General features: G+C 64.9%; 56 protein-coding genes and 1 pseudogene (2 of these 57 running past the window's edge). 31 read left to right on the top strand and 26 right to left on the bottom strand.

Annotation, left to right across the window (positions count from 1 at the left end; genetic code table 11):
- The 3 genes in view from J8I29_RS30045 to J8I29_RS14785 are tightly spaced (each overlapping or abutting the next) and all read right to left on the bottom strand, a layout consistent with a single transcriptional unit that may run on beyond the window.
- A protein-coding gene (locus J8I29_RS30045; protein ID WP_245197022.1) for an ATP-grasp domain-containing protein crosses the window boundary here: on the bottom strand, positions 1 to 801 show its 5' portion. Its footprint begins 354 nt before the window's first position; only the first 801 of its 1155 coding nucleotides appear in the window; the start codon lies at positions 799 to 801; the stop codon falls past the left edge of the window.
- Entirely contained in the window at positions 767 to 1660 is an 894-nt protein-coding gene (locus J8I29_RS14780; RefSeq protein ID WP_209432244.1) for an NAD(P)-dependent methylenetetrahydromethanopterin dehydrogenase, read from the bottom strand. Before J8I29_RS14780 ends, J8I29_RS30045 begins: the two co-directional genes overlap by 35 nt.
- Entirely contained in the window at positions 1660 to 2688 is a 1029-nt protein-coding gene (locus J8I29_RS14785) for a beta-ribofuranosylaminobenzene 5'-phosphate synthase family protein (protein WP_209432245.1), read from the bottom strand. Before J8I29_RS14785 ends, J8I29_RS14780 begins: the two co-directional genes overlap by 1 nt.
- A gap of 180 nt (positions 2689 to 2868) precedes the next feature.
- Here J8I29_RS14785 and J8I29_RS14790 point away from each other — a divergent pair, with 180 nt between their 5' ends.
- The 12 genes and pseudogenes from J8I29_RS14790 to J8I29_RS14855 all read left to right on the top strand — a co-directional run bounded on the left by J8I29_RS14790 (position 2869) and on the right by J8I29_RS14855 (position 14844).
- Positions 2869 to 3897 (top strand): formyltransferase, encoded by a 1029-nt coding sequence (locus J8I29_RS14790; RefSeq protein WP_209432246.1) that lies wholly within the window; start codon positions 2869 to 2871, stop codon positions 3895 to 3897.
- Positions 3891 to 5525: a formylmethanofuran dehydrogenase subunit A gene (locus tag J8I29_RS14795; protein ID WP_209432247.1), complete on the top strand. Its 1635-nt coding sequence runs from the start codon at positions 3891 to 3893 to the stop codon at positions 5523 to 5525. Before J8I29_RS14790 ends, J8I29_RS14795 begins: the two co-directional genes overlap by 7 nt.
- Positions 5513 to 6451, top strand: coding sequence for a formylmethanofuran--tetrahydromethanopterin N-formyltransferase (gene fhcD / locus J8I29_RS14800; protein WP_105863933.1), 939 nt, complete (start codon positions 5513 to 5515; stop codon positions 6449 to 6451). The genes J8I29_RS14795 and fhcD overlap by 13 nt, the downstream gene beginning before the upstream one ends.
- Positions 6448 to 7254 (top strand): formylmethanofuran dehydrogenase subunit C, encoded by an 807-nt coding sequence (locus J8I29_RS14805; protein WP_209432248.1) that lies wholly within the window; start codon positions 6448 to 6450, stop codon positions 7252 to 7254. Before fhcD ends, J8I29_RS14805 begins: the two co-directional genes overlap by 4 nt.
- Positions 7255 to 7399: 145 nt before the next feature.
- Positions 7400 to 7606, top strand: a complete 207-nt coding sequence (locus J8I29_RS14810; protein ID WP_105863733.1) for a hypothetical protein — start codon at positions 7400 to 7402, stop codon at positions 7604 to 7606.
- Positions 7607 to 8127: 521 nt separating this feature from the next.
- Positions 8128 to 9708 carry a HAMP domain-containing sensor histidine kinase gene (locus tag J8I29_RS14815; protein ID WP_209432249.1) on the top strand — a complete coding sequence of 527 codons (1581 nt, stop codon included), beginning with the start codon at positions 8128 to 8130 and terminating at the stop codon, positions 9706 to 9708.
- Entirely contained in the window at positions 9705 to 10406 is a 702-nt protein-coding gene (locus J8I29_RS14820) for a response regulator transcription factor (protein ID WP_181161253.1), read from the top strand. The genes J8I29_RS14815 and J8I29_RS14820 overlap by 4 nt, the downstream gene beginning before the upstream one ends.
- 352 nt (positions 10407 to 10758) lie before the next feature.
- Positions 10759 to 11676 carry a pyrroloquinoline quinone biosynthesis protein PqqB gene (pqqB, locus tag J8I29_RS14830; RefSeq protein ID WP_209432404.1) on the top strand — a complete coding sequence of 306 codons (918 nt, stop codon included), beginning with the start codon at positions 10759 to 10761 and terminating at the stop codon, positions 11674 to 11676.
- Positions 11673 to 12691, top strand: a pseudogene (gene pqqC, locus J8I29_RS14835) (pyrroloquinoline-quinone synthase PqqC). The gene pqqB and the pseudogene pqqC overlap by 4 nt, the downstream one beginning before the upstream one ends.
- Positions 12688 to 13818 (top strand): pyrroloquinoline quinone biosynthesis protein PqqE, encoded by a 1131-nt coding sequence (gene pqqE, locus J8I29_RS14845; RefSeq protein WP_105863738.1) that lies wholly within the window; start codon positions 12688 to 12690, stop codon positions 13816 to 13818. Before pqqC ends, pqqE begins: the two are co-directional and overlap by 4 nt.
- Complete coding sequence (locus J8I29_RS14850; RefSeq protein ID WP_105863739.1) at positions 13815 to 14504, top strand: hypothetical protein; 690 nt, start codon at positions 13815 to 13817, stop codon at positions 14502 to 14504. The genes pqqE and J8I29_RS14850 overlap by 4 nt, the downstream gene beginning before the upstream one ends.
- Before the next feature lie 19 nt (positions 14505 to 14523).
- Positions 14524 to 14844, top strand: a complete 321-nt coding sequence (locus J8I29_RS14855; protein ID WP_209432405.1) for a hypothetical protein — start codon at positions 14524 to 14526, stop codon at positions 14842 to 14844.
- Here the strand turns inward: J8I29_RS14855 and J8I29_RS14860 are convergent.
- The 10 genes from J8I29_RS14860 to J8I29_RS14905 all read right to left on the bottom strand — a co-directional run bounded on the left by J8I29_RS14860 (position 14837) and on the right by J8I29_RS14905 (position 23932).
- On the bottom strand, positions 14837 to 15142 hold the full coding sequence (locus J8I29_RS14860) for a hypothetical protein (RefSeq protein ID WP_209432251.1): 306 nt from the start codon (positions 15140 to 15142) through the stop codon (positions 14837 to 14839). The two genes, J8I29_RS14855 and J8I29_RS14860, sit on opposite strands and share 8 nt — an antisense overlap.
- A gap of 97 nt (positions 15143 to 15239) precedes the next feature.
- Positions 15240 to 16076 carry a quinoprotein dehydrogenase-associated SoxYZ-like carrier gene (locus J8I29_RS14865; protein ID WP_245197024.1) on the bottom strand — a complete coding sequence of 279 codons (837 nt, stop codon included), beginning with the start codon at positions 16074 to 16076 and terminating at the stop codon, positions 15240 to 15242.
- 40 nt (positions 16077 to 16116) lie between these two features.
- Positions 16117 to 16665, bottom strand: coding sequence for a PQQ-dependent catabolism-associated CXXCW motif protein (locus J8I29_RS14870; protein WP_105863742.1), 549 nt, complete (start codon positions 16663 to 16665; stop codon positions 16117 to 16119).
- 4 nt (positions 16666 to 16669) lie between these two features.
- Positions 16670 to 17512 (bottom strand): substrate-binding domain-containing protein, encoded by an 843-nt coding sequence (locus tag J8I29_RS14875; RefSeq protein WP_245443440.1) that lies wholly within the window; start codon positions 17510 to 17512, stop codon positions 16670 to 16672.
- 16 nt (positions 17513 to 17528) lie between these two features.
- A complete protein-coding gene (locus J8I29_RS14880) occupies positions 17529 to 18074 on the bottom strand; it encodes a c-type cytochrome, methanol metabolism-related (RefSeq protein ID WP_105863744.1) in 546 nt (181 codons plus the stop codon).
- Between the two features lie 273 nt (positions 18075 to 18347).
- Positions 18348 to 20150, bottom strand: coding sequence for a lanthanide-dependent methanol dehydrogenase XoxF5 (gene xoxF5 / locus J8I29_RS14885; protein WP_105863745.1), 1803 nt, complete (start codon positions 20148 to 20150; stop codon positions 18348 to 18350).
- A 354-nt stretch (positions 20151 to 20504) separates the two neighbouring features.
- Complete coding sequence (locus tag J8I29_RS14890) at positions 20505 to 21449, bottom strand: quinoprotein relay system zinc metallohydrolase 2 (RefSeq protein ID WP_209432252.1); 945 nt, start codon at positions 21447 to 21449, stop codon at positions 20505 to 20507.
- Positions 21450 to 21478: 29 nt separating this feature from the next.
- Positions 21479 to 22210: an ATP-binding cassette domain-containing protein gene (locus tag J8I29_RS14895; RefSeq protein ID WP_209432253.1), complete on the bottom strand. Its 732-nt coding sequence runs from the start codon at positions 22208 to 22210 to the stop codon at positions 21479 to 21481.
- Positions 22179 to 22907: an ABC transporter permease subunit gene (locus J8I29_RS14900; RefSeq protein WP_209432407.1), complete on the bottom strand. Its 729-nt coding sequence runs from the start codon at positions 22905 to 22907 to the stop codon at positions 22179 to 22181. The genes J8I29_RS14895 and J8I29_RS14900 overlap by 32 nt, the downstream gene beginning before the upstream one ends.
- A 41-nt stretch (positions 22908 to 22948) precedes the next feature.
- Entirely contained in the window at positions 22949 to 23932 is a 984-nt protein-coding gene (locus tag J8I29_RS14905; protein WP_209432254.1) for an ABC transporter substrate-binding protein, read from the bottom strand.
- A gap of 301 nt (positions 23933 to 24233) precedes the next feature.
- On the opposite strand from J8I29_RS14905, the gene J8I29_RS14910 reads away from it, so the two are divergent.
- Positions 24234 to 24620, top strand: coding sequence for a cytochrome c family protein (locus J8I29_RS14910; RefSeq protein ID WP_105863749.1), 387 nt, complete (start codon positions 24234 to 24236; stop codon positions 24618 to 24620).
- Positions 24621 to 24703: 83 nt separating this feature from the next.
- Here J8I29_RS14910 and J8I29_RS14915 read toward each other — a convergent pair whose 3' ends face one another.
- A complete protein-coding gene (locus J8I29_RS14915; RefSeq protein ID WP_209432255.1) occupies positions 24704 to 26014 on the bottom strand; it encodes an MFS transporter in 1311 nt (436 codons plus the stop codon).
- A 275-nt stretch (positions 26015 to 26289) separates the two neighbouring features.
- Complete coding sequence (locus tag J8I29_RS14920) at positions 26290 to 26958, bottom strand: metalloregulator ArsR/SmtB family transcription factor (RefSeq protein WP_105863751.1); 669 nt, start codon at positions 26956 to 26958, stop codon at positions 26290 to 26292.
- Positions 26959 to 27085: 127 nt separating this feature from the next.
- Here J8I29_RS14920 and J8I29_RS14925 point away from each other — a divergent pair, with 127 nt between their 5' ends.
- Positions 27086 to 28282 (top strand): NAD(P)-binding domain-containing protein, encoded by a 1197-nt coding sequence (locus J8I29_RS14925; RefSeq protein ID WP_209432256.1) that lies wholly within the window; start codon positions 27086 to 27088, stop codon positions 28280 to 28282.
- Positions 28283 to 28410: 128 nt separating this feature from the next.
- Here the strand turns inward: J8I29_RS14925 and J8I29_RS14930 are convergent, their stop codons facing one another.
- From J8I29_RS14930 to J8I29_RS14940, 3 genes are all read right to left on the bottom strand, one after another.
- A complete protein-coding gene (locus tag J8I29_RS14930) occupies positions 28411 to 30582 on the bottom strand; it encodes a xanthine dehydrogenase family protein molybdopterin-binding subunit (protein ID WP_209432257.1) in 2172 nt (723 codons plus the stop codon).
- A 14-nt stretch (positions 30583 to 30596) separates the two neighbouring features.
- Positions 30597 to 31049, bottom strand: coding sequence for a (2Fe-2S)-binding protein (locus J8I29_RS14935; RefSeq protein ID WP_209432258.1), 453 nt, complete (start codon positions 31047 to 31049; stop codon positions 30597 to 30599).
- 337 nt (positions 31050 to 31386) lie between these two features.
- Entirely contained in the window at positions 31387 to 31845 is a 459-nt protein-coding gene (locus J8I29_RS14940) for an Lrp/AsnC family transcriptional regulator (RefSeq protein WP_209432259.1), read from the bottom strand.
- 122 nt (positions 31846 to 31967) lie between these two features.
- Between J8I29_RS14940 and J8I29_RS14945 the strand changes: the two genes are divergently transcribed.
- The 7 genes from J8I29_RS14945 (at position 31968) to J8I29_RS14975 (ending at position 38238) form a co-directional block, all read left to right on the top strand.
- Entirely contained in the window at positions 31968 to 33017 is a 1050-nt protein-coding gene (locus tag J8I29_RS14945) for an ornithine cyclodeaminase (protein ID WP_209432260.1), read from the top strand.
- Positions 33018 to 33203: 186 nt separating this feature from the next.
- Positions 33204 to 34136, top strand: coding sequence for an arginine deiminase-related protein (locus tag J8I29_RS14950; RefSeq protein WP_209432261.1), 933 nt, complete (start codon positions 33204 to 33206; stop codon positions 34134 to 34136).
- A 429-nt stretch (positions 34137 to 34565) separates the two neighbouring features.
- A complete protein-coding gene (locus J8I29_RS14955; RefSeq protein ID WP_209432262.1) occupies positions 34566 to 35348 on the top strand; it encodes a DUF5343 domain-containing protein in 783 nt (260 codons plus the stop codon).
- On the top strand, positions 35345 to 35938 hold the full coding sequence (locus tag J8I29_RS14960) for a Swt1 family HEPN domain-containing protein (RefSeq protein ID WP_209432263.1): 594 nt from the start codon (positions 35345 to 35347) through the stop codon (positions 35936 to 35938). Before J8I29_RS14955 ends, J8I29_RS14960 begins: the two co-directional genes overlap by 4 nt.
- A 209-nt stretch (positions 35939 to 36147) precedes the next feature.
- On the top strand, positions 36148 to 36921 hold the full coding sequence (locus J8I29_RS14965) for a hypothetical protein (protein WP_209432264.1): 774 nt from the start codon (positions 36148 to 36150) through the stop codon (positions 36919 to 36921).
- Positions 36921 to 37274, top strand: coding sequence for a MazG nucleotide pyrophosphohydrolase domain-containing protein (locus J8I29_RS14970; protein ID WP_209432265.1), 354 nt, complete (start codon positions 36921 to 36923; stop codon positions 37272 to 37274). Before J8I29_RS14965 ends, J8I29_RS14970 begins: the two co-directional genes overlap by 1 nt.
- Positions 37243 to 38238: a hypothetical protein gene (locus tag J8I29_RS14975; protein ID WP_209432266.1), complete on the top strand. Its 996-nt coding sequence runs from the start codon at positions 37243 to 37245 to the stop codon at positions 38236 to 38238. Before J8I29_RS14970 ends, J8I29_RS14975 begins: the two co-directional genes overlap by 32 nt.
- A 96-nt stretch (positions 38239 to 38334) precedes the next feature.
- Here the strand turns inward: J8I29_RS14975 and J8I29_RS14980 are convergent, their stop codons facing one another.
- A complete protein-coding gene (locus J8I29_RS14980) occupies positions 38335 to 39285 on the bottom strand; it encodes an EamA family transporter (RefSeq protein WP_209432267.1) in 951 nt (316 codons plus the stop codon).
- A gap of 498 nt (positions 39286 to 39783) precedes the next feature.
- Here J8I29_RS14980 and J8I29_RS14985 point away from each other — a divergent pair, with 498 nt between their 5' ends.
- Positions 39784 to 40686: an alpha/beta hydrolase gene (locus J8I29_RS14985; protein ID WP_348536022.1), complete on the top strand. Its 903-nt coding sequence runs from the start codon at positions 39784 to 39786 to the stop codon at positions 40684 to 40686.
- Positions 40687 to 41058: 372 nt separating this feature from the next.
- On the opposite strand, the gene J8I29_RS14990 is transcribed toward J8I29_RS14985, so the two are convergent.
- The 6 genes from J8I29_RS14990 to J8I29_RS15015 form a co-directional block, all read right to left on the bottom strand.
- On the bottom strand, positions 41059 to 42018 hold the full coding sequence (locus J8I29_RS14990) for an arginase family protein (RefSeq protein ID WP_209432268.1): 960 nt from the start codon (positions 42016 to 42018) through the stop codon (positions 41059 to 41061).
- A 77-nt stretch (positions 42019 to 42095) separates the two neighbouring features.
- Positions 42096 to 42788 (bottom strand): ABC transporter permease, encoded by a 693-nt coding sequence (locus J8I29_RS14995; protein WP_209432269.1) that lies wholly within the window; start codon positions 42786 to 42788, stop codon positions 42096 to 42098.
- Positions 42785 to 43474, bottom strand: a complete 690-nt coding sequence (locus tag J8I29_RS15000; RefSeq protein WP_209432270.1) for an ABC transporter permease subunit — start codon at positions 43472 to 43474, stop codon at positions 42785 to 42787. The genes J8I29_RS14995 and J8I29_RS15000 overlap by 4 nt, the downstream gene beginning before the upstream one ends.
- Positions 43475 to 43480: 6 nt before the next feature.
- On the bottom strand, positions 43481 to 44260 hold the full coding sequence (locus tag J8I29_RS15005; RefSeq protein WP_209432271.1) for a transporter substrate-binding domain-containing protein: 780 nt from the start codon (positions 44258 to 44260) through the stop codon (positions 43481 to 43483).
- A 271-nt stretch (positions 44261 to 44531) separates the two neighbouring features.
- Positions 44532 to 45302 (bottom strand): ATP-binding cassette domain-containing protein, encoded by a 771-nt coding sequence (locus J8I29_RS15010; protein ID WP_209432272.1) that lies wholly within the window; start codon positions 45300 to 45302, stop codon positions 44532 to 44534.
- 247 nt (positions 45303 to 45549) lie between these two features.
- Entirely contained in the window at positions 45550 to 46461 is a 912-nt protein-coding gene (locus J8I29_RS15015; protein WP_105863765.1) for a LysR substrate-binding domain-containing protein, read from the bottom strand.
- 223 nt (positions 46462 to 46684) lie between these two features.
- Between J8I29_RS15015 and J8I29_RS15020 the strand changes: the two genes are divergently transcribed.
- On the top strand, positions 46685 to 47119 hold the full coding sequence (locus J8I29_RS15020; RefSeq protein ID WP_209432273.1) for an NUDIX domain-containing protein: 435 nt from the start codon (positions 46685 to 46687) through the stop codon (positions 47117 to 47119).
- Between the two features lie 97 nt (positions 47120 to 47216).
- Here J8I29_RS15020 and J8I29_RS15025 read toward each other — a convergent pair whose 3' ends face one another.
- Positions 47217 to 47729 (bottom strand): OsmC family protein, encoded by a 513-nt coding sequence (locus J8I29_RS15025; protein WP_105863939.1) that lies wholly within the window; start codon positions 47727 to 47729, stop codon positions 47217 to 47219.
- Positions 47730 to 47941: 212 nt separating this feature from the next.
- On the opposite strand from J8I29_RS15025, the gene J8I29_RS15030 reads away from it, so the two are divergent.
- The 8 genes from J8I29_RS15030 to hutC all read left to right on the top strand — a co-directional run.
- Entirely contained in the window at positions 47942 to 48721 is a 780-nt protein-coding gene (locus tag J8I29_RS15030) for a glucose 1-dehydrogenase (RefSeq protein ID WP_209432274.1), read from the top strand.
- Positions 48722 to 49050: 329 nt separating this feature from the next.
- Positions 49051 to 50190 (top strand): ABC transporter ATP-binding protein, encoded by a 1140-nt coding sequence (locus tag J8I29_RS15035; RefSeq protein WP_209432275.1) that lies wholly within the window; start codon positions 49051 to 49053, stop codon positions 50188 to 50190.
- 33 nt (positions 50191 to 50223) lie between these two features.
- On the top strand, positions 50224 to 51330 hold the full coding sequence (locus tag J8I29_RS15040; protein WP_209432276.1) for a PotD/PotF family extracellular solute-binding protein: 1107 nt from the start codon (positions 50224 to 50226) through the stop codon (positions 51328 to 51330).
- A 157-nt stretch (positions 51331 to 51487) separates the two neighbouring features.
- Complete coding sequence (locus J8I29_RS15045; protein ID WP_209432277.1) at positions 51488 to 52432, top strand: ABC transporter permease; 945 nt, start codon at positions 51488 to 51490, stop codon at positions 52430 to 52432.
- A gap of 13 nt (positions 52433 to 52445) precedes the next feature.
- Complete coding sequence (locus J8I29_RS15050) at positions 52446 to 53246, top strand: ABC transporter permease (RefSeq protein ID WP_209432278.1); 801 nt, start codon at positions 52446 to 52448, stop codon at positions 53244 to 53246.
- Between the two features lie 40 nt (positions 53247 to 53286).
- Positions 53287 to 54615 carry a histidinol dehydrogenase gene (hisD, locus tag J8I29_RS15055; protein WP_209432279.1) on the top strand — a complete coding sequence of 443 codons (1329 nt, stop codon included), beginning with the start codon at positions 53287 to 53289 and terminating at the stop codon, positions 54613 to 54615.
- Positions 54616 to 54618: 3 nt separating this feature from the next.
- Positions 54619 to 55662, top strand: coding sequence for an alcohol dehydrogenase catalytic domain-containing protein (locus tag J8I29_RS15060; protein WP_209432280.1), 1044 nt, complete (start codon positions 54619 to 54621; stop codon positions 55660 to 55662).
- Between the two features lie 59 nt (positions 55663 to 55721).
- Positions 55722 to 56126, top strand: the 5' portion of a protein-coding gene (hutC, locus tag J8I29_RS15065; RefSeq protein ID WP_068289110.1) for a histidine utilization repressor. 327 nt of this gene lie beyond the right edge of the window; 405 of the gene's 732 nt are visible here — the first part of the coding sequence; it begins with the start codon at positions 55722 to 55724; its stop codon lies off the right edge, out of view.

The following is a 56126-nucleotide window of genomic DNA, read 5'->3' on the forward strand; positions in this document are numbered from 1 at the left end:
CAGCAGCCACCAGCGGTCCGGCGCCACCATCAGGTCGGCGCTAGCGAGGCCCCGCAGCCGGGTTGCCGCCACGATCCGGCCGATCGCCACCTCGATCTCGGGGTCGATCGCCGGCGGCCCGCCCGGCTCGATGGCGCCGCCATAGCGCCAGGCGGCACTCCGGCCGGGCGAGACCCATTGATGCGTGCGGGCGACCATCTGCGCCCTGCGGCCGTCGGCGAGGAAAGCCACGGAAATCGGCTCGCCCTCGACCACCCGTTGCAGATAGCTTCCGGGCATCAGCCTGTCGGGACGGGCCTTGCGGATATGACCCCCACCCGAACCGCCGCGGCGCTTGGCAAGCCAGCCCGAGGACGAGGCGACCGGCCCCAGCCGGATCTGCGGGTGGGCGATGCCGAGCTCCGCCAGCATGCGGGCAAAGCCCGCGGGATCCTTCAGGCAGGCCACCGTATCGGCATTCGCACCGATCAGGCCGAAACGCTCGTCGATGGCCTGGATCAAAGCGGGGCTGGCTTCGAAACCGCTGCCGAGGACGACACCGAAAGGCGAATCGGCGCTGGCAAGAGCCAATTGGTCCAGCGCGTCCAGGATGGCGATCCCGGCGACACCCGTGCCGAATCGGCCCTTGACCTGACGGTAGTCCGCGGCCAGGGCTCTGGTATCGCTGTCGCCGAAAAGGTCCACGACCAGCGGCCTGTAGCCCGCGCGCCGGGCAGCAGCGGCGAGAGCGCGGCCGGACTGGGCAGCGATCAGGACGCAGGCGCCCTCACCCTGCGATCTCGAGGGCAAGCTTGTACGCATCGCGAAAATCCAGGCTGATCGGTTTTTCGGTCGCCAGGAGGCGACGGAACAGGCCGAGTTCGGTCTTGTATTTGACGTTTCCGATCGCGAGCGCACCGACCGCCTGCGCCTTGCCATTGCCGAAGGGCTCGCCATTGGCCATCACGCCGACGCCTTCCAGTCCTGCCGGCGGGACCGCGTTGACGTCGGCTGCGACCAGCAGTCCCGGCACGGAATCGAGATCGGCGGCGGAAAGGATGTTCACCCCGGCGGGCCCGCTGGACAGCACGATTTCGGCGCCGGCGACCGCCGCCCGGCGTGCCTCGGGCGTGCTGCCATCGGCATAGTCGACATCGACGCCGAAGCGCTGCTTGATCCCGGCGGCAATGTCGCTCACGCGCTTGGTGCCGTCATGGCCCGCCAGTATGGGCCGGCCGCCTTCGAGCGCCACCAGCACGCTGGCACAATAGGCGACGACGCCGGTCCCGCCGAAGATCACGATCTTGCGGCCCGCCAGTTCCCCGCCATGCTTGTCCCTGAGCACGGCCTTGACCTTGGCCACCATGGCCGCCCCGGTGGTGAAGGAGCCGGCCGGGTCAGTGAAAAGGTTGAGGGCGAAGGGCGGCACGAAGGCCTTCTTGGCGGCATCGAGCATGTCGAGCGCGAGGCCGCCATTCTTGCCGCCGATGAAGATCGAGGTGCGGCTGCCATCGCCCGGCGCCCGCGAGAAGATGGCGTCCTGCACGAGAGGCCGGATCTCCTCCAATGTCACGCCCGTATAGGGAATGACGACATCGAAACCGGCATCGACCGCCATATTGACGTCGAAGGGACTCATATGCTTGAGCGGCGACAGCATATGCAGGATCGAACGGGCCATCAGAACGCGAGCCTCCTCTGGTCACGGGCGATCCTCACCTGGGCACCCTGGTTGCGCCCGCGCACGATCTCCAGGCGGATGCCGGACGGCAGGCCGTCCGCCTCCAGTTCACCGACCAGCCGGCGTGCCTCGCGGTCGGAACCGATGATAACGAAACCGGTGGGGCCCCACGAACTTTGTCCGATGCCGCCAAAGCCCCGCTGCTCACAGGCGGTCAGCACCTTGGTGACGATAGGACTGGTGAAGCGGCCGCCCTGCGCCGATGCAAAATGATCCCCCACCACGCGCTGCAGCTCGGCCACGCCGGCACCGAAAGCCTCGACATCCCTGCCGGCCGCGGCCGGCAGGATGCGCATCAGGGCGAGCCGGCACAGATGAGCCGCGGAGGCCTCGGGAAAGGGCGGTAACTGGCGGAAGGCGCTGACTTCCGCCTCGCCATGCAGGCCATGGGAGGAGGTGTCGAAGACCAGCAGCACCCGCCAGTCCTCGGGAAAGGGCAGGCGCGCGAGAATCGGGGGGGCGCGATCGTCCTCACCGCGCCCGCCATCGAGAACGAGACCGCCCTTTTCGAATGCGGCCAGGCCGGCGGAAGAGCGATTGCCCCTGTCGAGCGCTTCCGCAGCATCGCGCGCCCGAAAGGGCCGCCCGCGCAGTCTGGCGAGACCGGCCGCGACCGCCAGGGCGATCTGCGTGCCCGAACCGAGGCCGGCATGGGGAATGATGCTGTGCCGCAGCCGAAAATGGCCGCGCGGCTCCACCTCAAGATGATGCGCCGCCGCTTCGGCGTAGCGCAGCACGCGTTCGGCTTCCTCGCCCTCGGCGATCAGCCGCTCGGCATCCGACACGACGAGGTCCACGGCAGGGCTGCTCACCGCCAGGCCCAGGCTGCCGAAACGGCGGCCGAGGCCGCCATGAAGATCGAGAAAACCAAGATGCAGGCGCGCACTCGCCCTCACCCGGATCGAAGCGGGGTTTGTCGGGGAAGCGGATTCAAATCCGGGTAAGGTCGTTCCCTTCTGCTGATACATCGGCGCGGCCTCCCCAATAGGAAAATATCATAACAAATAAACATCGTTGGCAACGCAGCGATTTCTTAGAAATGTTCCATATTATTCTTATAAATTTGCCAGAGAGCGCCGAGGTACTTGGCCGAACGCTGAGGTGGTTGTTAGCTATAGCAAAAATGCAAGGCAGGAGACGGCACACGGATGCGCGCCTGGATCGAAGGCCAGCCGGTTGATCAGCATGAGGCCATCGCCGCCGCGGCGCGGATGCTGGGCGGGGCGCGGACGCCCATCGTCGGCGGCCTGTCCGGCGACGTTGCAGCGGTGCGCGCAGCCTACCGGCTTGCCTTCCGCATCGGCGCCGCGATCGACTGCGAGGGCTCGGATGCGCTCTATGCCGATCTCGGCGCCCTCGCCGCCCGCGGCGCGATGACCACCACCTGGGCCGAGGCGCGTGCCCGCGCCGATCTGCTGCTCGTGGTCGGGCGCAGGGCCGGCGCCAACCCCCTGCTTGACGAGCTCGTAGCAGCCCCCGTCCCGCTGGCCGGCATCGCCGAGCGCGAGGTCCTCACCTTGGCGGCCGACCGGGACACGCTCGCCGGGCATCTGGCCGTGCTGCGCGCCCTCGCGTCCGGCCGGCTGCCGCCCAGGCCGGAAACGGCAGAGCTGAACGAGCTGGCCGGCAAGGTCAAGGCCGCCCGCTTCGGGGTCGCGGTGTATGATCCGCAGGAACTGGGCGAACCGGCTGTCGGCATGCTGCAGGGCCTGGTCAAGGATCTCAATGAGGAGACCCGCTTTTCCAGCCTGCCGCTCGGCGTCCCGGCCGCGGCGCGGCTGGCTCTGGCGGTCGGCAGCTGGACGACAGGCGATGCGCCGCGCGTCGGGCTGGGACGGGGCTATCCCGAGCACGATCCGTGGCGCTTCGATGCCCGCCGCCTGGTGGCGAGCAAGGAGGCCGACGCGGCATTGTGGCTCTGCGCCCAGGCCCATGGCGAGGTGCCGCCGGCCGGTATTCCCAGCGTCGTGCTCTCTGGACGCCCCGACGAGGGGCAGGCCGGCATCGTGATCGAGGTTGCCGTTCCGGGCGAGGCCGGCACGGCCGTCTGCTTCGACGAACGTCGCGGCACCCTCACAGCCATCGGGAGCGGCCCGTCCCCTCGAAACACCGGGGCCGCCGAGATCCTCGAGGCGATTCAAACCGCGATCGGCGAGAAAGGACCGGGATCATGCTGACGCGCATCGCGGGCGGACGCATCGTCGATCCGGTTTCCGGCCGGGACGGCAAGGCGGATCTATGGATTCAGGACGAGCGCATCGTCGAAAAACCGGTGCAGGCCGTCGCCGACAATGTGATCGATGCGCGCGGCTGCGTGGTGATGGCCGGCGGCATCGACGTCCATTCGCATATCGCCGGCGGCAACGTGACCCTGGCGCGCCTGCTGCTGCCCGAGCTCCATGTCAGCGAAACCGCCGGCGACCCGGCCCTGCCCTTTTCCACCGCCCGCTGGTCGGCCTTCGAGACCGGCCGCCTCTATGCGCGCATGGGCTACACGACGGTGATCGAGCCGGCATTGGCGCCCAGCGCCGCCTTGGCGACCCATCTCGAGCTCGACGACATCCCCCTGATCGACCGCGGCGCGCTCAGCGTGCTCGGCAATGACGACCAGCTGCTCTCGCTGCTCCGGCGCAAGGAGGGAGCCGAGGCAGTGCGCGATCTCACGGCCCTGACGCTCGCCACCTCGCGCGGGCTCGGCGTCAAGGTGATCAATGCCGGCGGAGCGGCGGCGTTCAAAGAGAATGTGCGCGCCTTCGGGCTCGACGACGAGGTGCCGAGCTATGGCCTGACCTCGCGCCAGATCCTCACGGCCCTGCTCGAAGCGACCACGGCCATCGGCGTGCCGCATCCCCTGCATGTCCATTGCAACAATCTCGGCCTGCCCGGCGCGGTCGATAGCCTGATCGCCACCATGAAGGCGGCGGAGGGGCGTCCGGTCCATTTCGCCCATGCCCAGTTCTACAGCTATGGCCGGCACGAGAGCAGCGGGATCGTCTCGGCCGCCGCCGAGGTCTGCGCGGCCCTGGCGGCGAACCCCAACGCGACCATCGATGTCGGCCAGGTGGTGTTCGGCCAGACCTGTACGATCTCGCTCGACATCCTCAGGCAGTTCTCCAGCCGCAAGGCCGGCCGGCCGCGCAAATGGATCCTGGTCGATGGGGATGCCGAGGGCGGTGGCATCGTGCCCTACCGCTATCGCCGCAATTCCGGCATCAACGCCCTGCAATTTGCCATCGGCCTCGAACTCTTCCTGCTCTCGTCGGATCCCTGGCGGGTGCTGCTCACCACCGACCACCCCAATGGCGGTCCCTTCACCGCCTATCCCCGTCTCATCCATCTGCTCATGGATAAGGCGGAACGGGACCGCACCCTGGCGAGCCTGCCCGACATCGTGCGCGAGCGCAGCGGCCTCGCCGCGATCGAGCGCGAATACACCCTGACCGAGGTGGCGATCATGACCCGCGCCGCGCCGGCCCGCCTGCTCGGGCTGGCCGATCGCGGCCATCTCAAGCCGGGCGCCCGCGCCGACGTGGCTATCTACCGCGAGGATGCCGACCGCACCGCCATGTTCGCCTCGGCCGATCTGGTGCTGAAGGACGGTGTGGTGGTGCTGCGCAAGGGCGAACCGCTGGGTTGGCGCGCCGGACGCACCCTGACGCTGGCGCCGGGCTTCGATCCGGCCATGACGCGCCATGCCGACCGCTATCTCGAGGACCGCTTCGGCGCCGGCCTGGAGAGCTTTGCCGTGCCCTTGGAGGCCTTCGGCGAAAGAGATGTTTTCGAGGTCGAGCCATGTCTGACTTAACCAGTTCCGACTTAAGCAGCTCTGACCTGACGCTCAACGGCATCGCCATCGACGATACCTTCGCCGAAGCCTTCGGCATGGCTGCGACGGCGATCGTGCTGACGGCCGACACGCCCCGCTGGGCCGAAATCGCGGCGGCGAGCCTCACGGGCTTTGCGACCTCGGTGATCGGCTGCGGCGTCGAAGCCGGGATCGACCGCCCCCTCTCGCCCGAAGAAACCCCGGATGGCAGGCCGGGCCTGCGCATCCTCCTGTTCGGCTTCGACGCGGCCGGCCTCGGCAAGCAGCTCGCACGCCGTGTAGGCCAATGCGTACTGACCAGCCCCGGCTCGGCCTGCTATGCCGGTTCCGACGGCACGCGGCGTCTCAAGCTGGGCGCCAATATCCGCTATTTCGGCGATGGCTACGAGACGGCCAAGGGCATCGGCGGCCATCGCTATTGGCGCGTGCCGGTGATGGACGGCGAATTCGTCTGCGAGCATGACACGGGCCTCGTCGAAGGCGCCGTCGGCGGCGGCAATCTGCTGTTTCTCGGCCGCGACCAGGCCGGCACCTTGGCGGTGGCCGAAGCCGCGGCCCGGGCCGCGGCAGCCATTCCCGATGCGATCCTGCCCTTTCCCGGCGGTATCGTGCGCTCCGGCTCCAAGGTCGGCGGGCGCACCAAGGGCATGATCGCCTCGACCAACGACGCCTATTGTCCGACACTGAAGGGCCGCGCCCGCTCTGCCCTGGCGCCCGAGGTCGGAGCGGTGCTCGAAATCGTCATCGACGGATTTTCAGCAGAGGCCGTGCGCGCCTCGATGAGAGCGGGTCTCCACGCGGCCGTCGAGGCGGGACCGCAGCACGGCCTGGTGCGCGTCACGGCCGGCAATTACGGCGGCAAGCTCGGCAAATACCACTTTCCTCTGCGCGAGTTGCTGACATGAGCGCCCTCACCTTCCGCCTGCGCGAAGCCCCGCCCGAACGCCTCGATCTCTCGGGCCTGGTGCCGCATCGCATCGGCGCCTTGTCGCTTTCGGACATTGAAAGGCTGCCGATCGGCACCTCGCGGATCGGTGTCGCCGTGGCCGATATCTTCACGGTCAGTGAGGGCGAACGCGGCGAAATCCGCTTCCAGGGCGGGTCATCCCGCTTCGATCTGCTGGGTGCCGGGCTCGAATCGGGCCAGCTGACGGTGGAGGGCGATGTCGGCCAGCGGCTCGGCCAGGCGATGCGGGGCGGCTCGATCGAGATCACCGGCAATGCAGGGCCGTTTGCGGCCAGCGCGGCGACGGGCGGGCTCGTGCGTATCGCCGGCCATGCGGACGAGCGTGCCGGCGGCGCCACCCATGGCGCGATGCATGGTCTCGACGGCGCCACCCTCGTGATCGAGGGCGACGCGGGCGACAGGCTGGGCGAGCGCATGCGGCGAGGGCTGATCCTCGTCGGCGGGCGAGCGGGCGACTATGTCGGTTCGAGCCTGATAGCCGGCACCATCATAGCTCCGGCGGTCGGCGACAATCCCGGCTATGGCATGCGGCGGGGCACCATCATCGCCGCCGAGCATGGCGTGCTGCTGCCGAGCCTGGTACCCACAGGCCGGCATCGTCTGGTGGTCGCCCAACTGCTGCGCCGCGCCGTGGCGCGAATCCGGCCCCAGTCGGCAGAGCTCGTCACCGAGCGGGCCGAGCGCCGGGCCGGCGACCTCGCCACGCTCGGCAAGGGCGAGTTCCTGATGCCCGCCTCATGAACGGGCGGGCAATCTTCCGGCGCAATCCGGCTACCGCCCGGCGGCTGGATCACAGGTGCAGCTTGATTGGAACTGTAAACCGGAACAGGCTGGCCTTGTCCGCCCACGCGAGAGGTATCCCAAAAGGCACACCGAGAGGCACCCCATGTGGATTCTCCTGACCGTCTGCCTGATCAGCGCGCCCGACAACTGCCGCGAGGAGCGCATAAGCTGGTCCATGGATACGCGAGACAGCATGGCCTGCCTGCTGCATGCACAGGAGACCATTGCACAGTGGCAATCCACACACCGGCAGTGGAAAATACGCAACTGGCGCTGCGTCACCAAGCGAGACCTGCCTACCGACATCTGAATTTTGCTGAAGCACCATCCCCCACACCTGTCCCCCGATGGGGAGGGTAAGGAAAGGCTGTCCTGCAATGTGACACCGTAAAATTCAGAGCCTGGCTGAAACGTCGGTAGAACTCGACTTTATCATTGCCGGGCTTCCTCCCGGCAATCCAGGGGCCGCACCCTCGACGAGTGGCGTCTGGGTGCCCCGGGCATGACAAAACTGGTGCTAAGTCCCGAAAATGCTGACTCATGCAGCGCCGATGCCACAAGCGGCATTTTGGTGGGCGGGTCCCCAGACCTGCCTGGAAACGCAGCACTTAAAGGCGGGTCCGGGGACCCGCTCAGCGGTCTTCGTGGCGTTTTGCGTGCTGCATCCGGCGGGAATTGCGAGCACGCATTCGCGGGAAGCCTGAACAAATGAGCGTTTGCGTCCGAATGCACCTTGCGCCTGATGTCCCAGCCTTGCGTCTGCGTCCCGGCTGGGCAAATGTGCAGCGGCAGCCGGCTGCAATGCCCGGAACAATGCTGGTTCATGGTGGTATGGGATCGATTCGAGGCTCTCTCTCCCTTCTGATCGCCGGCGCCGCCATGCTGACCCTGCTGGCGGCAGGCGGCCTGCTGTTTGCCGTGCGCACCTCCGATTTCGCGGTTGAGCGTCTTACCGTGTCGCAACGCCGGCTCGATCTGCTGGCCGAGGCCTCCGGACGCCTGACCGACTATGCCTTTGCCGCCATCGACAGTGCCCAGACCGCCACCTCAAGCCGCCTGCGGCTGACCGCTCTGAAGAATCAGATCGATACCGTGCTGACGGCGGCCGGGGCCGATCCCTGGCAGGGCGAAACCATCCCCGGCCGCGTCGAGACGCCGGAACGCATGCTGGCCCTGTTGCGCGCGGACATCGCCAGTCTGGATGCGTCCATCGCGGCGGGGCTCGAGCAGGCGGATACGGCAGCACGCGGCGATACCATCCGTGGAGCCCTGAACGGCTTCGGCCTCAGCGCCGGTCCACGCCTGTCTGCGCTGGTGGAAGCCGAGCGCCAGGCCGTCAAGCTGGCCCGCGAGGACATCGCCCGCACCTCGCAGCGCCTGACCGTCGCGGCCATCGCCGCGGCGGTCCTGGCCATTCTCATCGCCATCCTGCTGCACCAGCGCATCACCAGGCCGCTGCTGCGCCGCATCAGCGCCATCGACGATGCCGCCATCGCCATCGGCCGGGGCAAGCTCGACACCAGGCTGGCCGTCGGGGCGCGCGACGAGCTTGGTCTGCTGGTGGCCCGCTTCAACCGCATGGCGGCCTCGCTGGCCAGGCGCGAACAGAAATTGTCACAGGACAGGGCGGCGCTCGAGAGAATCGTGGCCGAACGCACGGCCGACCTCACCACCGCCAACGAAAGACTGGCCGGCATCGACCGCTCGCGCCGGCGCTTCTTTGCCGATGTCAGCCACGAGCTGCGCACGCCGCTGACCGTGGTGCTCGGCGAATGCGACATCGCCCTGCGAGCGCCTTCGATCACCCCCGAGGAGACCCGCACCACTTTCGCCACCATCCGCCAGCGTGCCTTCCGCCTGCATCGGCGGGTCGAGGACATGCTGCGCGTGGCGCGCTCGGAAAGCGGCGAGATCACCCTCGATTTCCGCCGCATCGACCTGGCGCGCCTGCTGGGGGATGCCGTGGAAAGCTATGCACCCGTGGCCCGGCGCCACCAGCTCGAAATCGCGCTCGCCCTCCCCGAATCGCCCGGCGACATCGTCGCCGACGGGGATTGGATCCGTCAGGTCGTGGAAGGGTTGATCGACAACGCCGTCCGCCACGCCAAGGGGGCCACGCGCATCGAGGTGCGGCTGGAGGACAGCCCGGACGCGGCCGCCATCTTCGTCAGCGACGATGGCTGCGGCATCCCCGCCCAGGCACGCGAGCAGGTGTTCGAGCGTTTCGTCAGCCGCGACGGCGCCACCTCTTCGGGCTTCGGCATCGGCCTGGCCCTCGCGCAGTGGGTTATCACGCGACATCACGGCAGCATCGTTATAGCATCGGATCCAAACACCGAGCGCGGCACGCGGGTGGTGATCACGCTGCCCCGCGCCGCCGAAGGGAATACGCACACAGGATTTGCATCATGAATGTATTGCTCGTCGAGGATGATGCCGACATCGGCTCGATGCTGAGCCGAGGCCTGAAGGTGGAGGGATTCGACGTCACCACGGTCGAACGGGCGGACCAGGCCCTCGACACCGCCCGGGACATCAATCCCTGCGCGGTGGTGCTGGACATGATCCTGCCCGACGGTTCGGGGCTGGATGTCTGCCGGGCCTTGCGCGAGACCGGCTATACCGGGCCGATCCTGTTCGTCAGCGCCAAGGACGAAGTGCAGGACCGGGTCGACGGCCTCACGGCCGGCGCGGACGACTACATCGTCAAGCCCTTCCAGTTCGATGAACTGGTGGCACGGCTGCGCACCCATCTGCTGCACCGTTCCGGCAGTTCGGATGAGCATGAACGCCTGATCGTGGGACGCCTCGTGCTCGACCATGAGACGCGGCAGGCGCATTACGGCACCGTACATGTGCGGCTGACGCAGCGGGAGGCCGAATTGCTCGCCCTGCTGATGCAGAGCGCCAACCATCCCGTCTCGCGCGGCGAGATCTTCGACCGCCTCTGGGCCACGCAGGGAGGCGTCTCGCTCAATGTCGTCGATGTCTATGTCGGCTATCTCAGAACCAAATTCGCCGACATCACCCGCGTCGGCGGGCCGCTGATCGGCACGGTTCGCGGCCGGGGCTTCATGCTCGACATGGCGGGCAACCGATCGGGGCGGTGAACGGCGGCTGCCGCCCTGCCGAACCCGGAGTCCCCCTGCCTGTCGGGATTCTTTTCGCGCCGCAAGCGGTGCGACACAAAACCCGATCGTTTTCACTTGCGGTATTGATCGAAGACGTGGATAGTGTTGTTGGTAATGATCTTGGCAAAAGCCAAGATTAATACTTATAAATTCCTTATGAAAAAGGTCACAGGCCAAGCAACGGAGGAATTGCAATGCGTTGGAGCAAACCGGAAATCATCGAATTCTGTGTCGGAATGGAAGTGACGGGCTATATGTCCGATGAGGATCTGCCGCCGGAATTCTAAGTTGAACCGGCGACAGCAACGGAATCGGGGTCGTGCAGGCAAGCTTGCATGCCGTCGTTCTCGGGGCGGCGGCCGGGGGTGGAGTTCCGCAATGGAACTGCGCTTGCCCGGTCTGCCGTTTGGCGTGGGCCGGCGATCCTAGGGTCCGGCCGCGCACCCAATCGAGTATCGCTGTTTCGGCGAACGGGGAGGATTGGCTCTTGCTCAATGCCTCGCCCGACATCCGCCAGCAACTCCAGGCTGTGCCCGCGCTCCAGCCAGGGAGTTCCTTGCGTCACAAGGAATCCGCGCGCCATTCACCGATTGCTGCCGTCCTCCTGACCAATGGCGACGTCGATCACGTCGCCGGCCTGCTTGGGCTGCGCGAGCGCCAGGCCTTCACGCTCTATGGCACGGCCGAGACACTGGACAGCCTTGCCGGCAACCGGATCTTCGATGTGCTGGCACGTGATCTCGTGCAGAGAGAGGCGGTGACGCCGGGCCAGAGCTTCCAGGCCCTGCCCGGACTGACCGTGACGCTGGTACCGGTCCCGGGGAAACTTCCGCTCTGGCGCGAGAACGAACCGATGCGGCTGGGTGAGGAAAGCGAGGCGACGGTGGGCGTGATCCTGACCGGCGGCGGCAAGCGGATCGCCTATATTCCGGGCTGCGCCGCAGTACCGCCCTGGCTGCGCGAAACCATTGCAGGTGCCGATCTGTTGTTGTTCGACGGCACGCTGTGGGAGGACGACGAGATGATCCGGCATGGCTTGGGCACCAAGACGGGGCGGCGCATGGGCCATATGCCGATTGCCGGCCCCGACGGGTCGATAGCGGCCCTTGCGGGCCTGCCCGTGGAACAACGGGTCTTCATCCACCTCAACAATACCAATCCGGTGCTGGTGGAGGATTCGCCTCAGAGGCAGGCGGTCGCAACGGCGGGTTGGCAGGTCGCCCATGACGGCATGGTGTTCTCCCTATGACGACGCTCCTCTCCCCCGCCGCCCTGGAAGCTGCGCTGCGCGATATCGGCCATCGGCGCTATCACAATCTCCACCCCTTCCATGCCGCCTTGCATGGCGGGCGCCTGAGCCGCGACCAGGTCAGGGCCTGGGCTCTCAACCGCTATTTCTACCAGGCCATGATCCCCGTGAAGGATGCCACCATCCTCGCGCGCATGCAGGACCCGGCGCTGCGGCGGATCTGGCGCCAGCGCATCGTCGATCATGACGGCACCGGCGACGGCGATGGTGGCCTGGAGCGCTGGCTCAAACTGACCGACAGCCTGGATTTCCCGCGCGACTATGTCGTCTCCACCCGCGGTCTTCTGCCGGTGACCCGCTACGCCGTGCAGGCCTATGTCGAGTTCGTGCGCGAGCGCTCGCTCCTGGAGGCGATCGCCTCGTCCCTGACCGAGATGTTCGCCCCCACCATCATTTCCGAACGTCTCGCCGGCATGCTGGCGAATTACGACTTCATTTCGCCTCAAGCTCTCGGCTATTTCGACAAGCGCCTGTCGCAGGCGCCGCGCGATGCCGATTTCGCGCTGGATTACGTCAAGCAGCACGCCACCAGCGTCGCCCTCCAGCAATCCGTCCTCGCCGCCCTCGCCTTCAAATGCGACGTGCTGTGGGCCCAGCTCGACGGCCTGCATCATGCCTATGTGACACCTGGCCTCCCGCCGCCCGGCGCCTGGATCCCGGGCATGGAGCTGGCATCATGAGCACGCTCTCCGCCGCGGACGTTCCCAGCCTGCCGCGCGGGGTCCGGCTCCGCTTCGACACTGTCCGCAACAAGCACATGCTGCTGGCGCCCGAGCGCGCCTTCGGCCTCGATGCCGTGGCCGCCAGCGTGGTGGAGCTGGTCGACGGGCAGCGCAGTGTCGGTGCGATCTGCGATCTGCTCGCCGAACGCTATGGCGAAAAGCGCGAAGTCATCGAGGGCGACGTCATCGCCATGCTCAACGACCTTCTCACCAAGCGGGTGATCGAACGATGACGAGCAGCGCCCGTATTCCCAATCCGATCGGCCTGCTGGCAGAGCTCACCCATCGCTGCCCGCTGCGCTGCCCCTATTGCTCCAACCCGCTCGAACTCGACAACCGCGCGCAGGAACTGGACACCGCGACCTGGAAGCGCGTGTTCTCCGAGGCAGCCGCCCTCGGCGTCCTGCACGTGCATCTGTCCGGAGGCGAGCCGACGGCCCGGCCCGATATCGTCGAGCTGACGGCCCATTGCGCCGAACTCGGCCTCTACACCAATCTGATCACGGCCGGTGTCGGCGCGGCCGATGCACGGCTCGAGGCCCTGGCCGATGCCGGCCTGGACCATGTGCAGCTGTCGATCCAGGCCGCGACGGCGCAAACGGCGGAACATATCGGCGGCCTTGCCGGAGCCCATGCCAGGAAACGCGACTTCGCCCGGCATGTGGTGGCGCTCGGCCTGCCGCTGACGGTGAATGCGGTGATCCACCGCGCCAATATCGGCGAGGTCGGCGACATCATCGATCTTGCCGTCGAGATGCAGGCCAAGCGCGTCGAAATCGCCCACACCCAATATTACGGCTGGGCGCAGCGCAACCGTGCCGCCCTGATGCCGACGCGGGCCGAGGCGGATGCCTCGATCGCCCTGGTGGAGGAGGCGCGCGAACGGCTGAAGGGCCGCATCGTCATCGACCTTGTCGTGCCGGACTATTATTCGGCCTATCCCAAGCCCTGCAACGGGGGCTGGGCGCGGCGGACCTTCAACGTCACGCCCTCGGGCAAGGTCCTGCCCTGCCACGCCGCCGAAACCATTCCTCATCTCGAATTCTGGTCGGTGCGCGAGCACACGCTGGCGGAGACCTGGCGCTCGTCACCGGCCTTCAACGCCTATCGCGGCACCGATTGGATGCCCGATCCCTGCCGCAGCTGCGACCGGCGCGAGCGGGACTGGGGCGGCTGCCGCTGCCAGGCCCTGGCCCTGACCGGCGATGCCGGCGTGACCGATCCGGCCTGCCACAAATCGCCCTGGCACGACCGCATGCAGGCCCTCGCGGCTGCCGAGTCGGCCGTTTCCTCGCCACCGGCCTATGACTACCGCGTCATGACGGCCGCTCCCCGACCGATGGAAGGACAGCCGGCATGAAAGACGATGCGGGTCGCAAGCCGAGGGCAGCATGGCTAGCCGTCCCGGCGCTTCTGGCCCTCGCCGGTGCGGCCCATGCCGCCGCCGCGACACCGGATGCCGCCACCTTGCTGTTCGAGGAACCGCAGCTCGACAAGACCGCCGTCAACCAGGTGCTGACCTACGCCTATCACCGCAAGAGCGCCGACGACAAACTCTACGGCGCTTCCTTCGAAGACACGATTCGCCTCACCCTCGACAAGGGCGAGACGGCACAGACCCGCACCGTGCAGGTCCAGCTCTTCAGCGGCGCCCATCGGCGCGCCGCCGGGCCGTTCGAGAATATGAGCGGCAATCCGGTGCTGAGCCTCTTTCTCGAACATCATATCGGCGTGCTCGCCGAGACCTATCAGGCCAATCCGCGCTATTTCAAGACGGCGATCCGCACGGCCCTGCGCGACAAGGCCGAGGTGAAGCCGGCCGATATTCCCTTTGAGGGCCGCACCCTTCCCGGCTGGCGCGTCTCGATCCAGCCTTTCAGCGACGATCCGAACAAGGCCCGGCTCAACGGGTTGGACACGCTGCGCTACGAATTCCTGGTGGCCAGGGACCTGCCGGGCGAGATCGCCCGCATCGAAGTCTCGGCGCCGGGAAAGAACAGCCCGCTGCTCGACGAAGGGATTTCCTATGAGGCCACGCCCGACTGACACGCTTCTGTCATTGCTGATGCTGGCAGCCGCAGCCGCCCCGGCTTTCGGCGCGGAGGTCGAGAACGACTATCCGACGCAGGCACGGGTCGACTATGTCATCGGCTGCATGGCTGCCAATGGCGAAACGCGCGAGGCCATGGAACGCTGCGCCTGCTCGATCGACGTGATCGCCTCCATCCTGCCCTATGACGGCTATGAGAGGGCCGAAACCATCCTGGCCATGCGCCAGGGCGTCGGCCAGCAGTCCGCCATCTTCCGCAGCACCAAGCAGTTCGACGACGTCGTCGCCAATCTCCGTCGCACCCAGGCCGAAGCCGAGATCCGCTGCTTCAAATAGGGTATCCGGGCGTTCGGCCGTTCAGGGTCGCATGGTCCCACAGGGGTTCCAGATCCCGCCGGGCCTGCGCGACGATCTCCCCATAATCGGGCTTGAAGGGCGCGGCCAATTGCTTTTCGAGACTGCCGAGCAGCCCGAGAAGGACGGCGCATTCGGCCGTGCTCTGGAAACAGCCGCTGGACGGCGTTGCCTGCGTCTTCGGATCGCACCAGCGCGAGAGGAGCTCGAACAGTACGACAGCCTCGCTGGCGTCGAGGCCGATTTCGACTATATCCGGCGTTTGAGAGCCATCGGTCATGGTTTGATTACATCGCGGCGTTGCAGTGGTGGTTTCCCGCACCACACGTTATGTCACCGATCCGAGGGGTCACGTCAAAGCATTCTTCGGCCGCGGCTCAACTGCCCCCGTCGGCGGGAAAGGCCCGCTTGAATTCGTTCCCGTCCGTGTCCCTGGCATCGACGGTGATCGGCTGGCCGTCCTTGTCGTAGCTGAAGCGGAAGGTCGGGTCCTCGCTGAGCGAGATGCCGCCCTCCATCGAGAAGATCGGCTTCTGCCCCTGGCTGACCGACAGGGTCTGCACGAACCAGGCCGGAGTGTAGAGCCGCGTCACCTGATCCATCTGCATGCCGGAATAATTGGGATGGCGGATCTGGAGCTGGGCTTCCTTGCTGCCCGTCCCGGAGAAATCGCGAAAGCGCATCTTGCCCAGATTGGCCTTGGCCTCAACCGGATCCTTGCCGGCCGGCGCCGAGCAGCCGCCGGCAGCTTTCACGAAGGCCTTGGCCATGTGCAGCCTGCCGTCGCTGGTCTCACCGACCGCCCGGACATAGGAATAGGAGTTGACGCGGATGCGGGTCGACAGGCTGAATTGCCTGCGCCCCTCCCCGAGCTTGAATGCGGCGACCAGCGGCGAGGGATTCTCGTCCACCACCAGGGTGATCGCCTTGATCGAGCGGCTGTCATTCGCCGGCAGGTCGACATGCACCTCGATCGGCACCAGCGCCGCATCCTCGGCCCTGGCCGGCGCGTTCAGACGCAGGACCGGCTCGACATCGATGGTCTTTTCGCCGAAAAGGTCCGGGCGGATCGCATCCCAGGTCGCCTCGCTCGGCGTGTCGCCGGCCTCGGCCCAACCGGGGACGGCGAAGAGCATGAGCGCGGCCAGCCCCGCCCCGCCCAGAAAGCGGCGGCGCGAAGGGCACAATCCAGCTTGTTTTTCAAGAAAGGTCATTGTCCAGCTCCCTTTCTGATGCCGGCGGCGTTAACCCCGGTCACGGCCGCGGCTTGATGGTCTCCAAGGCCAGGCCCGCGCCCTTCCAGCCATCGACGCCGTCGCCATACCAATAGACCTGGCTATAGCCATAGCCGAGCGCCCGCTTGGCGGCATTCCACGACATCCAGCAGTCCTTCTTGCAGAAGAACACCAGCGCCTGCTCGCGGCGGCCATGCGTCAGCTCGGCCAGGCTGCGTTTGAAATAATCCTCCGTCGCCGCCGCCAGCGCCCCCCGGCCGACTTCCGGCAGCCATACCGCCCCCGCAATGGTTTCGTGCGGCGGGTCGCGCCATAGCGTGCCGGCGGGAAGCTCGGCAGGCTTGGGCGGATGCGGCAGGACGTCGACGAAGATGGCGCCTCGCTGCTTCCAGAGGGCTTCGGCCCGCGCCGTGTCCAGGACGGTGGCGCCGGCAAGCGTCGCCGGCGTCGGTGCCCTGTAATCGTCGAGGCGGTAGCCGCTCGGTTCGGGCGGAGGACCGGCATGGGCCGGCAGCGCACCGAGGGGCAGGATCAGCAAAGCGGCCTTGAGTGCGGCAAGCCGGGCCATCGCCTCACTCCTGCATCTGTCCGGCGGCAAGATTGGGCCGCTCGGCCGGCAGACTGTCGATGGAGACCCGTGGCACGCCGTAATCGGCGAGCACCTGTTCGATCTCCTTTTGGCGCTTGCGGATGGCAGCGTTCAGCGTGTGTTTCCACTGTATCTCGTTCGCCCGGATACCGAAGGTGATGCGATAGGCCAGCAGAGGGCGCTCGCTTTCCTGTACGAGCGGAATGACCTTGAGCGGCTTGGCCGCCTTGCTGGCGTAATAGCCGGCAATCGGCCCCCACAGTAGCGCACCGTCGGTGTTTCCGGCCACGAGATCGTCGATGGCCTCCTTGCCCGCCGCATTGTCCTGCTGATCCAGCGTCAGCCCATAGCTCCTGGCATTAGCGACCAGGCCGAGACGCTGAAGATGGTCGACCGGCGGCGTGCCTGCGATGATACCGAACCGGCGGCCCTTGAGGGCGGGATCCTCCAGCTTGGTGACCCCGGCCAGTGGCCCGTCCGCCCTGACCACGAGGACATAGGTGGAGGCGTAATAGGGGTTGGTATGCTGGGTGAGATCGGAACCGGAGGCGGCCCCGATGATGACGTCGCACAGGCCCGTGCCCAGCGTGTTGCGCACGAAGCCCATGCCCTGCTGCAGCCAGTAATAGCGCACCGGCCGCTGCAGCTCCTTGGCGACGATCTCGGCGATGCGGTTCTCGAACCCTTCCTGGCGGCGGTTCGAGAACGGCATGTTGGCAGGATCCGAGCACACGCGCAGATTCGCCTTGTCGACGAGTTCGGGTACCTGCTGGGCATTGGCGGAATTCAAGCCGAGCACCATCCCGGCCAGGGCAAGGCCTGGCACGAGACACTGTCCGAACTCAGTTCGCCATGCAGGCCGTTTCGGCATCCTTGGCACTCTGCGGCTTGGGATCGTGTTTTTCGGGACGGACGCGCGCAAGTGCGCCATCGCTGCGCGCCCGCAGATAAACATAGATGTCATCAAGATAGCACATTACGTTCCGGTTCGTGCCGAAAGTCGGCATCACCTTCTGGCTCGACGTGCTCACATCCTTGCGACCCTGGACCACGACGGTGGTGAACTGCTCATAGTTCATCTTCTTCAGGGAATCGGTGAGAGCCGGCGCATAGGTCGAACCGGCGCCGTCGGGGCCGTGGCAGACCGTGCATTCGGAATGATAGCGACGATAGCCGGAGAAGGTGTACCAATCCACATTGCCATCTGGAGTAATGTTATAGGTCGGTGCACCCTCCGCATCGACATATTTGCCGTCTTCACTGCTGGCCGGCTTGGCCGGATCGGCGAAAGCCGACGTCGCTGCGAAGAAGCCCAGCGCCAGTGCCGTGAGGCCGAAGAGCGCATTGCGGCGAAAGGGGGCGGGGCGGTTCCCGGCTTGTGATTTCATTGGATTGGCCTGAACAAGCAATCGTTTGTCTCCCACTCAGGGCACAGACCACCATTTCGCGGGCCGAAGGGCACCGAAAGCTGGAAGTCTCTGTTTTTGTCTGGCGAGGGGGCAGGGAAAGAAGACATCTCCCCCAGCCCCGACGGGATGATCGGCCAAAGGGTTTTGCAATCTGCCGATATCGGCAAGCGGCGCAAAGACACCTTCAGACAGCAAGCCAGGGCAAACACGCATTCACGACCGAATGCGCCTTGCCCTGGCAGGGTCACGTGCTCACGGCAGCGCGAACACCGTCAGCTGTCCGCCGAGCGCCGTATAGTTGTTGAGGGCTGCATAGCCGCCAACGGCGCCCAGACCCGCATTCGGGTCGGTCAGGCCTGCCGCCAGGCCGATGCCGGCCCAGCCACCGACACCCGAGAGCACCGCGATATATTGCTTGCCCTTATGGGTGTAGGTCATCACGTTGCCGATGATGCCGGAGGGGGTCTTGAACTTGTAGAGTTCCTTGCCCGTCTTGGCGTCGATCGCCTTCAGATAGCCTTCCAGCGTGCCGTAGAACACGACGCCGCCGGCAGTCGCGAGCGGTCCGGACCACACCGAGAACTGCTCGGGCAGCGACCAGACGATCTTGCCCTTGGCAGCATCCCAGGCGATGAAGTTGCCCATGCCGCCATGGCTGTTGGGAGCCGGATACATCGACAGGGTGGCGCCGACATAGGGCTGGCCCGGGGTGTAGCTCACCTTGAACGGCTCGTAGTCCATGCAGACATGGTTGGTCGGCACGTAGAAGAGACCGGTCTTGGGCGAGTAAGCCATCGGCTGCTGGTCCTTGGAACCGAGAGCCGCGGGGCATACGCCCTTGGTATTGACGTCTTCGCCGTTCTGTTCGGTCGAATATTTGGCCACGACCAGCGGACGACCATAGGTCTTGCTGTTCTTGTCCATGTCGACCTTGGTGGCCCAGTTCACGACCGGGTCATACTTTTCGGCGACGAGCAGCTCGCCCGTCTCGCGGTCGAGGGTGTAGCCGAAGCCGTTGCGGTCCATATGGACCAGGGCCTTGCGTTCCTTGCCGTCGATCTTGAGATCGACCAGCGGGACTTCGTTGACGCCGTCATAGTCCCATTCGTCATGGGGCGTCATCTGATAGACCCACTTGGCAACGCCGGTGTCGGCGTCGCGGGCGAAGATGGTCATCGACCACTTGTTGTCGCCCGGGCGCTGCTTGGGATTCCAGGTGGAGGGGTTGCCCGTACCGTAATAGACCAGGTTCAGCTTGGGATCATAGGAATACCAGCCCCAGGTGCAGCCGCCGCCGGTTTTCCATTGGTCGCCTTGCCAGGTCTTGATGCTGGAATCCTTGCCGATCGGCTTGCCGAGCTCGGTGGTCTTTTCCGGATCGACCAGCATTTCCTCGTCCGGGCCCATGGAATAGGCGCGCCAGGCTTGCTTGCCGGTCTTCAGGTCATAGGCGGTGACGTGGCAGCGCACGCCGAATTCACCGCCGGAAATGCCGACAAGGACCTTATCCTTGACGGGCATCACGGTCGCGGTGTTGGTCTCGCCCTTCTTGGGGTCGCCGTTGACGACGGACCAGACCACCTTGCCGCTCTTGGCGTCGAGCGCCACGACGGTGGTGTCGGCCTGATGCAGGAACACCTTGCCGTCGGCATAGGCCAAGCCGCGATTGACCGTGTCGCAGCACATCACGGGAATGACGTTCGGATCCTGCTTGGGATCGTAACGCCAGAGGATCTTGCCTTCATTGTTGAGATCGAGGGCATAGACCGTGTTGGGAAACGGCGTGTGGACATACATGATGTCGCCGACGACCAGCGGGGCGCCTTCATGGCCGCGCAGGACGCCCGTCGAGAATGTCCAGGAGACCTGGAGCTTCTTGACGTTTTCCGCAGTAATCTGGTCAAGTTTCGAATATCGAGTATTCGCATAGTCGCCGGTCTGCAGCACCCACTGATTGGGATCCTGCGTCAGCTTCTGGACTTCGTCGTTGGCGTAGGCCTGCGCGCCGAAAAACAGCGAGCAGACCACGCCCAGCCACGCAATCAGTATTTTCATTGGGCTTCCTCCGAGTGGCCACACGCATGCCGTCCCGCCGGACCACATGCCGAACTTGATGTCGTTCTTCTAGCCTTGGGGATACCTCGTCTCTTCGACAGCGTGTCACAGCCGGCGGGTCCGCCTCGTAGCCATAGGCATAAGCCGCTGGCTTTCGAATCGACACTGCGATCCCCATCACGGTGCCGTTGGAAGTCGAAGATAGATTACCTTATGCAACGTGTTCAGATCACATGCAAGATTTCACTGATGCGGGGTTCGATTTATTTTTACCTTATTATGGTGCATCGCATCATTTGTTGGTGCACCGCAAAATCTTGGCGGTATTATACGGTTCCTCGTCTCGGCCTAGCGCTATTCCCATTCGAGTTCATGAAAGGCACTCGTGGCATTGCGCGGATTGAACTCGTCGAACAACTGCCAGTTGTCGCGCTCGGATTGGCCCGCACGTTCCGCTGCCTCGCGCAATGTCCGTCCCTCTGCAATCATGGCGCGCACGTCGTCGCGCAGACGCACGAGGTAGCGGTGTATCGGATCGGCTGCGGCCGGCCAGGGCATCGCCGCCGGACCATGGCCTGGCACGACGCGGGCGGCCGGACGCGAGCGCAAGGCGTCGATCACCGCGATCCAGCCCTTGAGGCTGCCGTCGAGGGCCGGGACATGGCCGGCGAAGAGCAGGTCTCCCAGGAACCAGGTGCCGGTTTTCTCGTCCAGCACGGTGAGATCGGTATTGGTATGGGCCGTCGGCCAGGCCTCCAGCAGCAGCGTGCGGCCGCCGAGATCGAGGGTGAGCCGGTCCTTGACCAGCAGGGTGGGCGCGATCGCTTCGGTGCCGGCAAAAGCGGCCTCCCCGATCAGCCGGCGCGTCGCCGAAAGATAGGTCCCGGCACGCGCCGACAGGGCCTCGGGCAGGTTGGCATGGCCGACGATCGTCACGCCGGGCAGGCGGAAGGCGGCGTTGCCGAGCAGATGGTCGGGATGGACATGCGTGTCGACGACATAGCGGATCGGCTTGTCGGTGCGGGCGCGAATGGCCGCCAGCAGGGCCAGACCCGCCTGCCGGGAACCGCCGGTATCGACGACCGCGACCGCCTCGCTGCCGATGACGAAGCCGGCATTGCCGATGGCATCGGCATTGCCCGGCGCGGCGAGTTCGTACGGGGCGGCAAAAACGAAGACCCCCTCGGCGACCTCCGTCATCGGCAAGGGCATCGGCAGCGTCTCAGCCGAAACGAAGCCGGGAAGCAGGATAAGGCAGGCCGTTATCCAAAGCCGGGCCAGCATCACGAGCCGTTGCATCCTGCGAGCTCCTTCCTCGACGTCCGGCCTTACAAGCCGAAGCGCTCGGCAAATTCCCGGTACCGCGTTTCGATCCAGGTCGAATGCCGGTCCTGGCGGGCTTCCACGATCGCGACTTCATGAAGGATGCGGGTGGGACGGGGGCCCAGGAACAGCAGCCGATCGGCCAGGCCGATCGCCTCGCGCACATTGTGGGTGACCATCAAAACCGTGATGCGATGATCGGCGACTTCAGCCAGCAGGCAGGCGCGCAGCTCCAGCGCGGCCTTGTCATCAAGCGATACGAAGGGTTCGTCCAGCACCAGCAATTGCGGCTCCAGCGCCAGGGCGCGGGCCAGGGCAACGCGCCGCTGCAGGCCGAGCGAGAGCGCATGCGGATAATGTCCGCGCCACTCCGAAAGGCCGAGCCGCCCGAACAGCCCATCGAGGTCTCGCCGGCGTTGCGACGGGGGCAGCGCGATGCGGACATTCTGCTCAACCGTCCGCCAGGGCAGCAAACGAGGCTCCTGGAAGGTGACCCCGACGGTCAGCGCGGCGATGTCGGGCTCGACGCGGCCCTCGAAGTCACGATCGAGCCCGAGCAGGATTTTCAGGGCGGTGGTCTTGCCGCAGCCGGAAGGGCCGATCAGGCAGGCAAATTCGCCGGCGGCCAGCGAGAGGCCGAGCCCCCTGACGGCCTCCACCGCCCCGCCGCGATCATCGCGATAGACCTTGCTGGCAATGCTGAGGTCAAGCAAGGGCGGGGCGCCAGCGTCGGGCATGCTTCTCAAGGGGCTGGAGCACGAGGAACTCGATGGCGAGCATGACCGAGGTGAAAGCGAGAGCATAGCCCAGCACCGCCGTGACATCCGAAAGCTGGAAATAAAGCGAAATCGCGTAGCCGACCCCGGACGAGCGGCCGAGCAGCTCGACCACCAGCACGATCTTCCAGACCAGCGCCAGGCCCGAACGCGCCGCCGCCGCGACATAGGGCGCCAATTGCGGCATCAGGACATGGCGCAGCCAGGTTCCGGCCGGAAAGCGATAGACATGGGCCATCTCCTCGAGATCGCGATCGAGGGCCCGCGTGCCCTCGCGCAGCACCACGATGACATTGGGGATCTTGTTGAGGGCGACCGCCGTCACCGCCGCCGCTTCCGTCAGGCCCAGCCAGATGTAGCACAGCACGGCGATGACCAGCGCCGGCATGTTGAGCAGGACCAGGAGCCAGACATCGAAAGCCGCGTTGGCGCGGCGCCAGCGGCCGAGGACGATGCCGATGGCGCTGCCGATCAGCATCGCCACTGCAAAAGCGCCGGCAACCCGCCACAAGGTAATGGCAATATTGGCGATCAGGTCGCCGCGCCGGGTTTCCGCGACGATGAAGGCAAGCACCGCCGCGGGCGAGGGCAACAGCGGACCGCTGGCCAGCCTGGCCGCGACCTCCCAGATCGCCAGCAAGGCAAGCAGCGAGACCATGCGGGCGGCGAGGCCGGCCAGACGGCCGCCGCTCCATTCTGTCAGTGTCCGGCCCAATAGAGCCCCTCCGGAAGGGTCGCCGTCTTGCCGACCAGCTTCTCGCCGCCGAGTTCCGCCAGCTTAGCGTAGAGCTTGGCGGCATCGGCCTGTTCATCGGCGATCGTCCGGCTGGGAATGCCGGCGAGAAAGGTACGCTTCAGCACATTGTAGGTTGCCTCGTCGTCGGCCTGCATCAGGGGCCGGAGCTGCGACCAGATCGCGTCCTGGCTTGCCAGGGCCTGCTTGGCCTGGCGGGAAGCGGCGGCAAAGGCGGCGATCTGTCTGTCATTCCGGCCGTCGTTCCGCTTGAAGACATAGCCGACGAAGGAAATCGGCCCCTCGACGCCGAAGGACCGCGCGACCTCGTCGGCGCCGACCAGTCGCTTGAAGCCCTTGGCTTCGAGACGCGCACAGAAATTCCAGTAGAGCAGCGCGGCGTCGAGCTCCCCCTGCTCGAGTTTCATGCTCAGCAAGGGAGGCGCCCCGAATACCGGCTCGGCCGCCTTGGCCAGATCGATGCCCGCCTGGTGCCGGGCATAGGCCTGCAGCAGGATCCAGCTCTTGTCGAGCGCTCCGCCAGCCACGCCGATACGCTTGCCGGCGAGATCGGCGACGGTGGCGATCGTCGAATCCGGCGCCCGCATCACCGCCCCCTCCGAGGCCGAGAAGGGCAGGAACACGATGTCACGCCCCTCGCCGCGCATGCGCGCCGCCCAGAGCAGATCCGAGACGATGCTGTCGACGGCGTCGCCCAGGAAGGCAATGCGCGCCGCGTCGTTGGAGGCGAGCTTGAGGGGCTCGATCTTCAGGCCCGCAGCCTCCTCCAGGCCGAGCGCACGGATGGCGGCAAGCTCCCACTCGACGGTGCCGAAGGACAGCACACCCAGGCGCAGCGGCGGCATCTGGGCCCAGGCCGGTCCGGCCGAGCCGAAAAGCCCCCCCAGCCCGGCGCCTGCAAGCGCGAGAAATTGTCGCCGTTCCATCATTGCGGCAATCCACCGTCGAAACGCGCCGCGGCGCGCCCAACCCCATCAAATTGTTTCTGAAAAGGCCGCCACTGCCGAACCGGGAGCGAACCGAAATCGCCGGCTACCAAGCGCCCACCCTCCCTGTGCAGATAATATCTATTCTTGACAAGGAGTGTGATCATCATTCTTCATGCTGTCCAGTCACTTTACGTTGCGCCTAGACTGATTCACAACACAACACGACATGTGAAGAACAAAATAAGCAGAAATTAAGCTTAATCTTCGATGACTTTGGACGAATGGCCGAAAGGGAGAGAAAATGCGACAGGTCGCCGTCGGAATTCTTGCCTCTATCCTGATATCGAGCGCCGCACTCGCACAAGATGCTGCGCTCGGAGAAAAAGTATTCATCAAGTGTAAAGTTTGTCACCAGGTTGGAGAGACAGCCAAGAATGCCGTCGGCCCCGAGTTGAACGGAATAATCGGCCGTAAATCCGGATCGGTGGAGACTTATACCTATTCGCCAGCAATGAAGAGCGCCGGCCTGACCTGGGCGGAGGACTCTCTTTCAGAATATCTTAAGAATCCAAAACAGAAGGTACCCGGGAACAAGATGGCCTTTGTCGGTCTGTCGAAGCCCGACGACATCGCCAATGTCATCGCCTATCTCAAGCAATTCGATGCCAGCGGCAAGAAGACGCCATGAGGTAAGCGGCCCCCCTGCATGCCTCCATTGAAGCCGTCGACAGGCGGGGGTGGGGCGCAGGCCCTGCCCGCCCGGCCGGCTCATCATTCGGCGGCCGCGAATTCCGTTTTTGAATCGTGCCCCAGGCTCAGGACCAGCAGGGCCGAGACGAGCGGCAGCAGCGACAGGGCCAGCAGGCCCATGGCCGTGCCGCCCGTCTGATCCTTGAACCAGCCGATCAGATAGGGCCCGCCGAAGCCGGCGAGATTGCCGATCGAATTGATCAGCGCGATGCCCGCGGCCGCCGACGCTCCGCTCAGGAAGGCCGTCGGCAGGGTCCAGAACAGCGAAAAGGTGCAGAACACGCCGATGGCCGCCACCGTCAGGGCGATCATGGTCAGTACGGGATCGCTCAGCGCGCTGGCCGCCGCCAGGGACAGCGCGATCAGGAACAGCGGCAGTGCGACATGCCAGACCCTTTCGCGGGTGCGGTCCGAATGCTGCGCCCACAGCACCATGGCGACCGAGCCGAACACATAGGGGATCGCGGTGACGAAGCCGGTCTGGATGTTGCTGAGGCCGAACGCCTTCACGATCTGCGGCAGCCAGAACTGCATGCCATAGAGCGCCCCGACGAAACCGAAATAGACCAGGCTGAGCACCAGGACCTTGGGCGAGGCCAATGCCTGGCGCAGGCTCATATGGTGCGCGGTCTTCCGGGCGGTCTCCTCCCGCTCCAGGCGGTCCGAGAGCCAGCGCTTCTGTTCGGGGCTGAGCCAGCCTGCCGAGGCCGGGCGGTCGGTCAGGTAGAACCAGGTCACGATGCCGAGCAGGGCTGCCGGCAGGCCTTCCAGAATGAACAGCCATTGCCAGCCCTTGAGGCCACCGATGCCGTCCATGCCGAGCAGATAGCCGGAAATCGGGGCGCCGATCATGGTCGACGCCGGCACCGCCACCGCAAAGGCGGCGAGGATGCGCGCGCGGTATTTCGCCGGATACCAGTAGGTCAGATAGAGGATGATGCCGGGAAAGAAGCCGGCCTCGGCCACGCCGAGCAGGAAACGCAGCACATAGAAGCTGACGGGACCGGCGACCAGCGCCATCAGCGCCGAGACGATGCCCCAGGTCACCATGATGCGGGCGATCCAGCGGCTGGCACCGACCCTGTGCAGGATGACGTTGCTGGGTACCTCGAAGAGGAAATAGCCGATGAAGAAGATGCCGGCGCCCCAGCTGTACACCAGGGGCGAGAATTTCAGCTCGTCATTCATGGTCAGGGCAGCAAAGCCGAGATTGACGCGGTCGAGATAGGCCAGGAGATAGGCCAGCATCAGGAACGGCAGCAGGCGCCAGGATACGGCTCGCACCGTCGACGCTTCCACTGCGCTCCCGTCCTGTCCCGCCATGACGCTCATCAGGCAATCCTTCCCTTTGCTGGCGTGTGCTTGCCGCCAGATTATCTTGCAGGTCTGGTGCGCCGCCTTTTCGACGGTTTATCCCAATGGCCGCGATGTTGCCCCCACGTCCTTGATGGGGCAGGCATCAAGACCGTTGGTATCGACCGGAGCAAAACACGTTCACGGCGGAACGCCTGACAAACGCCCTATCCCGACGCGACTCAGCGTTTCCCGCCGATTCCGTCAAATCACAAAATGCGCCGGAGGTGCCCCTCTGCCGGCGCCAGCGCGCCTTACCGGGCCTCTTCCCGGATGCGGTAGGCGCAGCGGCGGGCGCCGTGGACGATATGCTCGGTTCTCTCCACCGTGCAGCCCGGCCCGAGCATGTCGCGGAAAATGGCGAGTTCGGAGCGGCAGAAGCCCTGGCAGGCCGTGGCGGCCGCGCAGATCGGGCAGTGGTTCTCGATGAGGAGCCAGCCCTCGCCGTCCTCGGCCGCGCGCTGTTCGGCCATATAGCCCTCGCGCGTGCGGATCGTCGCCAGCGCCGCCACGCGGGCGGGCGTGCCCTCCAGCCGGCCGAGTTCGGCGCGGTAGGCGGCGCGCATCTCCTCCTCGCGCGCCGCAATCAGGCGCTCGAGCGCCTCGGGGCCGAGCAGGTCGCGAATGTGGCGCAGGAGGCCGACCGTCAGCTCGGCGTGGCTGTCGGGAAAGCGGCCATGCCCCTGCGCCGTCAGCCGCCAGAATTGAGCGGGCCGGCCGACCCCACGGGCCACGGATTCGGTCTCGACCAGCCCTTCGGCGGCGAGTTTCGTCAATTGCTGCCGGGCGTTCTCCCCGGTCGTGCCGATCGCCTTGCCGAGCTCGGCCGCCGTCTGCTGTCCCCTGGTCTTCAGGAGCAATAGCAGCCGGTCGGGTCCGGACCGTCCCTGTGGGCTGGCATTTTCGAGCTCGAGCGCCGACATGATCCTCTGCAGACTATATTCAAAGCATATACTTGCTTTATAGGGCCCCGGACAGCGGTATGCAATCGCGCGATGGCGCCGTGGTCGCCCTCTTGAATTCCGACACCCCGGCCGCCACTCTCGCAGCATGGCTCAGCATGATGAAGATGGAGCGACTGCCGCTTCGACCCCCGCCGATCCGGCAGCCGCGCCGGAGGTCCACCTCGCCTACAAGGTGGACATTGTCGTCATCGGCGCCGGCCAGGCCGGGCTCTCGAGCGCCTATCACCTGCACGAACTCGGATTGGCGCCCGGCCGCGGCTATCTGGTGCTCGACAAGGCGCCCGCACCGGGCGGCGCCTGGCAATATCGCTGGCCGTCTTTGACGCTGAGCACCGTCAACCGCGTGCATGATCTGCCCGGCATGGCCTTTGCCGACGTCATCGATCCCGGCCTCACCGAGGTGCCGGCCTCGCAGGCGGTGCCGCGCTATTACGAGGCCTATGAACGCAAGTTCGAGCTGCCCGTCTATCGGCCGGTGACGGTCAAGGTGGTGTGCGCGCGCGGCGAGCGCTTCCGGGTCGAGACGGACAAGGAGACCTTCTCGGCCCGCGGCCTCATCAACGCGACCGGCACCTGGGAGACGCCCTATATTCCCGATTATCCCGGCCGGGAGAGCTTCAGGGGGCGGCAGCTCCACACCCGCGACTACCGGACCGCCGAAGCCTTCGCCGGCCAGCGCGTCCTCGTGGTCGGGGGCGGCATCTCGGCCGTGCAGATCCTCGACGAGATCTCGCGCGTGACCGACACGATCTGGGTGACGCGCAGCGAGCCGAGGTTCCGCGACCGCCCCTTCACGCCGGAGGACGGACGGGCCGCCGTCGCCCTCGTCGAGGACCGGGTGCGGCGGGGCCTCATCCCCGGCTCCATCGTCTCGGTCACCGGCCTGCCCCTCACCCCGGCCTTGCGGGCCGCGCGCGAGCGGGGCGTGCTGGCGCGCCGGCCCATGTTCAGCGCGATCACGCCGGAGGGCGTGCGCTGGGCCGATGGCCAGGAGGAGAAGGTCGACGTCATCCTCTGGTGCACCGGCTTTCGCTCCTCGCTCGACCACCTGGCGCCGCTGCAGATCCGCGAGGACGATGGCGGCATCGTGATGACCGGCCGGCTGGCGACTGAGGTCGCCCGGGACCCGCGCATCCACCTGGTCGGCTACGGCCCCTCGGCCTCCACCATCGGCGCCAACCGCGCCGGCGCCGCGGCCGCCCGGGAGCTGACGGCGACGTTGGGGATCGGCGGTATAAGCGCCAATCCCTTACCCTCCCCTGGAGGGGGAGGGTCGGCCTGAAAGGCCGGGGTGGGGTGGAGAAACACGGATCGTAACCATAGAAACAGGTCCTTTTCCGAAGAAATCACCCCACCCCGAGGCTTCGCCTCGACCCTCCCCCTCCAGGGGAGGGTAAGCAGGTCGCAGTCTCACCCGGTCTTCAGCGCATCCGTGTCGATCGGCAGAGTGCGCACGCGCTTGCCGGTGGCGGCGAAGACCGCATTGGCGACGGCGGGACCGACGGCGACCGTCGCCGTCTCCCCGATGCCGCCGGGGGCCTCGGCGCTCTTGACCAGATGGGTCTCGATCACCGGCACCTCGTCGATGCGCATGGGCAGGTAGGTGTCGAAATTACCCTGCTCCACCCGGCCGTCCTTCAGGGTGATGGCGCCGTGCAGCGCCGCCGTGAGGCCGAAGATCGCGCCGCCCTCGACCTGCGCGGCGATGGTGTCCGGGTTGACCTGCAGGCCGCAATCGACGGCGCAGACGAGGCGATGCACCTTCAGCGTGCCGTCGGCGGCCGTCTCCACCTCGGCCACCATCGACATGAAGCTGCCGAAGGCGAACTGCACGGAGACGCCGCGCCCGCGCCCCTTGGGCAGAGGCTGGCCCCAGCCCGCCTTCTCGGCCGCCAGCGTCAGCACGCCGAGCGCCCGCGGATTATGGGCGAGCAGCTCCTTGCGATAGGCGACCGGGTCCGCCTTGGCGGCGGCGGCCAGTTCGTCCATGAAGCTCTCGACCACGAAGACGTTGTGGGTGGGCCCGACGCCGCGCCACCAGGAGGTCGGGATGCCCGGCGGCTCGACCCGGACATAGTCGACATGGATGTTGGGCAGGGCATAGGGCGGCTCGGCCGCCGCTTCCACCGCATCGGGATCGATGCCGTCCTTGAAGGCCGGCGGGTAATAGCGGGCCAGGATGGAGGAGCCGGCGATGCGATGGGTCCAGGCCACCGGCTTGCCCGACGCATCGAGCCCGGCCGACATCCGGTCGAAATAATAGGGCCGGTACATGTCGTGCTGGATGTCCTCCTCGCGGCTCCAGACCACCTTGACCGGCCCGTCGACCTGCTGGGCTACCTTGACGGCGCGCGCCACGCCATCGGCCTCCAGCCGGCGCCCGAAGCCGCCGCCGATCAGGTGGTTGTAGACCTTGACCTTCTCCTTGGGCAGGCCGGTGATTCCGGCCGCCACGGCCTGCGCGATTGTCGGCACCTGGGTGCCGAGCCAGATCTCGCAGCCATCCTTGCGCACATGCACGGTGCAGTTCATCGGCTCCATGGCGGCATGGGCGAGGAAGGGCACCTGGTAGATGGCTTCGAGCTTCTGGGCGGCGCCGGCGAGCGCCTTGGCGGTGTCGCCCACGTTGCGGGCCACCGCGCCCGGCTGCTTGGAGGCCTCGGTGAGCTGGCTGACGATCTGGGCGCTGTCGACCTTGGCGTTCGGCCCGTCGTCCCAGGTGATGTTGGCGGCGGCCAGGCCCTTCTTGGCCGCGCCCATGTGATCGGCGACCACGGCCACGGCATCGTCGGTCTTGACCACCTGGCGCACGCCCTTGACGGCCAGCACCGCCTTGTCGTCCACGGATTTGGGCTTGCCGCCGAACACCGGCGAGATGGCGATGGCGGCGACCTTCATGCCCGGCAGCTTGACGTCGATGCCGAACTCGGCCTTGCCGACCACCTTGTCCGGCGCATCCAGCCGCTTGGCCGGCGTGCCGAGCAGCTTGAAGTCCTTGGGGTCCTTGAGGGTGAGGCTCTCCGGCTTGGGGACCGGCATGGCCGCGGCCTCGTCGGCGAGCTCGCCATAGCTCAGCGTGGCATTGCCGGCCGGATTGAGCACGGCGCCGTCGCGGGCCGTCAGCTTGGCCGCATCGACGTTCCAGCGTTTGGCGGCGGCGGCGATCAGCATGGTGCGGGCCGCCGCGCCGGCCTGCCGCAAGGGCTGCCAGAAGGCGCGCACGGAGGTCGAGCCGCCCGTCATCTGGCTGCCGAGCAGGGCATTGCCGTAGAGCTTGTCGTCCGGCGGGGAATGTTCGAGCTTCACCTGGGCGAGGCCGACTTCCAGCTCTTCGGCCAGCAGCATGGCCTGGGCGGTGTAGATGCCCTGGCCCATCTCGGCCATCGGCATCACCAGGGTCACCAGGCCCTGGCGGTCGATGCGGATGAAGGCGTTGGGGGCGAAATCCTTGGCTTCGGCCGCGGCCGCAGGCGATGCGGCGAATGACGGCAAGGCGAAGGTGAGAACGAAGCCGCCGCCGATGAGGGCTCCCGCCTTCAGGAAGGCGCGGCGATCGAGATGTGTCTGGGAACCGTCGGGCATGATCCCTCCCCTCCTCAAGCGGCAGCGTGATGGATGGCGGCGCGGATGCGCTGATAGGTGCCGCAGCGGCAGACATTGCCGGACATGGCGGCATCGATGTCCTCGTCGCTCGGCTTGGGCGTGGCGGCGAGCAGGGCCGCGGCCGACATCAGCTGGCCGGACTGGCAATAGCCGCACTGCACCACTTCCAGCTCGAGCCAGGCCTTCTGCAGGGCCTTGCCCTGCGGGGTCTCACCGATCGCCTCGATGGTGGTGACGGCGCTCTCGCCGACGCTTTCCAGCGGCGTGATGCAGGAGCGCGTCGCCGCGCCGTCGACATGCACCGTGCAGGCGCCGCACAGGGCCGCCCCGCAGCCGAATTTGGTGCCCGTCATGCCCAATATGTCGCGCAGCACCCAGAGAAGGGGCGTGTCGCCATCGGCATCGATGGTGTGGGCGGTCCCGTTGACTTTGATCGTATACGCCATGGCAGTCTCCCGCGAGCCGGAAGGGCATATCCCCTCCTTGGAGTCGTTCCAGACAGCCAACCTAGCCGTGCCGGAGCAAGACCTCAATCGATCAAAAGCGGGTGTAACTTTTCCAGCTCGCGCATAGCGTGTGGACCGGCCCTGTCATCCCGCGCGCGGTGCGGCATGCAATGCTGCACCGCAGACGCGGGACCGCGGCGATGTTGTTCATACTCCTCTTGCGGTCCTCGGACCAAACCTCTGGTTTGGTCCGACTGCGCCGCGGCACTTCGCGCCGCCACTCACAAGCTAGGCTTGTGAGGAAACGTCCGGGATGACGAGCGGGAGAGCGCCCGCCTCACACGCTGCTCAGCAGCAGGCTCGTCTCGCTGTTGGAGACCCCGTCGATCAGCCGGACTTCGCGCAGCACCCGGTCGAATTCGGCCAGGCTCGCGGCGCGGATGTTGGCGACGAGGTCCCAATTGCCGTTGGTGGTGTGCAGCGTGTGCACCTCCGGCAGGCCGCGCAGCTTGCGGATGACCTGCGTGGTCGACTTGCCGACCACCTCGATCATCATCACCGCATGCACGGCGTTCATGTCGTAATCCTCGCGCACCCGGGCGGTGAAGCCGAGCAGCGTGCCGGTCTCGATCAGCCGGTCGAGCCGGTTCTGCACCGTGCCGCGCGCCACGCCCAGCGCATCGGCGAGCTTGGAGAGCGAGGCCCGGCCATCGCTGCGCAGATGCGCGATGATGCCGCGGTCGAGCGCATCGGGAATATATTTGACCGTCTCGGCGTCCCGTCCCGTCCCTGACATTTTTTACAATCCGGCCTGGCAATCTGTTCAATGGGCTGACGGTTCTAGCACAGGATTGCGATTTCGGTGAACATCCGGACGGCCTAGGCTAGGGCCAACAGTGACCGTTCAGGGATTTTTCGATGACCGCTCCCCTGCCCTCGCAGAAGGCGATGGTGCCTTTCGTCAGCGTCGAGAACATGATGCGCCTCGTCCACCATCTCGGCATCGAGCGGGTGCTGGCCGAACTGACCGACTTGATCGAGGAGGATTTCGGCCGCTGGGAGAGCTTCGACAAGACCCCGCGCGTCGCCAGCCATTCGCGTGACGGCGTGATCGAGCTGATGCCGACCTCTGACGGCACCATCTACGGCTTCAAATATGTCAACGGCCACCCCAAGAACACCGCCGAGGGCCTGCAGACCGTCACCGCCTTCGGCCTGCTCGCCGACGTCGCCACCGGCTATCCCGTGCTGCTCACCGAGATGACGCTGCTGACGGCGCTGCGCACCGCGGCGACCTCCGCCATGGCCGCCCGCCACCTCGCGCCCAAGGGTGGGAAGGTGATGGCGATGATCGGCAACGGCGCCCAGGCCGAGTTCCAGGCCCTCGCCATGAAGGCGGTGTGCGGCATCGACACCGTCAGGCTTTACGACATCGACCCCCGCGCCACCGAGAAGACCGCCCGCAACCTTGAGGGCAGCGGCCTCACCGTCATCCCCTGCACCTCCTCGCAGCAGGCGATCGAGGGCGCCGCCATCGTCACCACCTGCACCGCCGACAAGCAGTTCGCCACCATCCTCACCGACAACATGGTCGGCCCCGGCATCCACATCAACGCCATCGGCGGCGACTGCCCCGGCAAGACCGAGCTGCACAAGGACATCCTCCTGCGCGCCGACTGCTTCGTGGAATACCCGCCGCAGACCTGGATCGAGGGCGAGATCCAGCAGATGGACCGTTCCTATCCGATCACCGAACTCTGGCAGGTCGTCACCGGCCAGGTGCCGGGCCGGCGCGACGAGCGCCAGATCACCCTGTTCGACAGCGTGGGCTTCGCCATCGAGGACTTCTCGGCCCTGCGCTATCTGCGCAACCAGATCGTCGGCACCGATTTCTACCAGGAACTCGACATGATCGCCGATCCCGACGATCCGCGCGACCTCTTCGGCATGCTGCAGCGCGCCCGCTGAGGGGGGCGCGACCTTACCCTCCCCTGGAGGGGGAGGGTCGACGCGCAGCGTCGGGGTGGGGTGACCTTCTCCACAAAGGAGGAACGCTGTCGCCGCCGCCTGAGCATTTTTCACCCCACCCCGGCCCTTCGGGCCGACCCTCCCCCTCCAGGGGAGGGTGTAGACTCGACGCCCCCGGAGCCCCCCATGTCCAAGCGCCCTGCCTTCTCGGTCCAGGCCCCCTCCGCCGTGGTGATGGTTCGCCCGCACCACTTCACCGTCAACACGGAGACGGCCGCCGACAATCATTTCCAGGTCGCGGGCAATGGCGGGGAAGACCTCGCCCCGCTCGCTCATGCCGAGATCACCCGGGCGGCCGAGACGCTGTCAGCCCACGGCGTCACCGTGCATCTCTTCGAGGACGAGGGCCGGACAACCCCGGATTCGGTGTTTCCCAACAACTGGTTCTCCACCCATGCCGGCGGCCATGTCGCGATCTATCCGATGAAGGCGCCGAGCCGGCGGCGCGAGCGCCGGGCCGACGTCATCGAGATGCTGAAGACCGATTACCGCGTGCAGGAGGTCATCGACTATTCCGGCCTGGAGCCCGACGGCCTGTTCCTGGAAGGCACCGGCGCCATGGTGCTCGACCATATCGACCGCGTCGCCTATGCCGTGCGCTCCGACCGCACCGACCCGATCGCCCTCGAGCGCTTCTGCACCCATTTCAACTTCGAGCCGATGGCCTTCGACGCCCGCGACGCCAAGGGCGCCGCCATCTACCACACCAATGTGCTGATGTGCGTCGCCACCGATTTCGTGCTGATCGGCTTGGACATGATCGCCGACGCCGCCCGCAAGCGCGAGATCGTCGCCCGCCTCGAACGCTCCGGCCGCCAGGTGCTGGCCCTGAGCAACCGCCAGATCGAGAACTTTGCCGGCAACGCGATCGAGTTGCAGGGCAGAGACGGCCGCCTCCTCGCCCTCTCGACCACGGCCCTGGCAGCCCTGACGCCCGAGCAACGCGCCATCATCGAGCAGAGCGCGACTTGTGTTGCGCTCGACATCCCCACCATTGAGCGGGCGGGGGGATCGGTGCGGTGTACGCTGGCGGGGGTGCATCTGACGCCGAGGGGATGAGGGAGGCGGGTGCTTTCCGTGAACGCCCAGCAAGACAGCAGCTACGCGTTAATTACAGTCACCGATATGTGCTTAATCCGATGTCCCGATGGGGCTGGGAGCGGTTAATTAATTCATCAAAATGCGCCAGAAGAAGCGGCCGGTTAGCTTGTTACCTGCTTGAACGGTTCTAGTGATCGCTTGAAAATTCCAAAGCCGTATTCTGTTGACCTCGGATGATGTGGCTGGCGCGCCCTTTTCTCTTTGGCCTTAGTGATCCCCCATCGGCCGGGCCAGTCTCGTCGTGCGAGACTTCGCCGTATTAGAGATAGCTAGCCAGAGTGTGAACAGGGTTGCTTCCTTAGGTAAATGTTATTGCGTTTTCTTCATAGCCAATCGCCACAAATGCAGTAATGTGAGGAATCAAATAATCAAGCTTCTGAGGGTAGCATGGCGGACGAAAAGGAAGTTCCAACATCAGAAGTCGTCGAACCGACCGTGCAAAAGATCCGCCGCAGAACAAGGGACAGTATCGCGCAAGAGTCTACCGTTTCCGCGTCGATTACAGGAGCGAAGTCTGCCCCTGCGAACGCTGAATCGCCTCGAAGAAAAATTCCCGGAAACATTCCTTATACTTTTAGCCCCAATATCTTAAAGAGAGTTTTGGAAAGAATACCGGAAGCTGAGAAACCGCCAGTTTTTAGTCCCGATTTTCTGGCGACGGTTCTCGAAGCATCGGGCGGTGCCGCACGACCTATAATTCCAATCTTGAAGAGCACCCAGATGCTGAATCAGGGCGGAGTTCCTACGGAACTGTATTCTCAGTTTCAGACAGTTGGGGGAAGATCCGCAGCAGCCCTTCAAGCCTTAAAGAATGGTTTCCCGGAGATTTATCGTCGTAACAGCTACGCGCATAACGCTCCCGAGGGTACGGTTATTGACATTCTTGTGGCAATCACCGGGCTCACCAAGAATGATAGAATCTTGAAATCGATGCTTCAAACCTTCCAGTGCTTCCAGGATTACGCCAAGGGGGCCAAATCTGAAGTATCCCAGACAGAAATCGCTAGTGAGAAGCCTCATCTGAACAACGCCGAACCGCCGGCTTTCAACGCCGATCAATCGAAGCCTCTACAACTTATATATAATATCAATGTGGTGCTTCCTGAAACCACAAACATTGATGTCTTCAACGCAATATTCAAGAGCCTTAAAGGAAATCTCCTGAATTGAACAACCACACGATAGAGCTATTTCTCCTGAAGTGCGCGGTCATAGAGTCCGGACTTCGCGAGAGTCTGAAAGAGCACAATCCCAGTGCCAAGCGCCGCGGCAGTGCGTTCATTGACGAACGGATGGAGCCTTTCATCCGGCAGTTCGAGCTGGCCAACCGCAACAATGCAGCTAAAATGTCGATGTATTATGAAGTGTTTTATATGCTAGAAAATGACATTCGTAAATTTATCATCGACACTATGGAAGCTGCGCACGGACATGGATGGTGGAACACTCAGGTTCCCCAAAGCGTTCGCGACGAAGTCAAAAAGAATCGTGATCGAGAGGACCAAAATGCTTGGACCATGCGATCTGAGGCCTTGATCGATTACTCAACCTTCGGGCAACTTGGTGATATCATTCGTGCGAACTGGGTCGACTTCGCAGGTATGCTGCGTAGCGAGGGCTCTGTGAGTCGCGTGTTGACCGGCTTGAACATGCTGCGAGGTACTATTGCACACTGCGGTGTACTTGCGGACGATGAGGTAGATCGACTCCAAATGTCCATCCGAGATTGGTTTAGGGTACTCGAGGGACCGAAGGCATAACTTTAACTTGTACATCCTGGATGGCTGTTTGAGTAGCAACTTAACTAAGTCCGACTCTTATTACACATTCGCCTATTTATGCTCAATTACAGCGACAGTGCACCGAGTTGAAAGACGCGATCCAGCAGAAATTAATATATTGTCGCTGTATTTCTTAAAGTAGGTTATATGATATCTCTTAGAAAAAAAACGGGTTGAGGTAGAATTAGATGACGTTAAATGATTCCGAAATCGAGGCGGAGATCGCAGCAGGACGATTGATAGAAAATGCCACCATCGGTGGGTGTACCGGAGCTTGTTACGAATTACGCATGGGGACTGTCTACTATGACTTAACTGAGAATGGGAAACGATTTGAACTAAAACCCGGTGAAGCCGCTCTAATCAAACCGGGCCATCGCGTTGTACTTATCACATCCGAGATATTGAGGATTCCTGACAATATTCTTGTACGTGTAGTTAGCAAGGGGGCGCTGTTTAGTATTGGACTTAGTCCCGTGGCAACTTACGCGGACCCCGGTTTTCATGGAAATCTGGGTATCGTTACGCAGAATATCAGCGACAAATTTATCGAATTACCGCAAGGCGAATCTATTGCAAAGGCAGACTTTAGCCGACTCGCGCGCCCTGTTACACATCCTTATCATGGTCAACATGGCTTTCAGGTGGGCATATGGCCGATCAAGACCCACCTTCAGAAGACTTATTGTGACGTGGCGGAAGATCCTCGTGTACTATCGGAACAAGAAGAAGCATTTGCTCTTCTGCCTGTCGCAACCCGCACAATCATCCGGCGAATGGAAACGACTCAGATTTGGACGCTTGTGGCTGTGTTTTTCGCCTTGATAGTCAATGCGGCAGCGTTATTTTTAATCAGCACTGACTGGATCGATCAAGTGTGGGGAATTGTAGGAAATTTAGCGGCCAGTGGCCTTATCGCTATTGGTACGATTTTTGCGAATTTCGTTAGAAGGCAACCGTAATGCAGCTTTCCGAGATCATAAAGAAACAGATCGATGCCGATACGAAGAGAGGCTTCCTTACTTCGTTTGACAATGACCAGGAATTACAAGATCAGCTTATGCGTGATCTTGTCGGTCTCGTTGGTGAGGTTGGAGAATTCGCTGATCTTTTAAAGAAAGTAGGGCTAGCATTCTCCACTCCGGGGTACACTGGGCCAACCCTTGCTGAAGCTACACCTCAGTTGCGTTCCGAACTTGCGGACGTTGCTATCTATCTATTCAGACTCTCTACAATTCTTAATGGCGACCTGGAGAGTGACATTCTCCGAAAGATGAAGATTAATGACGAGAGATATCGATATCTTGAGCCATAGGCGGACCTTCTTTCTTGCGGTCAACACCGGCTTTGTAACGGATGGCATACCGGACCAACGCTTTCTCGATTTTTATGCGACTCGGAGCTCCCCGGAGCTTTACTGTTCCATTGTTGGAAATGTAGTGGTACCTGGAGGGTATAGAACTAATGCCGTCACGCCTGTCTTATCAGAAAACTTGATTTGGAAGCATATTGCAGACTCTATTGCTGCGAAGGGTTCCTTGCCAGGTATTCAGCTTGCTACCACGTGGGAAGGCTATATTGGCCAAAAGAAATTTCGAGCCTTGAATTCGGCCGCTTTTATCTCGGAAGCTTGTCGTTTCGTTGATAGTATGACGATAAGTGATGTTGAGTCCACATTGAATTCGTTTGAATTTGCAGCAGATATAGCCATTAAGCACGGCTTTCGGCATATCCAAATTCACGCTGCCCATGGGTACCTCCTAAGTCTCTTGATAGATTATCGCATCAATCGTAATTCTGCGACGGTACTTGGAACACTTGCTTCGCTCGCTGAGAGGTTGAAAGGCCGGGGAATCGAAACTTCGATAAGAATCTCTTGTAAAACCGGAGACGCCGATTTCGATAGTAATGGTGCAGAGCGTTTGCAGGATTCTGTAGCTAATCTACCATTTGACTACATAGATTTATCCTCGGGATTTTACAATATTGACAAGCGCCTTATCTATCCAGCAAGACCTGATGTCATCGACTCTCGCTTACATGAGAGTATATCGATCGGCCTGCGTCATCCAACACGCTCTTTTATTATCTCTGGGCGTACATTCAAACACGATTGGACGGATTTAGCTTCAAACTTTCATCCCGGTATCTGTAGAGATCTAATTGCTAACCCACGTTTCTTACAAGAACGACATAATGGATGCCAAAATCAAAATAGATGTCACTATTATTCGCGCGGTGAGGATCATCTTACATGTGGAAGATGGCTGTCGTCGTAATTCTCAATTACGGTGACAGTCTATATTACTTGAAGACGGAAGATCGCGAAGGGTCTGATGCCGTCGATGCCTCTCCCGGTGTCCATCCCACCCTTCTTAAACAACGTTGGACCTTCGCTTGATCAACGCCGGCAGCACCAGCCCGGCAACAATAAAGGCCGCGCCCCAGATGTCGTAGTCGTGCAGGCTTTCCCCGAGCAGGAGATAGGCGAGCAGGGCCACGAAGACGGTCTGCAGGTAAAGCAGCATGCTGGCCCGGCCGGCGCCGAGCGCCTCGACGCTGCGATTGTAGAGATAATACATCAGCGCGCCGCCCGGCCCGGCCAGATAGGCGAGCGCCAGCAGGCCGTTCGCGTTGAGGGCCGAGCCGCCACCCCCGCTCACCTCCCACAGATAGAAAGGCAGGGCGGCAAGGGCGCCGGCGCCGAGCAGGACCACCACCGTGGGCAGCAGGGGGATGCCGAATTTCGAGCGGCGCAGCAGCACGGTGTAGAGGCCCCAGCAGAAGGCGCTGCCGACGATCCACAATTCGCCGGCACTGAACTGCAGCCCCTTGAGCGCGCCGAAATCGCCATGGGCGACGATGACCAGCATGCCGGCCAAGGCGAGCAGCGCGCCGATGGCCTTCCACACGCCCAGCGCTTCGCCCAGCACGATGCGGGCAATCACCATGGTCATCACCGGCGACAGCGCCATGATGATGCCGGCCGTGGTCGCATTGGTGGAATGGAGGCCCGTATAGATCATGCCCTGGCACAGGGTCAGTCCAACAGCGCCGACGAGCAGGACCTCCGGCGCCCGCGAGCGGATCAAGGCGAGGATCGCGCCATAGTGGCGGTGCACGATCGGCAGCAGGATCGCGCAGGCCAGCAGCAGCCGCCAGAAGCAGAGGGCCCACGGGCCCATTTCCGGCGCCGCCCATTTGGCCGCGATGTAGACGCCGGCCGAAAGCAGCCAGCCCAGGACCGCGGTGGCGTAGGCGCTGGCAAGGGACAGGCCGGCGGCGGTCTTCGCTTCGTCGGGGTGGGCTATCGGCAGCATTTGCATCCCCCTCTCCTCCCAGCGCGCATGGGACTGGAACGATTGCAGCGCCGCGTCGCCGGGCGCCGCTCTCCGGCCCGGAGCCCACCGGCGCTGTTCAGTCCGCCCGGCCTGACGGGTAGCCATCCGATTTATTCAATCGGGATGGTTTCCCGGCAATACAACGACGCTCCGGCATTACACCAACGGCATAGATGCTCGACCGATCAAGCACCGTCATGGCGAGCGTAGCGAAGCAATCCAGGGCCGGAAGACGTGGTGGCCGTGGCTCCTGGATTGCTTCGCCATGCCAATCGTGCGGATCGGCAGAGCTCGCAATGACGCGTGGGTCAACGTCGCGGCCGCCGGTATTACTCCGTCTCGAAAGATTAGGGCGTTCGCCGCCGCAAAAATAAGACGTTTTTCACCTCAGCCTCACTGCCGTAGCGTAATTTACGACTGATTGCGGCTATCGGTTACCAAGCATAGTGTCACGATGCGCCAGTCTTTATCAAGGAGCATGCCGTGGCCAACCGCGAGCGCACCCTGACGGAAATCGCCGCCATCCGCGACTTGCTGGCCGCCAAGCCCCGGCCGGTCGGCTGGGGCGAGCGGCGCGCACGGCTCGACGAGGTCGGCACACACTGGCCCGTGGCCGAGGACATCCAATGCACGGATGTCCAGTGCGACGGTGTCCCCGGCGAATGGTCGATGGCGCCGGGAAGTGACGCGGACAAGGTGCTGCTCTACTTCCATGGCGGCGGCTATTGCTCGGGCTCGATCAGGAGCCATCGCCGGCTGGTGACGGAAGCCGGCCGCGCGGCGCGCATGCGGACCCTGGCGATCGACTATCGCCGCGCGCCCGAACACCCGTTTCCGGCCCAGCACCAGGACGCGCTCGCCGCATGGCGCTTCCTGCGGCGGCAGGGCATCGCGGCCGAAGACATCGTGGTCGGCGGCGACAGTGCGGGCGGCAATCTCACTTTGGCCCTGATCGGCCGCCTGCACGCCGCCGGCGAGCCCCTGCCCCGCTGTGCCTGGCTGATTTCGCCCTGGACCGATCTCACCCTGTCGGGCGCGACGCTCGCCGGCAAGGACGCAATCGATCCGATCATCCACAAGGCCTATCTGGAGGAGCTTGCCGGCGCCTATGTCCCTGCGGGGCAAGACCGCGGGGACCCGCTCATCTCGCCTTTGTTCGCCGACCTGCACGGCTTTCCGCCGCTGTTGATCCAGGTCGGTTCGGCCGAGGCATTGCTGGCGGACGCCACGCGGCTTGCCGAGGCCGCCGGGATCGCTGATGTGCCCGTGCGGCTGGAGATATGGCCGCACATGATTCACGCCTGGCCCGTCTGGAACGCCGGCCTGGAAGACGGCCGGCGCGCGCTTTGCGCTGCGGGTGCGTTCATGAGGAACGCCGGGCAGTAGACCCGCGCGCCAAGGGCGCGACCCGTCATCCCCGGCCGTATCCTCACAAGCTGTGCTTGTGAGCGACAGCGAGGGGAAGGGGATCCAGGGGATGACAGGTCAAGCAAATGAGACCTGGTATTGGTTCTACTGCGTCACGAGGAAAGCGCGGCATCTTTACCCTCCCCTGGAGGGGGAGGGTCGGCCTGAAAGGCCGGGATGGGGTGAAAACACCGCAGGTCGCGACGAGGGAAATTTCCATTCTTATGAAGAGCCACCCCACCCCGACGCTACGCGTCGACCCTCCCCCTCCAGGGGAGGGTAGAAACGAGCCATGTTACGCAGCAGAGTGAGTCGGTCGGCAATCGAGAACGGCCGCCGCCCTCTCGCCCCTTATGCCCGCTGCCGCGCGATCACGCCCAGCGCCGTGGTGATCGCCCGGGCGAAGGTGAGCGCGCCGATGCCGTCGACGTCGCGCTCGGGCATGAATTCCACGAAGTCCATCGCCTCGATGCGGCCGCGGCGGGCGGCGCCCTTGATGAGGTCGACGAGCTGATAGTAGCTCAAGCCCCCCGGGGCGCGGCCGATGACGCCGGGCACCAGCGCCGGGTCGAGGGCGTCGGCGTCGATGCAGATGACGATGCGGCTGCCTTCGGGGATGAGGTCGAGAACGGCCTCGACGCCCTGGCGGTGCAGGTCATGGGCCGGCACGAATTTGACGCCCCAGGCCAGCGCATCCTCATAGTCGCTGGTCGCGGCCGAGCCGATGCCGCGGGCGCCGACCTGGATGATGCGCTCGATATGGGGCATTTCCGACGCCCGGCGCATGGTGGAGGAGAGGCCGAGGCGCTCGTCCATATGCACCTCGCGCCAGTCGATATGGGCATCGATCTGCAGGATGGTGTAGCGGGCGCCCTCCTCCGCCCCCAGGGCTTCGAGCATGGGGATGGGGATGGAATCATCCCCGCCCAGCACGATCGGCACCGCCCCGCGGGCGCGGATCATCTTGACGGCGGCGGCGATGGCGGCACGGTTGGCGGCGCCGTCATTCTCGTCATAGGGCAGGTTGCCGCAATCGACGGCGCGCAGGCGCGGCTCCGGGAAGACCTTGCCGCCATTGTCGAAATCGTGGCGGTCGACATTGGCGGTGAAGGCGGCGGTGGCGCGGCGCAGGGCATCGGGCGCGTTGCGGCAATAGGCGCCGACGGAGCGATAGGGCGTGGCGCAGGGTGCGCCGATCAGGGCGATCGGGGCGGTGAGTTCAGCGAGGTCGCGGCATTCCTCCAGGCCGAGGAAGGTGAGCGTATCGGCCGCCGCGCCGAACAGCGCGCCGAGATCGGCTTTCTGGTTCATGACAAGGGTCCTTCATGCGGGCCGCCCGCGGGCGGCATCGGGTTGGAAAAACGGAGGAAATCGGCGGGCGGCGGGCCTCAGGACGGGCGCAAATCGAGGTAGCCGGCCCAGCGGCGCTCGACGAGGCGGAAGGCGCCGACCAGGACGAAGGTCAGGACGAGGTAGACGATCGCGGCCGCGACATAGGGCTCGAACTGGATGTAGTAGTTCAGCGTGATCATGCGGGCGACACCGGTGGTCTCCAGCAGAGTGACGGTGCTGGCGAGCGAGGTGGCGTGCAGCATCATGATGGTCTCGTTGCCATAGAGCGGCAGCGCCCGCGTCAGCATCGCCGGCACCAGGATGCGCCGCGCCCGCGTCCAGCCGGACATGCCATAGGCGGTGGCGGCCTCCACCTCGCCGGGCGGGATGTGGCGCAGCGCCCCGGCGAAGATCTCGGTGGTGTAGGCGGTGGTGTTGAGCACGAAGGCGATCAGCACGCAGACGAGCGGGCTGGAGAGCCAGGGCCAGAGCAGGCTCTGGCGCACCAGCTCGAACTGGGCGAGGCCGAAATAGATCAGGAAGAGCTGCACCAGAAGCGGCGTGCCGCGGAACACCAGCGTATAGGCGAAGATCAGGCTGCGGATCAGCCGGTTGGCGCTGTTGCGCGCGAAGGAGAGCGGAATGGCGAGGCAGAAGGAGATCGCTAGGGACGCGACGGTGAGGATCAGCGTCAGCTGCGCCCCTTCGGCATAGAGGCCGAGATTTTCGGCGATGACGTCCCAGTTCATGGCGCCAGCTTCCTTGTGCCGAGTTCGTAGCGCCGCGCCAGCCAGGCCAGCACCAGCATGGAGAGGATGGTGATGGCGAGATAGAAGCCGCCGGCGACGAGATAGAAGGTGAAGGGCTTGCCGGTGGCCTCGGCCGCCCCCTTGGCGCGGAACATCACGTCCTGCAGGCCGATGAGCGAGACCAAAGCCGTCGCCTTGACCAGCACCAGCCAGTTGTTGGTGAAGCCGGGCAGCGCCAGGCGGATCATCTGCGGCAGCACGATGCGGGTGAAGATGCGGGTGCGGCTGAGCCCATAGGCCTGCGCCGCCTCGATCTGGCCGCGGGGAATGTTGAGGAGGGCGCTCTTGAAGGTCTCGGTCATATAGGCGCCGAAGATCAGCCCGAGCGTGGCGATGCCGGCTCCGAGCGGGGAGAACTCGACATGGATGTCGAAGCCGAGCCCTTCGCCGATCTGGTCGATCAGGGAGGGCAGGCTGTAGAAGACCAGCAGCATCATCACGAGATCGGGGATGCCGCGCACCACGAAGGTGTAGATCCCCGCAAGGGCCGCCAGCGTCCTATGGCCCGAGACCTTGCACAGGGCCGCGCCAAGGCCGAGCAGGACGGCCACCGCCAGCGAGGCGAAGGCCAGCAGCAGGGTGATCGCCCCTGCCGCCAGGATCGTGCGGACGAAATCGAGGACCATCTCCGGTCATTCGCCGAAATATTTGGTGTCGAGCGCCTTGAGCTTGCCGTTCTCCCTGAGGATGGCGAGGCCCTTGTTGATCTCGGCCACCAAGGCGGTGTTCTTCTTGCCGACGGCGATGGCGACGCCCTCGCCGAACTCCTTGGCGTCCTTGCCGGTGAGCTGCGGGCCGACCAGCTCGTAATCCTTGCCGGCATCCGACTTCAGGAAGCTGGCGGTGATCTGGGCCTGGTAGCTGATGTGGAGCTCGGCGCGGCCGGCGGTCAGCTCCAGATAGGGAGCGCTGCCGGTGTCGTAGCGCTTGATGGTCGCCTTGGGGAAGTGGCTGGTGACATAGGCGTCCATCGGCGTGCCGGTCTGCACCGCGATGGTCTTGCCGGCCAGGCCCTCGGGCGTGAACTCGAAGGTCGAGCCCTTCCTGGCCACGAAGCGGAAGATCGGGTGGTTGTAGATGTCGGAGAAGGCGATCACCTTGCGGCGCTTCTCGGTGACGGTGAGTTGGGAGATCAGCGCATCATATTTGCCGTCGATCAGGCCGGGGATCATGCCGTCCCAGGCGGCGTTGAAGATGTCGCAGTCGAGCTTGGCGGCCTCGCAGATCGCCTGCATCAGCTCGACGTCGTAGCCGACCAGCTTGCCGTTGGCATCGATCGATTCGAAGGGCGGGAAGGTGGCGTCGGTGGCGATCTTGATCTTGTCTGCGGCCTGGGCTGAAAGGGCCTGGGCGCCGGAGGCGGCAAGGCCGAGCAGGAGGGCGGCGACGGCGTTTCTGATGCGAATGCTCATGATGGGTCTCTCGGGATGGGATCTGTCGTTGCGGGAGCCGGTTTCCACCGGCCTTGGTCGGAGCGGGTTACCCTCCCCTGGAGGTATCGGCACTTCCTTTTGGAAGTGCCTGGGGTCGAGGCGAAGCCTCGGGGTGGGGTGAAAATGGGCAGGACGTCATGATGGAAACCATTTTGTTCTTGCTGAAAACCACCCCACCCCGGCCTTTCAGGCCGACCCTCCCCCTCCAGGGGAGGGTGAAGAAATGGGCTTCTTTCCTCACATCATCGAATTAATGCTGCAGACGCCCGGCAAGGAATTGCCGCAGCCTGTCGCTGCGGGCCTCGGTGAAAACGGCTTCGGGCGGGCCCTCTTCCTCGATGGCGCCGTTGTGCAGGAAGACGACGCGGCTGGAGGCATGGCGGGCAAAGCCCATCTCATGCGTCACCACGATCATGGTGCGCCCCTCCTCGGCGAGGGACTGCATGACCCTGAGCACCTCGCTCACCAGTTCCGGATCGAGCGCCGAGGTCGGCTCGTCGAACAGCATCACGTCGGGGTTCATGCTGAGCGCCCGGGCGATCGCCACGCGCTGCTGCTGGCCGCCGGAGAGATGGGCGGGATAGCGCTGCAGCACCTCCTGGCCGAGGCCGACCTTGGCGAGATTGGTCCTGGCCCGCTCCGTCGCCTCCGCCTTGGAGACGCCGAGCACGCTGATCGGCGCCTCGATGACATTGTCGATGACGCTCATATGCGACCACAGGCAGAAATTCTGGAACACCATGGCGAGGCGGCTGCGCATGCGCTGGAGCTGCTTCTTGTCGGTGGCCCTGAGGAAGCCGTCGCCGTCCTTGACCGTCTTCAGCGCCTCGCCGTCGATGACGATGCTGCCGGAAGTGGGGCGCTCGAGGAAATTGATGCAGCGCAGGAAGGTGCTCTTGCCCGAGCCGCTGGCCCCGATGATGCTGATGACATCACCGGCCGCGGCCTGGAGCGACACGCCCTTGAGGACCTCGACCTTGCCATAGGATTTGCGGATACCGTCCACGGCCAGCTTGTGCATGCTTCTTTCCAATCCGGCCGCGTTCGTCCGCCACCAGGACCCCTCTCCTGCGCCGGACCTGTCCGTCCAATCGCGACGGTGCTCATAAAATCAGAAGGCCGGCCCGGGGCAATTGATATTTGATCATCAAATAGATGACGTCATTTCATGTATTGCGCATTACCAGGGCAAATTGCCTGAGAAGGAGGCATGGCCGAGCGGCCTATCCGGCCAACTCCTGAACGGATCTCAACTGTACACCATCAGGTCAACCGATCTCCCAGGCCGCGGCATCCTTGCCGAAGCGCGCGAGGAGCCAGCGCAGGAAGAGCCGCACGCCCGAGCGCTGCAGGCCGGCATGGGTGGAGACGACATACCAGCCGCCGAAGGCGTCGATGGCGGTGGAAAAGGGCCGCAGCAGCGTGCCGTTCCTGACATCGGCCCCCGAGAGCGTATCGCTGGCCAGGGCGACGCCGGTGCCGTTGATGGCAAGGTCGATCGCCATGCCGAGATCGCTGCAATAGAGATGGCGGCTATAGGGGCTAAAGTCGCGCTCGCCGGCCTCGGAGAGCCAGCGCCGCCATTCGGAGCCGTCGTCCCAATGCAGCAGGATGGCGCTGCGCAGTTCTACCGGGCTGGTGATGCGCCGGCCGATACGCTGGAACAGGGTCGGGCTGCAGACGGGCATGATGCTGACATGGGCGAGCTGCGCCGACCATTTGTCGTCCCAGCCGCCGGCGCCGAAGACGATGCCGATATCGGCATCCACCAGCTCATGGATGCGGTGATTCTCGGTGAGCTTGATATGGCATTCGACGGCGAGGTGGTCCTGGCAGAAATCGGCGAGGTTCTTGGCGAGCCAGCCGCTGGCGAACATCGGCGGGCAGGCGATGCCGATGCGCCCGCCATCCTGGTCCGCCTCGGACAGGCGTAGCGCCGTGTTGGTGATGTCCTGCAGCGCGGCCGAGACCGTCTTGGCGAACACCCTTCCGGCATCGGTGAGCACCACGCCGCGGCCGGCCTTGTGGAAGAGCGGATAACCCAGCACCTCCTCGAGCCGCCGCAGCTGGTGGCTGACCGCGCTGTCCGTCAGGGCGAGCTCTCCGGCGGCCTTGGTCAGGCTCTCATGGCGCGCCGCCGCCTCGAAGGTGCGCAGCACGCCGAGCGGCAGGTTACGCATCGCCGCGTCCCGTCATGACACCATCGCGCATCCAGGCTCCCCTATCATCAACCGATCATTCAACCGTCATTGCGAGCGTAGCGAAGCAATCCAGGAGCTGGGAGACAGATATTTGCGGCTCCCGGATTGCTTCGCCATGCCAATCTTGCGGATTGGCAGAGCCCACAATGAGGGTCGAAACCACCACGAAGGAAAATCACAACGGGAGTGCTAGGATGGCGCCATGTCCTCCCCCGATGCGATTCGTATTGCAGCCGCCGTCATCGTCCGTCCCGACGGTATGACACTCCTGGTCAGAAAACGAGGGACATCGGCCTTCATGCAGCCCGGCGGCAAGATCGAGCCCGGCGAACAGCCCAGGCAGGCCCTGTGCCGCGAGCTCGCCGAGGAAATCGGCCTTGCGGTCGAGCCGGGCAGGCCCGTCTATCTCGGCCGGTTCCGGGCCCCGGCGGCGCATGAGGATGGCCGGACGGTCGAGGCCGAGATCTTCCGCCTCGACATCGCCGAGCCGGTCGCCGCCACTGCCGAGATCGAAGAGATCGCCTGGATCGACCCCAGGGCGCCGGGGCCGCTGCCGCTCGCCGCCCTGACGCGCGACCACGTGCTCGCCCTCGCGGCGGCGCCGGGTGCGTTTTTCGGGGCGCCGAACTCGGGTTAACCACGAGGAAGGCGATTCTCGGGCGCGCGCCGAGCACTCCAAGCTCCTCTGCCGCTGGCATGCCGAGCCGTGGCCGCGCAGGGCGCGCCAAGACGCCTCACCCCATTCGGTGCAGCGATACGCTCGTCTTCGGGCCGTGCCTGATGGTCTGGAACACCACGCAATAGCGCTCGGTCAGCTTCAGCAACTGGTCGAGCCGCTCCTGCGGCGCCTCGCTGTCGACGTCGAAGCGAAGCCGGATTTCGGCAAAACCGACCGGCGCCTCCCTGTCGACACCGAGCGTGCCGCGAAAATCGAGGTCCCCCTCGGCGCTGACCTGGCCGGCCTTCAAGGGCAGGTCGATCGCCGTCGCCACCGATTTCAGCGTCACGCCGGCACAGGCGACCAGGGCTTCCAGCAGCATGTCGCCTGAGCACAGCTCCAGCCCGGAGCCGCCGGTCGCCGGATGCAGGCCGGCGATGGCCAGCGCCCGCCCGGTTTCCACCTTGCAGGCGATGCCCTCGCCATCGATCGAGCCCTTGGCTTTCAGGGTGATCAGGGCCGTCTTCGGGTCGGCGCGATAGCGCTCCTTGATCGGCGCCTGCATGGCGCGCAGCTGTGTCGAATCCATCTGTTCCTCCCCGATCGTCATGATGCGGCGTCGGCCCGGACTATAGATCCCGGACGCTGCAGGGCAAACTCGTGACAGCGATTGGCAGGGTTCCGAATCGGCCGAGGACCTTGCGATCCGTATGGTTTTGTCTGATGAAAATAGGACGATCTTCACCCGGCCGTTTGCAGAACAGCCGGCGTTCGCATGTCGCCGTTGGCGAGAGGAGCATCATGTCGCGCCCGATTTTCGATCTCACCGGCCGCCGCGCCATCGTCACCGGCGCCAGCCGCGGCATCGGTCAGACCATCGCCCTGGCCCTGGCCGAGGCGGGTGCCGATGTCGCGGTGACCGCGCGCAGCCTGGAGAATCTCGAAGACACCCGCCGGCTGGTCGAAAAGGCCGGGCGTCGCTGCATCGCCCTGGCGCAGGATGTCGCCGACGTCGAGGATTGCCATGCCGTGATCAGCCAGGCCGCCGAGGCCCTCGGCGGCCTCGACATCCTGGTCAACAATGCCGGCGTCGAGAATGTCAGGCCATCCCTCGACGTCGACGAGGCCCTGTGGGATGCGATCGTCTCAACCAACCTCAAGGGCGCCTTTTTCTGCTCGCAGGCGGCCGGCCGGATCATGACGAGGGCCCAAGACGAGGCCCGAGGCGGAGCTATCGTCAATCTGTGCTCCCTCACCTCCTTCGTCGGCATCCCCACCGCGGTGCCCTATGGCGCCTCCAAATCCGGCCTGCTCGGCGTCACCCGAGCCCTCGCGGCCGAATGGGCGGGTCACGGCATTCGCGTGAATGCCATCGCACCCGGCTATTTCCGCACGGCCATGACCGAGGTTTTCTATAAGGACGAGGCGTGGCAGGGGCAGATGCTGGCCAAGATCCCGCAGCGGCGTTTCGGCGAACTGGCGGATATCGCGGGCGTCGCGGTGTTCCTGTGCTCGGATGCCTCGGCCTATGTCACCGGCCATTGCATTCCGGTCGACGGCGGCTATCTCGCCTCCATCTGACCCGGGCGGCGGTGAGCCTCGACGGACCGACCGTCATTGCGAGCGTAGCGAAGCAATCCAGAACCTCGGACGTGTACCATTCGGCCCCTGGATTGCTTCGCTACGCTCGCAATGACAATTTCCCTTCAATGTTCGTTGGTTTGAACCAACCCCCACACTGTGCGCTGCACAACAATTAATCACCGTACCGATACGAGCAAGAATTGCGCATGCGTCGTTGACCATAGTTGTATGTAGCTGTATAGACAGGTGCGTGCCGCCGTGCTTTCAGCCTGCAAAGACAGCGCATGAACGACCGGCATGGCGGCCTGGGAAGACTGGGGAACGAAATGGAATCTGCGCCCCTCGGCAGCCGCCCGTCCGGCGGAGCGAGTCCCTTTGCCGTGTCCGTCAGGGATGTCGCCATGATCTTCGGCGACGTCCATGCGGTCAAAAGCGCATCCTTCGACCTGCCCAAGGGCAAGTTTCTCACCATTCTCGGCCCGTCCGGCTCGGGCAAGACCACGCTGCTGCGCATGGTGGCCGGCTTCGATGCGCCGAGCCGGGGCGAGATCTTCATCAACGGCCAGCCCGTCAGCGCCGTGCCGCCGCACAAGCGGGCCATCGGCATGGTGTTCCAGAAACTGGCGCTGTTCCCGCACATGACGGCGGCGGAGAACGTCGCCTTCCCCCTCAAGATGCGCCGGCACGACGCCCGCGGCATCGCCGCCAAGGTGGAGCGCTATCTCGAACTCGTGCGCCTGGGCGGCTATGGCTCGCGCCGCATCAACGAATTGTCGGGCGGCCAGCAGCAGCGCGTGGCGATCGCCCGCGCCCTGGTGTTCGAGCCCGACCTCCTGCTGCTCGACGAGCCGCTGGCCGCGCTCGACCGCAAGCTGCGCGAGGAGATGCAGCTGGAGTTCCGCCGCATCCAGAAGGAGCTCGGGGTTACAACCATCAACGTCACCCACGACCAGCGCGAGGCCCTCGTGGTCTCGGACGAGATCATCGTGATGGACGGCGGGCAGATCCAGCAGAAGGCCCGCCCGGTCGACGCCTACAGGACGCCGGCCAACGCCTTCGTCGCCAATTTCATCGGCGTGACCAATTTCATCGAGGGCGTGTCCGGCGCCGCGACCGCCTCCGCCCTGGCCTTTACCAGCGCGGGCCGCGCCCTGGTCGGCGTATCGGCCAACCCCGCCGAACCGCCGGCGCCCGGTGAGGCCTGCCAGGGCGCCGTCCGGGCCGAGCAGATCCGGATCGCCCCGAGCGCGGACAGGCTGCAGGGCCTCGATACCGTCGTCGACGGCGTGGTGGTCGATTCCATCTTCGAGGGAGAGCGCATCGTCTACGAAATACGGGTCCCGGCCCTCGACGACGCGCTGCTGCGGGTCTTCGATCACGATCCCGTCGCGCATCAGCAATTCACCCCTGGCGAGGCCGTCAGCCTGGGGTGGAATGCCAAGGATATGCACGTCTTCAAGAAATGACCCCGAGAAGGTCCATCCAGAGGAGAACCAAAGATGTCACACGATCAGTTCCTGTCAGCGCAAATCCGCCGGCGTACCCTGCTCGCCTCCCTGCTGGCGGCGGGCGCCTCGGCCACATTGGGCACCGGCCGCGCCATGGCCGCCGAACCCGAAAAGCCCTCCGAGATCATCGTGCGCGCCTGGGGCGGCAGCTGGGTCGACGCCCTGAAGGCGGGCGTCTCCGACAGCTTCACCAAGAAGACCGGCATCGCCGTGCGCCATGACCTCACCGAGGACAACGAGATCCAGCCCAAGCTATGGGCGGCCGTGGCCCAGAAGCGCACGCCGCCGATCCATGTGAACTGGGACACTACCACCAACGCCACCAAGTCGGCGCTGCGCGGCGTGACCGAGGATCTGTCCGACCTGCCCAACCTCAAGAACACCACCGAGCTGGCCAAGCCGGTCGGCCTCGATGGCTATCCGATCGTCAATACCTATGGCTATGTCTATGTCCTGGCCTATCGGCCGTCGGCCTTCCCGAACGGCGCGCCCAAATCCTGGAAGGACCTGCTCGATCCCAAGCTGAAGCGCCGCATCGCGCTCTACAACGACGGCATCGGCTTCCACTTCCCCGCCCAGGTCGCCGGCGGCGGCAAGCTGGAGGACATCCCGGCCAACATGCAGCCGGCCTGGGACTTCATCGCCAAGGTCAAGGAGCAACAGCCCCTCCTGGGCGAGGATCCCGATTTCACCACCTGGTTCCAGAAGGGCGAGATCGACGCCGCCTGCACCATTTCCACCAATGCGCGCGAGGCCAGGAAGAACGGCATCGACCTCGCCTGGGTGGTGCCGGAGGAAGGCGCCAAGTTCGACACGGACGGGCTGTGGATCCCCAAGGGCCTGCCGGAGAACGAGCTCTACTGGGCCAAGCAATATATCGACCATGCCTTGACCAAGGAAGCCCAGCAGATCTGGCTCGACGGCCTTGGCCTGCCCGGCGTGGTGCCCGGCCTCACCCCGCCGGCCGATCTCGTCAACAATCCCGCCTATCCGACCAAGGAGGAGGACTTCAAGCACCTCATCCGCATCTCGTCGCGCACGCAGGTGGAGAACGAGAGCAAGTGGTTCGCCAAGTTCAAGGAAATCATGCAGGGCTGAGGCATGCCTAGCCTTCTCCCTTTGCGGGAGAAGGTGCCCCGAAGGGGCGGATGAGGGGTGAAACGCAGCCTTGCAAGGCAACGGCCAACACCCCTCATCCCCCTGCCGGGACCTTCTCCCGCAAGGGGAGAAGGCAAATCCCACAAGGACCGACAGGATGCGCTCTTCGCGTGCCGCCTATCCCCTGACCTGGCGTATCATGGATGCGCTCGAGCACCTGGCCGCCCTTGCGTGGCCCTCTAGCTTCCGGGCGGGCCTGCCCTATCTGATGCTGCTGCCCGCGCTGGTGCTGGTCGGCCTGCTCGTGCTCGGCCTCATTCAGATGGGCGATGCCAGCCTGCGCGTCCTCGACACCAACACCTTCCTGATGTCGGAGACCTACACGCTTGCCAATTACCAGCGCGTGGTGAGCGAAAGCTTCTTCACCGCCGTGGCCGGCCGCAGCCTGATGGGCGCCGTCATCGTGACGCTGGCGACCCTGATCCTGGCCTTTCCCTATGCCTATCTGATGGTGCGCACGCGCTCCTCGGGCCTGCGCAAGTTCCTGCTGGTCGCGCTGTTCCTGCCCTTCTTCATCGGCCAGGTGGTGCGCGCCTATGGCTGGCTGATCATCCTGGGCAATCAGGGCATGGTCAACGAGGCGCTCGGCCTGGTCGGCGTGGCGCCCATGCGCCTGCTCTACAACTATCCCGCCGTGCTCTTCGGCCTCGTCCAGTACATGCTGCCCTTTGCCGTGCTGATGCTGGCGCCGGCCCTGACGGCGATACCGGCGGAACTGGAAGCCGCCGCCGCCTCGCTCGGCGCGGGCTGGGTACGGACCTTCCGGCACATCGTCCTCCCCCTCGCCCGTCCGGGCCTGGTGGGCGCCGGCCTCGTGGTCGTCACCCTCTCGCTCACCGATTTCGCGGTGCCCGCCATCCTGGGCGGCGGCACCCAGGATTTCATCGCCAACGCCATCTACGACCAGTTCTTCCGCACCTCCGACCAGGGCCTGGGCGCCACGCTCTCGCTGATGCTGGTGGCGGTCGGCTCCATCCTCGTCGGCGTGGTGTTCATGCTGTTCGGAGCCGGGACCCTGGCCATGAACGGCAAGAAGAACTGAGCGGAGAACGCAAATGACCGGCAGCACCAGCAAGTCCCTGGTGATCTGGGGCTTCGTGATCGCGGCGCTGGTGATGCTGTCGGCGCCGACCATCGTGGTGCTCGGCGCCTCCTTCACCGCCGGCAACATCATCACCTTCCCGCCCGAAGGCCTTTCCCTGCGCTGGTACGGCGCCATCGCCCAGGCGAGCGATCTGCGCCAGGCCTTCCTGCGCTCCTTGATCGTGGCGACGATCTGCACGCTGATCGCCGTGCCCGTGGGCACGCTGGCCGGCATCGCGCTCGCCAAATACAAGGTCCGCTTCGAGCGCTCGATCCAGGTCTACCTGCTGCTGCCCTTCACCATCCCGCTGATCGGCTCGGGCATCGGCATGATGCTGGTCTTCGGCAATCTCGGCGTGCTCGGCCGGCTCTGGCCCGTCGGCATCGCCTGCTGCGTGATCAACCTGCCCTTCATGATCTGGGCCGTCACGGCCAGCGCCAGCAATCTCAGCCCGGACCTGGAGCTCGCCGCGGCCAATTGCGGCGCACCGCCCTTGCAGCGCTTCCTCTACATCACCCTGCCCGCGGTGCTGCCGGGGGTGATCACCGGCTCGCTCCTGATGTTCATTCTCGCCCTCAACGAGTTCCTGGTCAGCCTGCTCCTGGTGGATGCCCGCTCCGTCACGCTGCCGGTGCAGATCTACAATTCCATCCGCTCCATCATCACACCGGACCTCGCCGCCATTTCCGTCGTCTTCATCGCCTGCGCCGGTATTGCCATCGCCTTGCTCGACCGGCTCGTCGGCCTCGACATCTTCCTCAAATCCAAATGACCTTCCCGGCCCCGCGAGGCCGCGCATCCAGGATAGAACGATGACCTCAGCCCGCTTCTACGACTATGCCAGCCTCAGCGCGGAGGAGAAGGCCGCCCTGCTGCGCCGTTCGGAAACGGACATTTCCAAATTCATCGAGAAGGTCGCGCCCATCCTGGAAGCGGTCAGGACCGAGGGCGATGCCGCGCTGGCCCGCTTCGGCCGGGAGCTGGACAGAGCCGAAGTGACCGAGGCGAACCTCAAGGTCACGCCGGCCGAGTTCGACGCCGCCTTCAGGCAGGTCGACAGCGACGTCATCGAGGCGATCACCTTCGGCATCGACAATATCCGCCGCTTCCACGAGGAGCAGAAGCCCGAGGCGATGTGGCTGAAGGAGATCCGGCCCGGCGCCTATGCCGGCGATCGCTTCACCCCGATCCAGTCGGTCGCCCTCTACGTGCCGCGCGGCAAGGGCTCCTTCCCCTCCGTGACCATGATGACCTCGGTTCCGGCGGTGGTCGCCGGCGTGCCCAACCTTGCCATCGTCACCCCGCCGGCGCCCGACGGCGCGGTCGACGCGGCCACGCTGGTCGCCGCCAGGCTGGCGGGCGTGGAGACGGTCTACAAGGTCGGCGGCGCGCAGGCGGTCGCAGCCGTCGCCTACGGCACTGAGACCGTCAAGCCGGCCCTCAAGATCGTCGGTCCCGGCAGCCCATGGGTGGTCGCCGCCAAGCGCCTGCTCTCCGGTGTCATCGATACCGGCCTGCCGGCCGGCCCCTCCGAGGTGATGATCCTGGCCGACGACAGCGTGCATGGCGGCCTCGCCGCGCTCGATCTGCTGATCGAGGCCGAGCATGGTCCGGATTCCTCGGCCTATCTCGTCACCCATAGCCGCCGGGTCGCCGAGGAGGCGCTCGCCGCCCTGCCCGAGCATTGGGCCCGCATGACCGAGCAGCGCGTCGCCTTCTCCAAGGCCGTGCTGACCGGCACCACTGGCGGCGTCGTGCTGACATCCTCGATCGAGGAGAGCTACGCATTCGTCAACGCCTATGCCCCCGAGCACCTGGAAATCCTGTCCGAGGAGCCTTTCATCCATCTCGGTCACATCACCGAGGCTTCCGAGATCCTGATGGGAACGCACACACCGGTGAGCATCGCCAATTTCTCGCTGGGGCCGAATGCCGTGCTGCCGACCAGCCGCTGGGCCCGCACCTTCGGCCCGCTTTCGGTGAACGATTTCGTCAAGCGTTCTTCGATCGGCTATGTCACTCCGCCGGCCTATGCCGAATTCGCCCGCCATTCCCACAAGCTGGCGCTCTATGAGGGCTTTTCCTCCCATGCCAATGCCGTCTCGCCGATCCGCGAGGCCTATCTGAAGAAGGGCGGCTGAGCGATGAAGGCTGTCCGGCTGCATGATGTCAGGGACCTGCGGGTGGAGGAGGTGGCTGCCCCCTCTTCGCCGCCGCCCGGCCATGTGAATCTCGCGGTCAGGGCCGCCGGCATCTGCGGCTCGGACCTGCACAATTACCGGACCGGCCAGTGGATCACGCGCCGTCCCTCGGTGGCGGGCCACGAGTTCTGCGGCCGCGTGACGGCGATCGGCGAGGGAGTGAGCGGGTTTGCGGTCGGCGATGTCGTCGTCGCCGATTCCAGATTCTGGTGCGGCAATTGCCCCGCCTGTGCCGGAGGACGGCACAATGTCTGCGAGAATCTCGGCTTTGTCGGCGAGGCTTGCGACGGAGGTTTTGCCGATGCCGTGCAATTGCCGGCCCGGCTGCTGGTGCCGCATGCGCCTTCGCTGCCGCCGCGGATCGCCGCCATGGCCGAGCCGCTGGCGGTGGCGCTGCATGCGGTACGGCGTCTCGCTGCGCCGCGCGGAGAGCCGGTGCTCGTGGTCGGCTGCGGCACGATCGGAGGCCTATGCGCCCTGCTGCTCGCCCATCTCCATGACGGCCCCATCCTGCTCAGCGACCCCAATAGCGCGCGCGCCGACCTGGTGTCGGTGCTGAGTGGCGGCAGGCGTGTCGGCCTCGTCGCCGAGGACATCGCCGCAGCGCTTGGAGGGCGGCGCCTGCGCCATGCCATCGATGCGACGGGCCATGTCGGAGCCATCGCGACGACGCTCGGCCTCCTCGCCGGGGCGGGTGCGCTCTGCCTGGTCGGCATCGGCCATGGCAAGCTCGACCTCGACCCCACCGAGCTGGTCGAACGCGAGATCGCCTTGATCGGCTGCCATGCTTTCGCCGACGACGACCTCGTGCAGGCCGCTTCTCTGCTGGTGGAGCTGCAAGGTGCCCTCGAACAGCTCTGCGAGGTCCTGCCCGGCCTGGACGAGGTGCCGGCCGCCTATGAGCGCCTGCTGGCCGGCCAGAGCACGAAGCTGAAAACCATTGTCCAGCTCACCGATGAGCCAGCCGCCCTCTTCCCGATTGCATGATTGAACCGGACTTTCCCGATATCAGGCCTTCTCGACAACGCCCCGCAGGAGACAGGACCATGGACGTTCTTTCCGACGCCGCCTCTCCCCTCTACGAGAAGGTCAAGGACTTCGTGCTCGGCAACATCGCCAGCGGTAAATGGGGGCGCCAGGGGCGCCTGCCTTCCGAGCACGATCTCGTCGCCGCGCTCGGTGTCTCGCGCATGACCGTGCACCGGGCCTTGCGCGAACTGACGGCACAGGGGCATCTGCGCCGCATTCCGGGCGTCGGCACCTTCGTCGCTCCGCCCAAGCCGCAATCGACGCTCATCGAGATCAGCAACATCGCCACCGAGATCAAGGCCCGCGGCAGCCGGCACCGGGCCGAGGTGGTCCTGCTCGAACGCGTGCATCATCCCACGCCGGAATTGATGATCGCCTTCGAATTCGAGGCGATCAAGCCAGTCGACCATTCCATCGTCATC

Origin of the sequence: Labrys sp. LIt4 (genome assembly GCF_017813775.1) — a bacterium.
GTDB lineage: Bacteria > Pseudomonadota > Alphaproteobacteria > Rhizobiales > Labraceae > Labrys > Labrys okinawensis_A.

Coding starts and splice junctions, on each gene's coding strand:
- J8I29_RS14780 (WP_209432244.1), bottom strand. CDS start 1,660: ATGGCCCGTTCGATCCTGCATATGCTGTCGCCGCTCAAGCATATGAGT.
- J8I29_RS14785 (WP_209432245.1), bottom strand. CDS start 2,688: ATGTATCAGCAGAAGGGAACGACCTTACCCGGATTTGAATCCGCTTCC.
- J8I29_RS14790 (WP_209432246.1), top strand. CDS start 2,869: ATGCGCGCCTGGATCGAAGGCCAGCCGGTTGATCAGCATGAGGCCATC.
- J8I29_RS14795 (WP_209432247.1), top strand. CDS start 3,891: ATGCTGACGCGCATCGCGGGCGGACGCATCGTCGATCCGGTTTCCGGC.
- fhcD (WP_105863933.1), top strand. CDS start 5,513: ATGTCTGACTTAACCAGTTCCGACTTAAGCAGCTCTGACCTGACGCTC.
- J8I29_RS14805 (WP_209432248.1), top strand. CDS start 6,448: ATGAGCGCCCTCACCTTCCGCCTGCGCGAAGCCCCGCCCGAACGCCTC.
- J8I29_RS14810 (WP_105863733.1), top strand. CDS start 7,400: ATGTGGATTCTCCTGACCGTCTGCCTGATCAGCGCGCCCGACAACTGC.
- J8I29_RS14815 (WP_209432249.1), top strand. CDS start 8,128: ATGGGATCGATTCGAGGCTCTCTCTCCCTTCTGATCGCCGGCGCCGCC.
- J8I29_RS14820 (WP_181161253.1), top strand. CDS start 9,705: ATGAATGTATTGCTCGTCGAGGATGATGCCGACATCGGCTCGATGCTG.
- pqqE (WP_105863738.1), top strand. CDS start 12,688: ATGACGAGCAGCGCCCGTATTCCCAATCCGATCGGCCTGCTGGCAGAG.
- J8I29_RS14850 (WP_105863739.1), top strand. CDS start 13,815: ATGAAAGACGATGCGGGTCGCAAGCCGAGGGCAGCATGGCTAGCCGTC.
- J8I29_RS14855 (WP_209432405.1), top strand. CDS start 14,524: ATGCTGGCAGCCGCAGCCGCCCCGGCTTTCGGCGCGGAGGTCGAGAAC.
- J8I29_RS14860 (WP_209432251.1), bottom strand. CDS start 15,142: ATGACCGATGGCTCTCAAACGCCGGATATAGTCGAAATCGGCCTCGAC.
- J8I29_RS14865 (WP_245197024.1), bottom strand. CDS start 16,076: ATGACCTTTCTTGAAAAACAAGCTGGATTGTGCCCTTCGCGCCGCCGC.
- J8I29_RS14870 (WP_105863742.1), bottom strand. CDS start 16,665: ATGGCCCGGCTTGCCGCACTCAAGGCCGCTTTGCTGATCCTGCCCCTC.
- J8I29_RS14880 (WP_105863744.1), bottom strand. CDS start 18,074: ATGAAATCACAAGCCGGGAACCGCCCCGCCCCCTTTCGCCGCAATGCG.
- xoxF5 (WP_105863745.1), bottom strand. CDS start 20,150: ATGAAAATACTGATTGCGTGGCTGGGCGTGGTCTGCTCGCTGTTTTTC.
- J8I29_RS14890 (WP_209432252.1), bottom strand. CDS start 21,449: ATGCAACGGCTCGTGATGCTGGCCCGGCTTTGGATAACGGCCTGCCTT.
- J8I29_RS14895 (WP_209432253.1), bottom strand. CDS start 22,210: ATGCCCGACGCTGGCGCCCCGCCCTTGCTTGACCTCAGCATTGCCAGC.
- J8I29_RS14900 (WP_209432407.1), bottom strand. CDS start 22,907: ATGGTCTCGCTGCTTGCCTTGCTGGCGATCTGGGAGGTCGCGGCCAGG.
- J8I29_RS14905 (WP_209432254.1), bottom strand. CDS start 23,932: ATGATGGAACGGCGACAATTTCTCGCGCTTGCAGGCGCCGGGCTGGGG.
- J8I29_RS14910 (WP_105863749.1), top strand. CDS start 24,234: ATGCGACAGGTCGCCGTCGGAATTCTTGCCTCTATCCTGATATCGAGC.
- J8I29_RS14915 (WP_209432255.1), bottom strand. CDS start 26,014: ATGAGCGTCATGGCGGGACAGGACGGGAGCGCAGTGGAAGCGTCGACG.
- J8I29_RS14920 (WP_105863751.1), bottom strand. CDS start 26,958: ATGTCGGCGCTCGAGCTCGAAAATGCCAGCCCACAGGGACGGTCCGGA.
- J8I29_RS14925 (WP_209432256.1), top strand. CDS start 27,086: ATGGCTCAGCATGATGAAGATGGAGCGACTGCCGCTTCGACCCCCGCC.
- J8I29_RS14930 (WP_209432257.1), bottom strand. CDS start 30,582: ATGCCCGACGGTTCCCAGACACATCTCGATCGCCGCGCCTTCCTGAAG.
- J8I29_RS14935 (WP_209432258.1), bottom strand. CDS start 31,049: ATGGCGTATACGATCAAAGTCAACGGGACCGCCCACACCATCGATGCC.
- J8I29_RS14940 (WP_209432259.1), bottom strand. CDS start 31,845: ATGTCAGGGACGGGACGGGACGCCGAGACGGTCAAATATATTCCCGAT.
- J8I29_RS14945 (WP_209432260.1), top strand. CDS start 31,968: ATGACCGCTCCCCTGCCCTCGCAGAAGGCGATGGTGCCTTTCGTCAGC.
- J8I29_RS14950 (WP_209432261.1), top strand. CDS start 33,204: ATGTCCAAGCGCCCTGCCTTCTCGGTCCAGGCCCCCTCCGCCGTGGTG.
- J8I29_RS14955 (WP_209432262.1), top strand. CDS start 34,566: ATGGCGGACGAAAAGGAAGTTCCAACATCAGAAGTCGTCGAACCGACC.
- J8I29_RS14965 (WP_209432264.1), top strand. CDS start 36,148: ATGACGTTAAATGATTCCGAAATCGAGGCGGAGATCGCAGCAGGACGA.
- J8I29_RS14970 (WP_209432265.1), top strand. CDS start 36,921: ATGCAGCTTTCCGAGATCATAAAGAAACAGATCGATGCCGATACGAAG.
- J8I29_RS14975 (WP_209432266.1), top strand. CDS start 37,243: ATGACGAGAGATATCGATATCTTGAGCCATAGGCGGACCTTCTTTCTT.
- J8I29_RS14980 (WP_209432267.1), bottom strand. CDS start 39,285: ATGCAAATGCTGCCGATAGCCCACCCCGACGAAGCGAAGACCGCCGCC.
- J8I29_RS14990 (WP_209432268.1), bottom strand. CDS start 42,018: ATGAACCAGAAAGCCGATCTCGGCGCGCTGTTCGGCGCGGCGGCCGAT.
- J8I29_RS14995 (WP_209432269.1), bottom strand. CDS start 42,788: ATGAACTGGGACGTCATCGCCGAAAATCTCGGCCTCTATGCCGAAGGG.
- J8I29_RS15000 (WP_209432270.1), bottom strand. CDS start 43,474: ATGGTCCTCGATTTCGTCCGCACGATCCTGGCGGCAGGGGCGATCACC.
- J8I29_RS15005 (WP_209432271.1), bottom strand. CDS start 44,260: ATGAGCATTCGCATCAGAAACGCCGTCGCCGCCCTCCTGCTCGGCCTT.
- J8I29_RS15010 (WP_209432272.1), bottom strand. CDS start 45,302: ATGCACAAGCTGGCCGTGGACGGTATCCGCAAATCCTATGGCAAGGTC.
- J8I29_RS15015 (WP_105863765.1), bottom strand. CDS start 46,461: ATGCGTAACCTGCCGCTCGGCGTGCTGCGCACCTTCGAGGCGGCGGCG.
- J8I29_RS15020 (WP_209432273.1), top strand. CDS start 46,685: ATGTCCTCCCCCGATGCGATTCGTATTGCAGCCGCCGTCATCGTCCGT.
- J8I29_RS15025 (WP_105863939.1), bottom strand. CDS start 47,729: ATGGATTCGACACAGCTGCGCGCCATGCAGGCGCCGATCAAGGAGCGC.
- J8I29_RS15030 (WP_209432274.1), top strand. CDS start 47,942: ATGTCGCGCCCGATTTTCGATCTCACCGGCCGCCGCGCCATCGTCACC.
- J8I29_RS15035 (WP_209432275.1), top strand. CDS start 49,051: ATGGAATCTGCGCCCCTCGGCAGCCGCCCGTCCGGCGGAGCGAGTCCC.
- J8I29_RS15040 (WP_209432276.1), top strand. CDS start 50,224: ATGTCACACGATCAGTTCCTGTCAGCGCAAATCCGCCGGCGTACCCTG.
- J8I29_RS15045 (WP_209432277.1), top strand. CDS start 51,488: ATGCGCTCTTCGCGTGCCGCCTATCCCCTGACCTGGCGTATCATGGAT.
- J8I29_RS15050 (WP_209432278.1), top strand. CDS start 52,446: ATGACCGGCAGCACCAGCAAGTCCCTGGTGATCTGGGGCTTCGTGATC.
- hisD (WP_209432279.1), top strand. CDS start 53,287: ATGACCTCAGCCCGCTTCTACGACTATGCCAGCCTCAGCGCGGAGGAG.
- J8I29_RS15060 (WP_209432280.1), top strand. CDS start 54,619: ATGAAGGCTGTCCGGCTGCATGATGTCAGGGACCTGCGGGTGGAGGAG.